Source organism: Halorubrum sp. Hd13 (assembly GCF_002252755.1).
Taxonomy (GTDB): Archaea; Halobacteriota; Halobacteria; order Halobacteriales; family Haloferacaceae; genus Halorubrum.
In genome coordinates this window covers 53,778-109,630 of the sequence record NZ_NHOY01000105.1, presented here as the reverse complement: position 1 = coordinate 109,630, position 55,853 = coordinate 53,778, and the positions used below count along the sequence as shown (strand labels likewise).

At 69.2% G+C, this 55,853-nt stretch carries 55 protein-coding genes, 1 tRNA gene and 1 pseudogene (2 of these 57 cut by a window edge); 25 read left to right on the top strand and 32 right to left on the bottom strand.

Annotated elements, in window-relative coordinates; genetic code table 11:
- The 4 genes from DJ81_RS14235 to DJ81_RS14220 all read left to right on the top strand — a co-directional run.
- Positions 1-834: the final stretch of a CDC48 family AAA ATPase gene (locus DJ81_RS14235; RefSeq protein ID WP_094527967.1), read on the top strand. It extends 1,386 nt beyond the left edge of the window; the window shows 834 of its 2,220 coding nt (coding positions 1,387-2,220); the start codon falls outside the window, past its left edge; it ends in the stop codon at positions 832-834.
- A gap of 72 nt (positions 835-906) precedes the next feature.
- Positions 907-1,182, top strand: a complete 276-nt coding sequence (locus DJ81_RS14230; RefSeq protein WP_094590246.1) for a hypothetical protein — start codon at positions 907-909, stop codon at positions 1,180-1,182.
- Between the two features lie 81 nt (positions 1,183-1,263).
- Complete coding sequence (locus DJ81_RS14225; RefSeq protein WP_094523757.1) at positions 1,264-1,797, top strand: DUF5815 family protein; 534 nt, start codon at positions 1,264-1,266, stop codon at positions 1,795-1,797.
- 145 nt (positions 1,798-1,942) lie between these two features.
- Positions 1,943-2,158: a hypothetical protein gene (locus tag DJ81_RS14220; RefSeq protein ID WP_094523756.1), complete on the top strand. Its 216-nt coding sequence runs from the start codon at positions 1,943-1,945 to the stop codon at positions 2,156-2,158.
- A gap of 73 nt (positions 2,159-2,231) precedes the next feature.
- Here DJ81_RS14220 and DJ81_RS14215 read toward each other — a convergent pair whose 3' ends face one another.
- Positions 2,232-3,269: a S66 peptidase family protein gene (locus DJ81_RS14215; RefSeq protein WP_094590244.1), complete on the bottom strand. Its 1,038-nt coding sequence runs from the start codon at positions 3,267-3,269 to the stop codon at positions 2,232-2,234.
- A 158-nt stretch (positions 3,270-3,427) separates the two neighbouring features.
- Between DJ81_RS14215 and carB the strand changes: the two genes are divergently transcribed.
- On the top strand, positions 3,428-6,646 hold the full coding sequence (gene carB / locus DJ81_RS14210) for a carbamoyl-phosphate synthase large subunit (protein ID WP_094590242.1): 3,219 nt from the start codon (positions 3,428-3,430) through the stop codon (positions 6,644-6,646).
- A gap of 183 nt (positions 6,647-6,829) precedes the next feature.
- A complete protein-coding gene (locus tag DJ81_RS14205) occupies positions 6,830-7,978 on the top strand; it encodes a signal peptidase I (RefSeq protein WP_094590240.1) in 1,149 nt (382 codons plus the stop codon).
- Between the two features lie 23 nt (positions 7,979-8,001).
- Here DJ81_RS14205 and DJ81_RS18865 read toward each other — a convergent pair whose 3' ends face one another.
- From DJ81_RS18865 to DJ81_RS14195, 3 genes are all read right to left on the bottom strand, one after another.
- Positions 8,002-8,928, bottom strand: a complete 927-nt coding sequence (locus DJ81_RS18865; RefSeq protein WP_141212591.1) for a hypothetical protein — start codon at positions 8,926-8,928, stop codon at positions 8,002-8,004.
- Entirely contained in the window at positions 8,918-9,490 is a 573-nt protein-coding gene (locus DJ81_RS14200; RefSeq protein ID WP_094590238.1) for a hypothetical protein, read from the bottom strand. Before DJ81_RS14200 ends, DJ81_RS18865 begins: the two co-directional genes overlap by 11 nt.
- A gap of 142 nt (positions 9,491-9,632) precedes the next feature.
- Entirely contained in the window at positions 9,633-10,322 is a 690-nt protein-coding gene (locus DJ81_RS14195; RefSeq protein ID WP_094590236.1) for a hypothetical protein, read from the bottom strand.
- Positions 10,323-10,603: 281 nt separating this feature from the next.
- Between DJ81_RS14195 and DJ81_RS14190 the strand changes: the two genes are divergently transcribed.
- Positions 10,604-11,716, top strand: a complete 1,113-nt coding sequence (locus DJ81_RS14190) for a hypothetical protein (RefSeq protein WP_094590235.1) — start codon at positions 10,604-10,606, stop codon at positions 11,714-11,716.
- 19 nt (positions 11,717-11,735) lie between these two features.
- Here the strand turns inward: DJ81_RS14190 and DJ81_RS14185 are convergent, their stop codons facing one another.
- The gene (locus DJ81_RS14185; RefSeq protein WP_094590234.1) at positions 11,736-12,305 is read right to left on the bottom strand and encodes a nitrous oxide reductase accessory protein NosL; all 570 of its coding nucleotides are present in this window, start codon (positions 12,303-12,305) and stop codon (positions 11,736-11,738) included.
- Between the two features lie 105 nt (positions 12,306-12,410).
- On the opposite strand from DJ81_RS14185, the gene DJ81_RS14180 reads away from it, so the two are divergent.
- Genes DJ81_RS14180 through DJ81_RS14170 form a run of 3 tightly spaced genes read left to right on the top strand, consistent with a single transcriptional unit; the run spans position 12,411 to position 16,142 of the window.
- Complete coding sequence (locus DJ81_RS14180; protein ID WP_094590233.1) at positions 12,411-14,474, top strand: NosD domain-containing protein; 2,064 nt, start codon at positions 12,411-12,413, stop codon at positions 14,472-14,474.
- Complete coding sequence (locus tag DJ81_RS14175) at positions 14,467-15,282, top strand: ABC transporter ATP-binding protein (protein WP_094590231.1); 816 nt, start codon at positions 14,467-14,469, stop codon at positions 15,280-15,282. Before DJ81_RS14180 ends, DJ81_RS14175 begins: the two co-directional genes overlap by 8 nt.
- Positions 15,279-16,142 (top strand): ABC transporter permease subunit, encoded by an 864-nt coding sequence (locus DJ81_RS14170; RefSeq protein ID WP_094590229.1) that lies wholly within the window; start codon positions 15,279-15,281, stop codon positions 16,140-16,142. The genes DJ81_RS14175 and DJ81_RS14170 overlap by 4 nt, the downstream gene beginning before the upstream one ends.
- Positions 16,143-16,167: 25 nt before the next feature.
- On the opposite strand, the gene DJ81_RS14165 is transcribed toward DJ81_RS14170, so the two are convergent.
- Positions 16,168-16,536 (bottom strand): hypothetical protein, encoded by a 369-nt coding sequence (locus tag DJ81_RS14165; RefSeq protein WP_241881518.1) that lies wholly within the window; start codon positions 16,534-16,536, stop codon positions 16,168-16,170.
- A gap of 122 nt (positions 16,537-16,658) precedes the next feature.
- Between DJ81_RS14165 and DJ81_RS14160 the strand changes: the two genes are divergently transcribed.
- From DJ81_RS14160 to DJ81_RS14145, 4 genes and pseudogenes are all read left to right on the top strand, one after another.
- Entirely contained in the window at positions 16,659-17,162 is a 504-nt protein-coding gene (locus DJ81_RS14160) for a winged helix-turn-helix transcriptional regulator (protein ID WP_094590227.1), read from the top strand.
- Between the two features lie 119 nt (positions 17,163-17,281).
- Positions 17,282-18,142, top strand: a pseudogene (locus DJ81_RS14155) (sulfite exporter TauE/SafE family protein).
- Positions 18,143-18,215: 73 nt separating this feature from the next.
- Positions 18,216-18,902: an SCO family protein gene (locus tag DJ81_RS14150; RefSeq protein WP_094590225.1), complete on the top strand. Its 687-nt coding sequence runs from the start codon at positions 18,216-18,218 to the stop codon at positions 18,900-18,902.
- A 43-nt stretch (positions 18,903-18,945) separates the two neighbouring features.
- Positions 18,946-19,587, top strand: a complete 642-nt coding sequence (locus DJ81_RS14145) for a DJ-1/PfpI family protein (RefSeq protein ID WP_094522479.1) — start codon at positions 18,946-18,948, stop codon at positions 19,585-19,587.
- Between the two features lie 5 nt (positions 19,588-19,592).
- Here the strand turns inward: DJ81_RS14145 and DJ81_RS14140 are convergent, their stop codons facing one another.
- From DJ81_RS14140 to DJ81_RS14105, 8 genes are all read right to left on the bottom strand, one after another.
- Positions 19,593-20,066 (bottom strand): universal stress protein, encoded by a 474-nt coding sequence (locus DJ81_RS14140; RefSeq protein ID WP_094522481.1) that lies wholly within the window; start codon positions 20,064-20,066, stop codon positions 19,593-19,595.
- Between the two features lie 153 nt (positions 20,067-20,219).
- Complete coding sequence (locus DJ81_RS14135) at positions 20,220-20,522, bottom strand: hypothetical protein (protein WP_094522482.1); 303 nt, start codon at positions 20,520-20,522, stop codon at positions 20,220-20,222.
- On the bottom strand, positions 20,519-21,835 hold the full coding sequence (locus DJ81_RS14130) for a helix-hairpin-helix domain-containing protein (RefSeq protein ID WP_094590223.1): 1,317 nt from the start codon (positions 21,833-21,835) through the stop codon (positions 20,519-20,521). Before DJ81_RS14130 ends, DJ81_RS14135 begins: the two co-directional genes overlap by 4 nt.
- A complete protein-coding gene (locus DJ81_RS14125; protein ID WP_094590221.1) occupies positions 21,832-22,224 on the bottom strand; it encodes a hypothetical protein in 393 nt (130 codons plus the stop codon). Before DJ81_RS14125 ends, DJ81_RS14130 begins: the two co-directional genes overlap by 4 nt.
- Complete coding sequence (locus tag DJ81_RS14120; protein WP_094590219.1) at positions 22,214-22,816, bottom strand: hypothetical protein; 603 nt, start codon at positions 22,814-22,816, stop codon at positions 22,214-22,216. The genes DJ81_RS14125 and DJ81_RS14120 overlap by 11 nt, the downstream gene beginning before the upstream one ends.
- A gap of 80 nt (positions 22,817-22,896) precedes the next feature.
- Positions 22,897-23,415, bottom strand: a complete 519-nt coding sequence (locus DJ81_RS14115; protein WP_094522490.1) for a hypothetical protein — start codon at positions 23,413-23,415, stop codon at positions 22,897-22,899.
- A 230-nt stretch (positions 23,416-23,645) separates the two neighbouring features.
- The gene (locus DJ81_RS14110) at positions 23,646-24,503 is read right to left on the bottom strand and encodes a hypothetical protein (protein WP_094590217.1); all 858 of its coding nucleotides are present in this window, start codon (positions 24,501-24,503) and stop codon (positions 23,646-23,648) included.
- Positions 24,504-24,970: 467 nt separating this feature from the next.
- Positions 24,971-25,044, bottom strand: a tRNA-Tyr gene (locus tag DJ81_RS14105).
- A 152-nt stretch (positions 25,045-25,196) separates the two neighbouring features.
- Here DJ81_RS14105 and DJ81_RS14100 point away from each other — a divergent pair.
- Complete coding sequence (locus DJ81_RS14100) at positions 25,197-26,072, top strand: hypothetical protein (RefSeq protein ID WP_094590215.1); 876 nt, start codon at positions 25,197-25,199, stop codon at positions 26,070-26,072.
- A 158-nt stretch (positions 26,073-26,230) separates the two neighbouring features.
- Positions 26,231-26,821, top strand: coding sequence for an NAD(P)/FAD-dependent oxidoreductase (locus DJ81_RS14095; RefSeq protein WP_094527470.1), 591 nt, complete (start codon positions 26,231-26,233; stop codon positions 26,819-26,821).
- 43 nt (positions 26,822-26,864) lie between these two features.
- On the opposite strand, the gene DJ81_RS14090 is transcribed toward DJ81_RS14095, so the two are convergent.
- From DJ81_RS14090 to DJ81_RS14055, 8 genes are all read right to left on the bottom strand, one after another.
- Positions 26,865-28,100 carry an FAD-dependent oxidoreductase gene (locus DJ81_RS14090; protein WP_094590213.1) on the bottom strand — a complete coding sequence of 412 codons (1,236 nt, stop codon included), beginning with the start codon at positions 28,098-28,100 and terminating at the stop codon, positions 26,865-26,867.
- 186 nt (positions 28,101-28,286) lie between these two features.
- On the bottom strand, positions 28,287-28,520 hold the full coding sequence (locus DJ81_RS14085; RefSeq protein ID WP_094522498.1) for a DUF2892 domain-containing protein: 234 nt from the start codon (positions 28,518-28,520) through the stop codon (positions 28,287-28,289).
- A 52-nt stretch (positions 28,521-28,572) separates the two neighbouring features.
- Positions 28,573-30,366, bottom strand: coding sequence for an FAD-binding domain-containing protein (locus DJ81_RS14080; RefSeq protein WP_094590211.1), 1,794 nt, complete (start codon positions 30,364-30,366; stop codon positions 28,573-28,575).
- 188 nt (positions 30,367-30,554) lie between these two features.
- Positions 30,555-31,427 (bottom strand): sulfurtransferase, encoded by an 873-nt coding sequence (locus tag DJ81_RS14075; RefSeq protein ID WP_094527474.1) that lies wholly within the window; start codon positions 31,425-31,427, stop codon positions 30,555-30,557.
- 135 nt (positions 31,428-31,562) lie between these two features.
- Entirely contained in the window at positions 31,563-31,988 is a 426-nt protein-coding gene (locus tag DJ81_RS14070) for a universal stress protein (protein WP_094522504.1), read from the bottom strand.
- A 71-nt stretch (positions 31,989-32,059) separates the two neighbouring features.
- Complete coding sequence (locus tag DJ81_RS14065; protein ID WP_094590208.1) at positions 32,060-33,034, bottom strand: Gfo/Idh/MocA family protein; 975 nt, start codon at positions 33,032-33,034, stop codon at positions 32,060-32,062.
- 59 nt (positions 33,035-33,093) lie between these two features.
- On the bottom strand, positions 33,094-33,606 hold the full coding sequence (locus DJ81_RS14060) for a GNAT family N-acetyltransferase (protein ID WP_094590206.1): 513 nt from the start codon (positions 33,604-33,606) through the stop codon (positions 33,094-33,096).
- A complete protein-coding gene (locus DJ81_RS14055) occupies positions 33,603-34,952 on the bottom strand; it encodes a TIGR00300 family protein (protein ID WP_249269137.1) in 1,350 nt (449 codons plus the stop codon). Before DJ81_RS14055 ends, DJ81_RS14060 begins: the two co-directional genes overlap by 4 nt.
- A 284-nt stretch (positions 34,953-35,236) precedes the next feature.
- Here DJ81_RS14055 and DJ81_RS14050 point away from each other — a divergent pair, with 284 nt between their 5' ends.
- Positions 35,237-35,593 carry a hypothetical protein gene (locus DJ81_RS14050; RefSeq protein WP_094590204.1) on the top strand — a complete coding sequence of 119 codons (357 nt, stop codon included), beginning with the start codon at positions 35,237-35,239 and terminating at the stop codon, positions 35,591-35,593.
- 1,341 nt (positions 35,594-36,934) lie between these two features.
- Here DJ81_RS14050 and DJ81_RS14045 read toward each other — a convergent pair.
- The gene (locus DJ81_RS14045; protein WP_094527479.1) at positions 36,935-38,800 is read right to left on the bottom strand and encodes a site-2 protease family protein; all 1,866 of its coding nucleotides are present in this window, start codon (positions 38,798-38,800) and stop codon (positions 36,935-36,937) included.
- A gap of 168 nt (positions 38,801-38,968) precedes the next feature.
- On the opposite strand from DJ81_RS14045, the gene DJ81_RS14040 reads away from it, so the two are divergent.
- Positions 38,969-39,211: a hypothetical protein gene (locus DJ81_RS14040; RefSeq protein ID WP_094522512.1), complete on the top strand. Its 243-nt coding sequence runs from the start codon at positions 38,969-38,971 to the stop codon at positions 39,209-39,211.
- 89 nt (positions 39,212-39,300) lie between these two features.
- On the opposite strand, the gene DJ81_RS14035 is transcribed toward DJ81_RS14040, so the two are convergent.
- From DJ81_RS14035 to DJ81_RS14025, 3 genes are all read right to left on the bottom strand, one after another.
- Entirely contained in the window at positions 39,301-41,019 is a 1,719-nt protein-coding gene (locus tag DJ81_RS14035) for a methyl-accepting chemotaxis protein (protein WP_094590252.1), read from the bottom strand.
- 159 nt (positions 41,020-41,178) lie between these two features.
- The gene (locus DJ81_RS14030) at positions 41,179-42,162 is read right to left on the bottom strand and encodes a 5,10-methylenetetrahydromethanopterin reductase (RefSeq protein ID WP_094527480.1); all 984 of its coding nucleotides are present in this window, start codon (positions 42,160-42,162) and stop codon (positions 41,179-41,181) included.
- Between the two features lie 24 nt (positions 42,163-42,186).
- Positions 42,187-42,945, bottom strand: coding sequence for a coenzyme F420-0:L-glutamate ligase (locus DJ81_RS14025; RefSeq protein WP_094522515.1), 759 nt, complete (start codon positions 42,943-42,945; stop codon positions 42,187-42,189).
- Between the two features lie 462 nt (positions 42,946-43,407).
- On the opposite strand from DJ81_RS14025, the gene DJ81_RS14020 reads away from it, so the two are divergent.
- Together DJ81_RS14020 and DJ81_RS14015 are read left to right on the top strand one after the other, a co-directional pair.
- A complete protein-coding gene (locus tag DJ81_RS14020; RefSeq protein WP_094522517.1) occupies positions 43,408-43,911 on the top strand; it encodes a DUF367 family protein in 504 nt (167 codons plus the stop codon).
- A gap of 108 nt (positions 43,912-44,019) precedes the next feature.
- Positions 44,020-44,493 carry a redoxin domain-containing protein gene (locus DJ81_RS14015; protein ID WP_094522519.1) on the top strand — a complete coding sequence of 158 codons (474 nt, stop codon included), beginning with the start codon at positions 44,020-44,022 and terminating at the stop codon, positions 44,491-44,493.
- A 45-nt stretch (positions 44,494-44,538) separates the two neighbouring features.
- Here the strand turns inward: DJ81_RS14015 and DJ81_RS14010 are convergent, their stop codons facing one another.
- Positions 44,539-44,901, bottom strand: coding sequence for a DUF5518 domain-containing protein (locus tag DJ81_RS14010; RefSeq protein WP_094590202.1), 363 nt, complete (start codon positions 44,899-44,901; stop codon positions 44,539-44,541).
- Positions 44,902-44,989: 88 nt separating this feature from the next.
- Here DJ81_RS14010 and DJ81_RS14005 point away from each other — a divergent pair, with 88 nt between their 5' ends.
- From DJ81_RS14005 to DJ81_RS13995, 3 genes are all read left to right on the top strand, one after another.
- Entirely contained in the window at positions 44,990-46,054 is a 1,065-nt protein-coding gene (locus DJ81_RS14005) for a hypothetical protein (protein ID WP_094590200.1), read from the top strand.
- A 93-nt stretch (positions 46,055-46,147) separates the two neighbouring features.
- The gene (locus DJ81_RS14000) at positions 46,148-46,447 is read left to right on the top strand and encodes a hypothetical protein (RefSeq protein WP_094522525.1); all 300 of its coding nucleotides are present in this window, start codon (positions 46,148-46,150) and stop codon (positions 46,445-46,447) included.
- A gap of 104 nt (positions 46,448-46,551) precedes the next feature.
- Positions 46,552-46,731: a hypothetical protein gene (locus tag DJ81_RS13995; RefSeq protein ID WP_094522527.1), complete on the top strand. Its 180-nt coding sequence runs from the start codon at positions 46,552-46,554 to the stop codon at positions 46,729-46,731.
- A 45-nt stretch (positions 46,732-46,776) separates the two neighbouring features.
- On the opposite strand, the gene DJ81_RS13990 is transcribed toward DJ81_RS13995, so the two are convergent.
- The gene (locus tag DJ81_RS13990) at positions 46,777-47,844 is read right to left on the bottom strand and encodes a type II glyceraldehyde-3-phosphate dehydrogenase (protein WP_094527483.1); all 1,068 of its coding nucleotides are present in this window, start codon (positions 47,842-47,844) and stop codon (positions 46,777-46,779) included.
- 176 nt (positions 47,845-48,020) lie between these two features.
- Between DJ81_RS13990 and DJ81_RS13985 the strand changes: the two genes are divergently transcribed.
- Positions 48,021-48,971 carry an aminopeptidase gene (locus DJ81_RS13985; RefSeq protein ID WP_094590198.1) on the top strand — a complete coding sequence of 317 codons (951 nt, stop codon included), beginning with the start codon at positions 48,021-48,023 and terminating at the stop codon, positions 48,969-48,971.
- Between the two features lie 382 nt (positions 48,972-49,353).
- Here DJ81_RS13985 and DJ81_RS13980 read toward each other — a convergent pair whose 3' ends face one another.
- On the bottom strand, positions 49,354-50,271 hold the full coding sequence (locus tag DJ81_RS13980) for a hypothetical protein (RefSeq protein ID WP_094590196.1): 918 nt from the start codon (positions 50,269-50,271) through the stop codon (positions 49,354-49,356).
- 185 nt (positions 50,272-50,456) lie between these two features.
- On the opposite strand from DJ81_RS13980, the gene DJ81_RS13975 reads away from it, so the two are divergent.
- Positions 50,457-51,440 (top strand): nucleoside recognition protein, encoded by a 984-nt coding sequence (locus DJ81_RS13975; protein ID WP_094527486.1) that lies wholly within the window; start codon positions 50,457-50,459, stop codon positions 51,438-51,440.
- Positions 51,441-51,636: 196 nt separating this feature from the next.
- Here DJ81_RS13975 and DJ81_RS13970 read toward each other — a convergent pair whose 3' ends face one another.
- The 3 genes from DJ81_RS13970 to DJ81_RS13960 all read right to left on the bottom strand — a co-directional run.
- Positions 51,637-52,791, bottom strand: a complete 1,155-nt coding sequence (locus tag DJ81_RS13970; protein WP_094522537.1) for a hypothetical protein — start codon at positions 52,789-52,791, stop codon at positions 51,637-51,639.
- A 211-nt stretch (positions 52,792-53,002) separates the two neighbouring features.
- On the bottom strand, positions 53,003-55,156 hold the full coding sequence (gene katG, locus DJ81_RS13965) for a catalase/peroxidase HPI (protein ID WP_094590194.1): 2,154 nt from the start codon (positions 55,154-55,156) through the stop codon (positions 53,003-53,005).
- 321 nt (positions 55,157-55,477) lie between these two features.
- Positions 55,478-55,853, bottom strand: partial view of a cupin domain-containing protein gene (locus DJ81_RS13960; protein ID WP_094590192.1) — the 3' portion only. The gene runs 11 nt beyond the window's last position; 376 of the gene's 387 nt are visible here — the last part of the coding sequence; the start codon falls outside the window, past its right edge; it ends in the stop codon at positions 55,478-55,480.

Below are 55,853 nucleotides of genomic sequence, written 5' to 3'. Positions count from 1 at the left end.
GACGTCGGCGGGCTCAGCGAGGCCAAAGAGCAGGTCCAGGAGTCGGTGGAGTGGCCGCTCACCTCGCCGGAGAAGTTCGACCGGATGGGCGTCGACGCGCCGAAGGGCGTCCTGCTGTACGGCCCGCCCGGCACCGGGAAGACGCTGATGGCGAAGGCCGTCGCCAACGAGACGAACGCGAACTTCATCTCGGTTCGGGGGCCGCAGCTGCTCTCGAAGTGGGTCGGCGAGTCGGAGAAGGCGATCCGGCAGACCTTCCGGAAGGCCCGGCAGGTGAGCCCGACGATCATCTTCTTCGACGAGCTCGACAGCCTCGCGCCCTCTCGCGGCCAGGAGATGGGGAACAACGTCTCCGAGCGCGTCGTCAACCAGCTGCTCACCGAGCTCGACGGGCTGGAGGACATGGGCGACGTGATGGTGATCGGGGCCACGAACCGCCCCGACATGATCGACCCCGCGCTGCTTCGCTCTGGCCGGTTCGACCGGCTCGTGATGATCGGCCAGCCGGACCAGGAGGGCCGCGAACAGATCCTCGACATCCACACGCAGGACACGCCGCTCGCGCCCGACGTGAGCCTCCGCGAGGTCGCGGAGATCACGGACGGCTACGTCGGCTCCGACCTCGAGGGGATCGCCCGCGAGGCCGCCATCGAGGCGCTACGCGACGACGACGACGCCGAGGAGGTCGAGATGAAGCACTTCCGGCGCGCCATGGAGTCGGTGCGGCCGACCGTCAACGACGACATCCTCTCGTACTACGAGGAGATCGAGAAGCAGTTCGGCGGCGGCGGCGAGACGCTCCGCGACACCGGCGGCCGGATCGGGTTCCAGTAGCCGACGGGGTCTCCTGACCCGTCCGTCCGCGCCGACCGTTTTTGCGTCCGGGGCGCGTATCGCTGTCCGATCATGTCCGAAGACGTCACCGTCGACGTGGAGGTCGAAGTAGAGGTGGACAGCGACGAGCTGGAGATCGAGCGCGACGACGCCGAACTCGTCGAAGCCAGCTACGAGGCCGGCGGCATCGAGATCGAAGTCGAGGCTGAAGTAGAGACGCACGGGGGCGGCCACGAGGACGACTCCGACCACGAGGACGAAAATCTCGACTCCGACCACGAGGACGAAAATCTCGACTCCGACCACGAGGACGAAAATCTCGACTCCGGCCACAGCGACCACGAGTAACCGCCAGTTTCCCTCCCTGATGCCGATCCGTCTGGCGTCTCGTTCCGCTCCTTTTAACCTCGACAGCGACCAAGCAGGGCCATGTCCCAGCCGCGCGTCCCGGGCGGTGACGAGAACACGCTGGAGCTGCCCTGCGGACAGACGATAGCGGCCGGCGAGCTGGACCTCGGGATGCGCGAGTTCGAGTGCGACTGCGGCGAGACGCACGCGGTCGTGATGGACGTGCACCCACCGGAGCGCTTCCTCCCCGACTTCCTCGTCGAGGTCCTCCGCGAGGCGATCGAGACGACCAGCGAGGAGATGCCGGAGTTCGACACGCCGCACCTGCTCGGCGTCGTGCTAGAGGAGTTCCCGGAGGCCGTCGTCGCGTACGACGCCAGCGAGAACGCGGACGTCGGCTACGCGATGACGTGGGTGGCCGACTTCGACTCCCGGCGGCTCCACGAGATCGTCGTCGAACTTGTCGTCGAACTGATGGAACACGCCGTGAGCCACGCCGACGACGACGAGGCGCTCTCGGCGTTCGAAGCGGAGATGGTCGAGTTCGACGTGACCGAGTTCGTCGAGCAGTACCGCGCCGAGCGCGACTTGGAAGCCGAAGACCCGTACGCCTGACGGCCGACGGGTGAAAGGAGGACGGGACGAGACGGCCGAAGCCCTCCGAATCCGCGGTGAGCGTCCGTTTCGACGTTCGTGTCAGACAGTTGTCCGACTCCTGTCTCACTGAAGCCTATATGTCGCCCTACCGTACGTGAGACGTATGAGCGGCGGCGAATACGACCGATACGACCGGATCCGCAGCGTGCTCGCCGAGGCCGACGAGCCGCTGACGGCGCGGGAGATCCTCGCGCTCGCCGACGAGTGCGAGGAGATCGACAGCCCGCACCGCGTCGCGACCGTGCTGGGCCGGTGGGCCGAGCGCGGCGAGGTCGAGGTCATCTCGGACCGCCCGTACCGGTACCGGCTGGAGACCTGACCGCGGCGGTGCGGCCGGGGCGATCCCGGCGGCGAGGTCGCGGCGCCCCCGCCGGCGAACGAGGGGACCGCAGTCAATCCGGCCCGAACCGGAGCGCGCCGTCCGTCGGGTCGAGCGTCGCGACCGCGCCGATCGGGAGCGGGAACGACGGGTCCGTGTGGCCGAAGTCGTAGCCGAACCCGACCGCCGCGTCGGGGGCGTACCGTTCCACCTCGCGAGTCACGACGCGCTCCAGTTCCGCCGGGTACTCGTTCGGGTCCGGGTCCCACTCCAGGGTCGGCGCGTTCGTCCGCGGACGACCGACGAGGACCCCGTCGAACCGCTCCAAGAGCCCGCGCTCGCCCATCGCGCGGAGGGTGTAGCCGACCTCGCGCGGCGGGGGCACGTCCTCCGAGGTCTCCAGCGCGAGGACGGCCTCGTCGAGCCGCTCGGGGTCCGGCAGGTATCGGCCCGCCTGGAGGTGCCACTTCACGATCCCGAAGGAGCCGCCCCACACTCGGCCGCGGACGGGGTCCTCGGGATCGGCGTCCGGACCGACCCACGTCGTCGGCCCCGGGTTCTCGCGCCACGCGCGCGCCTCGCCCGTCTCGAAGTCGAACCAGTCGTCGGTCCACTCGTCTGCCGGTTCGACGGCGCCGAGGGAGTCCTCGAACAGCGCGCGCCGGAGGTGCCGCTCGGTGTAGGGATGTAGCTCTGGGTCACAGACGAGGTCCGGGTGGATCCCGAGCCCGTAGCTGACGATCCCGCGGTTCCAGAGGAACAGCCGGAGGTTGTCGTTGTCGCTGTACCCGAAGAAGCGGGTCGGATTCGCGGCGAGCGCGTCGCCGTCGAGGTGCCGCAGGACGCGAATCTGGTCGTCGCCGCCGGTGTACGCCATCACGGCGCCGATCTCCGGGTCGGCGAAGGCGTCCTCGACGTCGGCCGCGCGCGCCGCCGGCGACGCCGGCTCCTCTCGATCGGGGTCCGCGGTCGGGAACACGCGCGTCTCGACGCCGAGGGCCGAGAGTCGTTCGCGGCCGATCCGGAGCTTCGTCGCCTCGGCCGGCCGCGAGGGCGCCACGACCGCGAGCGCCTGGTCGTCCCCGAGCGGCGGGGGCGTCGTAAACGACATGCTGGCGGCTTGCGTCCGACGTCGGCATAAGTCACCGGGTCGTGTGCCAAACCGTCTCGCGTGCTATGTCTCGACGTACCTTGCGAAAATCGCAAACTCGCTGCGAGATTCGTATTCTATCGTCGGCCTTATTACGATGAGCGTACTCCGTCGCGATAATGAGCGAGGACCGGACCATTCTACTCATCGGTAGCGGGCCGATCCAGATCGGACAGGCGGCGGAATTCGACTACTCCGGCGCACAGGCGTGTCGCGCCCTCCAGGAGGAGGGGGCCCGCGTCGTGCTAGTGAACTCGAACCCGGCGACGATCATGACCGACCCGGAGACCGCGGACCGGGTGTACATCGAGCCGATCACGCCGGAGGCGATCGCCGAGGTCATCAGGATCGAAGAGCCCGACGGCGTCATCGCCGGGCTCGGCGGCCAGACCGGACTCAACGTCACCGCCGAGCTCGCCGAGGAGGGGATCTTGGAGGAACACGACGTCGAGGTGATGGGGACGCCGCTCGACACCATCTACGCGACGGAGGACCGCGACCTGTTCCGTCAGCGGATGGAGGGCCTCGGGCAGCCGGTGCCCAAGTCGACGACCATCTCGCTGGACGAGGGCGAGTCGGTCACCGACTTCGACGAGGAGGCGTTCCGCGGGCGCGTCCGGGAGGCGGTCGACGCGGTCGGCGGGCTCCCCGTCATCGCCCGCACGACCTACACGCTCGGCGGCTCGGGCTCCGGAGTCGTCGACGACTTCGAGAAGCTCGTCGAGCGCGTCCGCAAGGGGCTCCGCCTCTCGCGGAACAGCGAGGTGCTTATCACGGAGTCCATCGCGGGGTGGGTCGAGCTCGAGTACGAGGTGATGCGGGACGCCGACGACTCCTGTATCATCATCTGCAACATGGAGAACATCGACCCGATGGGGATCCACACCGGCGAATCGACGGTCGTCACCCCGTCCCAGGTGATCCCCGACGACGGGCATCAAGAGATGCGCGACGCCGCGCTCGAAGTCATCCGCGACCTCGGTATCCAGGGCGGCTGTAACATCCAGTTCGCGTGGCACGACGACGGGACGCCGGGCGGCGAGTACCGCGTGGTGGAAGTGAACCCGCGCGTCTCCCGCTCCTCGGCGCTCGCGTCGAAGGCGACTGGCTACCCGATCGCCCGCGTGACGGCCAAGGTCGCGCTCGGCAAGCGCCTCCACGAGATCGACAACGAGATCACCGGCGAGACGACCGCAGCCTTCGAGCCAGCCATCGACTACGTGGTGACGAAGGTGCCGCGCTGGCCCATCGACAGGTTCGACGACGTCGACTTCGAGCTCGGCACGGCGATGAAGTCCACCGGCGAGGCGATGGCGATCGGCCGGAACTTCGAGGAGAGCCTCCTGAAGTCGCTCCGCTCGTCCGAGTACGACCCCGCCGTCGACTGGGCGACCGTCGACGACGACACGCTGGAGACCGAGTACCTCGAACGCCCGAGCCCGGACCGCCCGTACGCGATGTTCGAGGCGTTCGACCGCGGCTACACGGTCGCGGACGTGGAGGCGCTGACCGGGATCAAGCCGTGGTACCTCGAACGGTTCAAACGCGTCAGCGACTCCGCGCAGGCCGCTCAGGACGGCGAGTTCGCGCAGGCGGCCACCGCGGGCCACACGAACGCCGAGATCGCCGCCCTCGCCGGCGGCGTCGACGTCGATGCCGTCGAGGAGGACGTCCCCGGTCGGACGTACAAACAGGTCGACACCTGCGCCGGCGAGTTCGCCGCCGAGACCCCGTACTACTACTCCGCCCGTCAGTCGGAGTTCAACCGCGGACCGCTGAAGGGCGACGCCGCGGCCGGCGAGCTCGTCGTCGACAAGAGCGTCGACAGCGTGGTCGTCGTCGGCGGCGGCCCGATCCGCATCGGGCAGGGCGTCGAGTTCGACTACTGCTCGGTCCACGCGATCCAGGCGCTGCGCGAGCTCGGCATCGAGGCGCACGTCGTCAACAACAACCCCGAGACCGTGTCGACGGACTACGACACCTCCGACGGGCTGTTCTTCGACCCGATATCCGCCGAGGAGGTCGCCGACGTGGCCGAGGCGACCGGCGCCGACGGCGTGATGGTCCAGTTCGGCGGACAGACGTCCGTGAACATCGGCGAACCGCTCGAAGCCGAGCTGGAACGCCGCGGGCTCGACTGCGAGATCATGGGGACGAGCGTCGAGGCGATGGACCTCGCCGAGGACCGCGACCGCTTCAACGTCCTGATGGACGAGATGGGAGTCGCCCAGCCGAAGGGCGGCACCGCGACGAGCGAAGCGGAGGCGCTGGAGCTGGCCCACGACATCGGCTACCCCGTCCTCGTCCGGCCCTCGTACGTCCTCGGCGGTCGCGCCATGCGGGTCGTCGAGGACGACCCGGAACTCGAGGAGTACATCGAGGAGGCCGTCCGGGTCTCCCCCGATAAGCCGATCCTGATCGACCAGTTCCTCGACGACGCCGTCGAACTGGACGTCGACGCCGTGGCGGACGGCGAGGACGTGCTCCTTGGCGGCGTGATGGAGCACGTCGAGAGCGCGGGCGTCCACTCGGGCGACTCCGCGTGCATGATCCCGCCGCGCTCGCTCGACGAGGAGACGATGGCGCGGGTCCGCGAGGTCACCGAGGACATCGCCCGCGCACTCGACACGGTCGGCCTGCTCAACGTCCAGCTCGCGGTGACGGGCGTCGGCGACGACGTCGACAGCGAGGTGTACGTGCTGGAGGCGAACCCGCGCTCCTCGCGGACGGTCCCGTTCGTCTCGAAGGCCACGGGCGTCCCGATCGCGAAGCTCGCCGCGAAGGTGATGACGGACGACCTGACGCTCGCCGACCTCGACGCCGACGAGCAGATCCCCGAACACCGCAGCGTGAAGGAGGTCGTCCTGCCGTTCGACCGCCTGCCGGGCTCGGACCCGCGGCTCGGCCCCGAGATGAAGTCGACCGGCGAAGTGATGGGCACGGCCCGGTCGTTCGGCAAGGCGTACGACAAGGCGCAGGACTCCACCGGCAAGCCGATCCCCGACTCCGGCACGGCCGTCGTCGACCTCTCCGCGGAGGAGTTCCCGGACCCCGACACCGAGGCCGGCGAGGCGCTGGTCGAGGGGTACGCCGAGCACTTCGAGCTCTCGACGGCGACGGACCTGATCGAGGCCGCGAAGCGCGGCGAGATCGACCTCATCGTCTCTCGGCAGCGCGAGCTGCTCGAAGTGGCGGTCGAAGAGGAGATCACCTACTTCTCGACGCACGCCTCGGCGAAGGCCGCGCTGGAAGCGATCGCGCACGCCGACGACGACCTCGACGTGATGGCCGTCTCCGACCGGCCGAAGCGCGTCGAGAGCTGGGGCGCGAGCGAGTAGAGACGGACCGGCTCCCCGGCGCTATCTGCGCTGCCCGGTTCCACCGAACGATTCCGCCCGCGCCGAACGTACTGATTCGCGATGACCGGACGTCGACCGGTCGCGGGACGCGGCTTGAGAGCGGGTCTCGCGTCACCGAATCGCGTTCGATGTTTTAAGTCCCGACGCCGTGTTCATACCTACATGTCACGGGAGGCGGCGAGAGACGCGTTCGCCGTCCTCGCCGTGCTCGTCGTCATCGCGCTCGTCGTCGGTCAGCTCGCCGGACAGCCGGTGTTTCTGGGATACGTCACCTCCGGAAGCATGGCGCCGACGCTGGAGGCCGGGGACGGGTTCGTCGCCGTGCCGGCGGCGGTGTCCGGCCCCGTCGACGAGGGCGACGTCGTCGTCTTCGAGGCGCTCGAACTCGACGGCGGCGGAACGACGACGCACCGCGTCGTGGGGACGACTCCGGACGGCTACCTGACGAAGGGCGACAACAACCCGTTTCGGGACCAGGACGGCGACGAACCGCCCGTCACCGACGACCGGATCGTCGCGACGGCGCTGCAGGTGAACGGCGACGTGGTGCGGGTCCCGGGACTCGGGACCGCGATCACGGGGCTCCGAGAGGCGGCGACGGGCGCCGTCGTCGGGCTCGCGACGGCGGTCGGTCTCGACTGGTCGCCGGACCAACGCGGGCTCACAGGGCTGTTCATCTCCGTCGGACTCGCGCTGTTCCTCGTCGTCCTCGTCGACGACCTCCGGAACAGCGGGCGGCGGACGCGGAGCCGCGACCGGTCGCGGGGCGACGACGGGCTCGACGCTCGCTGGGTCGCGCTCCTCCTGGCGCTGTTGATACTCATTCCGGCCAACGCGGCGATGATCGCGCCCAGCGGCACGCATCACGTGACCGTCGACGGCGACGACCTCCCGGCGGGCACGGCTCCCGGCGGGCAGGTCGAGAACGGGTTCACCGCGGAGAACAACGGGCTCATCACGATGCTCGTCGTGCTCGAAACGAGCCATCCGGAGAGCGAGTTCGACCGGAATCAGTTGGCCGTTCCGCGGGGGGAGTCGGCGACGGCGACGCTGTCGACGACCGCCCCGGGACCCGGAGAACGCGCGACGGTCGCGGTCTCCGAACACCGGTACTTCCTCGTGGTTCCGCCCGCCGTGATCCTCCGGCTCCACTCGATCCATCCGGCCGTCGCGGTGGGAGCGTTCAATCTGTTAGTGCTCGGGAGCATCGCCACGCTGCTGGGGGCGCTCGTCGGATCGGGATCGAAGCGAGTTCGAGAGCCGAGACGCGGCGCGTCGCTCAGCGTTCAACTTCGGCGGTTGTTTAAATAGTGTATGAAAGCCATTTCAATACTCTACTGAGATTGAGCTCTTAATTCGAAGTAATCAATCTGTATTGATTGGTTACTGCTGTCGGTCGCTTCAAAAATGATATATAGTTCGTCCTTATATTTTTTAATATCCGCAGATGTATCAAACTCAATTATCGTCGTTCCGTTTTTGCCCAACATTGCGTTGTTACCTTGGGTGCTTGTTAGCTTGTTACTCTCGCCATCCCTAGGAGCAGCCAAATACGCCGACCAATTTCCTCCCCTATTGCCCACTTCAACTAATAACTCGTATGGGCCGTTGAAGGAGACGGGTGGCAGAGCATACCCGACTTTCGATTTGACCGAAGACCCCGATGAAATTTTCGCGTAGTCATCGACACCTCTGTTCACGTTCTCGGGTTGACTGATAGTCCCCACAGGATCATTCGGGAGGTTTGCATTACCCTTATCCCTATCCCTGTAATTGTTTGTAGCCCCGTAATCGTAGCAATCAAACTCAACTGAGGAGGTATCGCGTGATGCGCTAATAATGAAATTTTCTGTCTTAGAAACGGCCGTAAACTCCAATTTTATTGTACGTTTCCCGACAAGTCTGCTCGTCTCGTCAGAGCACTCCACTTTCACGTCAAACGGATTTCCATCGCCGATAATGCTTGCGTCGATTGGCTCCTCTGTTCCATCGATGCTCGCGGTAACGTTGATATCGTTCGAGTCGAATGCCTCGGCGTTGTCCGTTATCTGGTATACGCTGACCGAACTGTTGAGCCCGATTGTCGTGTCTGAGGAGTTATCACTGAACTGCAACACCGCGTCATCACCACCCGCGTTAACCTCGACGTCTCGATACGCGGAGATCTGCGTCGATCCGCCGGTCCCGAACAGCAGGAGTCCGCCGCCGCTGGCGAGGGAGCCGACGGCGGCCCGTCGCGTCCACTTCTTGTTATCGCCCATCTCTGAGCTCCGGCGGCTTCCCGTCGCTGCCGAGGTTCATCTCCCGGTTCTGGAACACGTGGAACGCCGCGGAGGCGGTGAACAACACCGCGATTACCGCCGCCCACGCGAGGCTCGGCACCGATTCCGGAAAGACGCCGGCCCAGACGGCGGCGACGAGGCCGAGCGAGACAGCACCGAGACCGAGGTAGTACTCGGCCCACGGGATCGAGTCCCCGGGCACGACGTCGACGTACACGTCGAGGTCCTGCGCCTCTTCGGTCAGTTCGATCGTCCCGCTGTCGTGGGTGATGATGCCCGCGCGCTCTAACTTCGGGATGTGGTTCTGCTGTATCGAACTGTACGCGAGGTGCCGCTCGCTGGAGGTGATCTCGGAGACCGATTTGTCGTTCTCCCACGCCGCGACCTGCTCGGCGACGTCCGAGAGCTCTGTGGTGCCGTCCTCGTTATTTATCGCGTGGAGGGCGTATCGTCTTCGCGGGTTACTTAAAATATCGTAAATTTCGTTCTTTGAAATATAATCTTTCGTAGATGATTTGATAGTACTCTGATCGAGACTCATTAGCCACACAATAATGCCGTATTATACCAACTTCTATCGACTAACGAGCTACTCATTATGTATAAAATATATACCCCTAGACATAAAAACTCTCCCACACCTGAAGCGGCTCGCTCGCGGTAACGAACTGGTTCCAGTTCTCCTATTCTCCGATGGTGATTATCAGGTCCTCTGTCTCCTTACTAGCGGTTCCGGTCTTGATGCTACCGACTTCGGTCACATTAGCTGAACTGTTCTTGGAATACTCACTGACGTTCCCGCTACCGATCCCAGTGAGTAGCCCGTTGTCAGTATTATTCTTCGAGAACGAGACCTTGACCTGGCCGTTTCGAACAATTCCAAAGAGATCAGACTCTTCGATACTTGCGTTCTGCGGCAGTTCCCTTCCCTCCGGTCCGAATACGATTGTGACATCGTTGGCGACGAGGCTCACGTAATTTCTATCGACTGTGTCGTACGTGTCGTCAAACACAGGGAACAGCGACCGGCCATCGTAAGTATTGCCATCACTACCATTTCCCTTTACAGTGACATTACTCGATTCGGTGTTCACGAGGACGTCGGCGGTGCCAGATTCACCGAGTATAGCGTTCGCGATATCGTCTTCGATGTCAGCCACATCTTCTTCACCAATCTGTTCCCCAATAGGCTCAGAAGACGGATTATCATTCAGGTCTATGACCCCATCGCTGATGTAGCTACTACCGATTACGTTCACTTCCACCGCGCGCTGCGCTTCGACCGTGGTGAACGCTCCCGACCCGAACGCCGCACCAGTTCCGACGCCGATCATCCCGATGGCCCCCAACACGCTTCTGCGATTCAGCTTCATTGTTACGTCATCTGCTTGGTCGGATACCCACTTACTATTAGGCCGCGTTAGCGGGTTTTAGGCCGTCATTGAAGACGATTTCCCGCCGTAACGCCCGCAGTTAGACGATTCAACGCGACGCTGAAACGCCTAACGCGGTTCACTACTAACACCGTCGGTGGCATGGGCCCTACCGTGAGCGTACGGGCCGCGCCGATGCCGACGATAGCGACGATGCCGAGTAGCCTCGGCCCTGTCGTCGCGCGGCGAGACCCGACCCGGACGACGAACTCGGTGGGAACATGAACCGCGCCATCGTCGCGCTCGCCGTGGTCGTCGTGCTGCTCGGGGGCGGAGCCGCGACCGGGGCCTCGTTTACCGACGGCGACGAGGTCGCGACGGACTCCGGCGTCTACCTGTCGCCCGCCGACAGCGAGAACGCCGACAGGTACGTCGCGTACGACGACGCCGGCGAGCTGCGGCTCCGCTTCGGATCGGTCCCGCCGGACGCGCGGACGAGCGTCGACGACCTGTTTCTCGTCGGGTTCGCCGGCTACGAGGGCGACAAGACCGGGGAGAACGCCACGACCGTCCGGATCGAAACCGAGACGGACCGGGTGACGCTGTACCGGATGGACACCGGCGAGCGCGTGACGGGCGGCGAGCTCACGTTGCGACCGAACTCGTCCGTCACGCTCGGCGCGACCGTCCCGCCGACGGTCGGGAGCTACGCGGAGATCGTGCGTTTCACCGTCGACGTCCCAGAGGACGGGTCGGGATCCGAGACGAGTCCGGATGACGGTGGAGCGGATGGCGGTGGGGCCGGTGACGGCGGGACCGGTAGTGACGGCGGGACCGGTAGTGACGGCGGGACCGGTGACGATGGAACAGGTGACGGTGGGACGGACGGGAGCGGAACCGCCGGCGGCGACACCGGGACGGGGGACGCCGACGGCGAGACCGGTGGCGACGACGCTGACGGGCCGGTCGGATCGGTCGACGGCGACTCCGACGCGGAATCCGGCGGCTCCGCCGACCAGGCCTCCGGCGCTGACGACGAGGGGCCGACGGCCGAGCCCGCCGGCATCCGGTTCAACGGGGTGCCCGTCGCGTGGTCGCTGTTCGCGGGCTTCCTCGCGGGGCTCACGAACTACCTCGTCCAGACCCGGATCAGGGACGTGCTCCCGGCGCTGAAGACGGAGCGGTCGAACCGCAGGGAGCGCGTGCGGAACGTCCTCGCCCGAGAGGCGGTGATCACGGTTGCCGTGATAGCGCTCACCGTGCTGGTGGCGGGCGTCTTGTCCAACGCCGGAATCACCGGGATCACGCGGCTCGTCGCGACGCTGGCGTTCTCGGCGATCGTCGGCACCGTGTCCGGGGCACGCGGCCTTCCGGACCTCACAGAGCGCCGTTAATCGCCTCCGGCCACGGTTCTCACAGCGCTTCCAGCGTCGATCGCTCGACGTCCGTCGCCGGCATCGGCTCCCCGCCGTACTCATCGACGAACGCCGTCACGTCCGCCTCCTCGCTGAACGGGATCAGCTCCGGCCCCATCGCGCCGACGACCTCGCTACGCGCGACGACGGTGAGATCGGTCGTTCGCGAGAACGCCTCGCTCTCGACGTGCGAGGAGAACATGACGTCGGAGCCCTCCTCGAACACCTCTTGATCGACGAGCGAGTAGTCGGTGAGGAACGTCGCCAGCGGGGTCCGTCCGGCGTCCTCGGCGTCGAACCGGTAGGTGTACGTGCAGGTGCTGCTGCAGAACTGCCCCGGTCGCCCGCCCTCGGGCTCGTCGTCCTCGAAGTGGACCTGTCCGACCGGCCCGGGGTGGTCCTCGATTATCATTCCGCACTGGTCGCAGGCGCGCTCCCCGTCGAGCGAGATCGGCGTGATCGACGCGCTCTCTTCGCCGAGACAGCCGGCGGCCGCGAGCGCGATCCCCGCGCCGACTCCGGAGAGCAGTCGCCGACGCGACGTCGACGGATGCTGGTGGTCTCCCATGCGTAACAGTTGCTGAACCATCGTTTTAGACCCTCTGGACCGATTCAATCCCCCGTTCGAGGAACGAACCAGATCGGATAAACCCCGGGAGAAATAAACGTCACCGTGACGAGATTCGACCCCTTCGGCGACCCGTCGCTCCCGGTCCGGCTGGCGCTCGCGGCGCTCGTCCTCGCCGCCGCGGCGGCGACAGCGGGGGCGTTCGTCGCCGATCCCGAGACGGCGGCGCCGTCGCCGGTCGCCTACGACGACGTCGTCGAGCTCGGCCTCTCCTCCGAGACGGACGCGCTGATGGCGGGATCGGCGACGATTCCGCGGACGCAGGTCTTCTACTCGCAGCTCCAGTACGTCGTCGGCTACAACGGCGTCGAGTCGTTCGCGGCGGCGCTCGAGGACGACCGGGCGGAGCGGCAGTTCGGCTACCCGGTCGTCGCCTACGTCGAGACGTTCGACGACGCGCGGCCGGGGACGACCGAGCGCGGCCTGTTCGACGCGGAGCTGGCCGGCGAGTGGACGCCGGCGCCGGAGGCGGTGTACGTGGTCGGGAGCGACGCCCGGAGCCCGGCGGGGGAGACGGTCGTCCCGTTCCGCGAGCGAGCCGCCGCCGAGGCGTTCACAGCCGACCACGGCGGGCGGGTGATCGACTGGGGCGCGGTCCGGGACCGGTCGTTCGACACGGACTCAGCGGCGGCGGTGCGCGGGATGGCCCCCGACCGCTGGACGGCGGCCGACCAGCGGATCGCGGCCGCCGACCGGCGCGCCGACCGACCCGTCTCCGTCGTCGTCGGCGAGGACGCGCCGACGATCGGGGCGGCGCTCGCGGCCGCGCCGGCGAACACGACCGTCGCCGTCCCGCCGGGCACCTACGAGGAGACCCTGACGGTGAACGAGTCGGTCACGATCGCCGGGGAGGACGCGCGCATACGCGGCGACGGGAACGGCTCGGTGATCACGGTGCGAGCGCCGGACGTGGCGATCACCGGGGTCGCGGTCGACGGCAGCGGGAACGAAACGCGCGACCCGGATGCGGCGCGATCGGGCCGCGACCCCGAGGGCGGGGCGTGGGACACCAACATCCAGCTCGGGTACGGCCACGGCGACGCGGGGATCCGCGCGATCGACGCGCCCGGGCTGTTCGTCGACGACGTGACGATCGAGGCGAGCGCCAGCGGCATCCTCCTCCGGGACGGCTCCGACGCCGCGGTCCGCGACCTCCGCGTCAACGGGACGGAGGAGTGGCAGGACGGGTTCATGGGAATTACTGGCATGCAGTCGCGGGTGACGGTGACGGACAGCGAGTTCGCGGGCGGCCGCGACGGGATCTACCTCCACCGCGCCGACGACTCCGTCGTCCGGAACTCCGAGTTCGCGGACAACCGCTACGGCGTCCACCTCATGTACACGAGCGACGCGCTGATCGCCGACAACGCCTTCCGAGACGAGCTCTTCGGCGGGGTCACGGTGATGACGCGCCCCTCGGGCAACGCGATCGTCGGCAACGACGTCCGGAACTCCAGCGCGGGGATCCAGGCCTCGGGGACCAGGGCGTACATCGGGTACAACACCCTCGTCGGCAACGAACTCGGCTTCTCGACCAGCTCGCGCGGGTCCCTGTACGAGCGCAACGTCGCCGCGAACAACGAGCTGGGGGCCCGCGCGACCACCGTCGTCCCGTCGAGTCGGGTCGTCGAGAACGACTTCGTCGCCAACGCGGACCACGCGGCCGCCGGGGCGGGCGCGCTCAGGGTCTGGGCCGACGGCGGCCGCGGGAACTACTGGGAGGGCGCGAACGTCGGGATCCACGACCCCGGCGAGCGCGCGTATCGACCCACCTCGCCCGTCGACGGCGCGCTCCACCGCGAGGTCGCCCTAGTCGCCGTGCGCGAGTCGCCGGCGGTCGCCCTCCTCGACCGCCTCCGCGGGACGGTCCCCGGCGCGCGTTCGGGGAGCATCATCGACCCCGCCCCGGCGACGGAGCCGTACGCGTCCGACCGGGTAGCGGCGGCGCTCGACCCGGACGCGGGACCGGTCCACGCCGACTGGCGCGCCCGGTCCGGCGGCGGAGAGGGAGATAGAAACGCGACCGGGTCGAACGCGATCGGGACGAACACGAACGCACCGAACGCGACGAAACGCGGGGCCGCGACGAGCGGGGTGGCGGATGTCTGACGGCCTCGTCGCGAGCCTCTCCGGGGCGGCGCGGACGTACGGCGGCGTCCGGGTGCTCGACGACGTTTCGCTCGACGTCGAGCCCGGCGTCACCGCCGTCGTCGGCCCGAACGGCTCTGGGAAGTCGACGCTGCTGCGAGTGCTCGTCGGCGCGACGGAGCCGACCGCGGGCGAGGTCCGGTACACCGGTGCGACCGGGCCGAAGCCGATCGGCTACCTCCCCCAGCGGGTCCCGTTCCGGGACGGGTTCACCGCCCGCGAGACGCTCGCGTTCTACGCGCGGCTCGTCGGCGACGACCCGGACGCGGCGCTGGAGCGCGTCGGCCTCGGCGACGCGGGTGACAGGCACGTCGAGGCGCTCTCGGGCGGCATGCGTCGGCTGTTGGGCATCGCGCAGGCGGTCCTCGGGGACCCCTCGCTCGTGGTCCTCGACGAGCCGGCGAGCGGGCTCGACCCCGGGATGCGCGAGCGCGCGTTCCGCGCGGCCGCGAACCGCGCCGACGGCGACACCGGGGTCGTCGTCTCGTCGCACGCCCTCGACCTCGTCGACGCCCACGCCGACCGGATCGTGATCCTGCGTCGGGGACGGGTCGGCGCCGCGGGCCCCCTCGATCCACTGCTCGACGAGCACGGCGCGGCCGACGCGAGCGAACTCTACCGCGCCGTGGTCGGCGAGCCCGGCGCGAGTCGGGGCGCCGCGGACGCCGGCGACGCGACGGAGGGAGACGGCGAGCGCGAGGGGAGCGACGGCGAGGGCGACGAGGACGCGGAGCCGGACGTCCACGTCACGGGGGTCTCGGACCGATGAGCGGCCGCCTCGCGGGAGTCTCGACCGTGTTCCGGCGCGAGATCGCGACGGTGGTCCGTACTCCCGGCTACGGCGTGCTGGCGGTCGGCCTCCTCGCGGCCCTCGGCGGCCTCCTCGCGGCCGGTGGCGGCGGCGCGACCGGCTTCGTGCCGGCGGTCGTGGACCTGCTCCTCCCGACCGAGGCCCTGGTCCCGCTGGTCGCGGTGGTGTTGGGCTACCGCGCGCTGCTGACCGATGCCGCGAGCGGCGAGCTCGCGGTGATCCGGACGTACCCGGTCCGCGTCGGCGAGTACGTCGCGGGGGTGTTGCTCGCGCGGCTGGTCGCGCTCGTCGCCGCGGTCGGCGTCCCGTACGCGGCTATCGGCGCCGTCGTCTGGCTGACCGCCGCGCCGGACACGGGGATCTTCGCGACCCACACCGGCGTCGACTCGCCGCTGCTGTACCTGCGGTTCCTCGCGTTCGTCCTCCTCCTCGGCGCGGCGTACGTGTCGCTCGCGGCGGCCGTCTCCGCGCTCGCCGCGAGCCGCCGCAGCGCGATCGCGCTCGGGAGCCTCGCCTTGGTGGCGGGCGTGCTCGGCGGCGACCTCGTCCTGCTCCGATCGCTCGCCGCCGGGGCATCACCGACGACGGTCCCCGCGTCGATCGCGCTCGCTCCCAACGGGGCGTTCCGCGGGCTCGTCTTCGAGCACGTGATCGGCGTCGCCTTCGCGCCGGAGGGCGGGTTCGTCTCGACCGGCCGGGCGGTCGCGTCGCTGGTCGGGTGGACGCTCATCGGGGCCGTCGTCGCGGGCGTCACGCTCGCCTACGGGCGGCGCGTCGACGCGGCGGTCGAGCGCGTTCGCCGCGAGATCGGGGACTGAGCGGCCGCGTGAAGCGGCCCGCCGATCAGTCGGCGGTCGTGTCGTCCCCGACCGACCCCGGGGCGTACGCGTACACCGCGTAGAGGACGACCGCGGCGATGAGGAAGTCCAGGCTGTGTTCGACGTAGTGGTGCACCGGCATCGGGACGACGCCGAGGACGGTGCCCGCGCCCACGACCGAGCGGGCGAGGAGGGCGCCGACCGCGACGCTTATCAGGCCGTACTGGGCGCTCCGCCGGCGGCGGTAGGCGACGAGGCTCACGAGGAAGAGCAGCCCCGTTCCGAGGCCGGCGACGAACACGACGCCGAGCAGCGGCAGCGAACCCTCGACGCCCCATCCGCCGGCGGTCGCGCTCGCAGTCGCGGTCGCGCTCGCAATCTGGCTCGCGAGAATCGGACTCACGTTCTCGGTGTCTACTGCGGCGAGCGACAAGAATACTCCCCCGGCCGCTCCCACGCGGAGAGAACGCGCGGGCTCGTTTTAGGTGCCGATCCGGTAGCTCCAAGCGAGCACCAATGCCGGAGACCAGAGTCCGGGTTCGCCGACACGTCCGCGACACGCCGGGCGTCCACTTCAACCGGGTGAGCCGCGACCTCGACATCGCCACCGGGCAGGCGCAGTACCACCTGTGCCGGCTCGTCCGGGACGGCGAGGTCGCCGTGGAGCGGATCGGCGGCCGCGCCCACTACTTCGATCCGGCGTTCGACCCGTGGGAGCGACGGGCCGTCGCCTTCCTCCGCCGCGAGACCGCCCGCGAGATCCTCGTTCGGCTCCACGCCGAGGGGGCGACCCGCCCGGCGACGCTCGCGGCGGAGTTGGACCTCGCGCGGAGCACCGTCTCGTGGCACGTCTCGAACCTCGCCGAGAGAGGGATCGTCGAGAAGTCCGACGACCGGCCCGTGCGCGTCTCGCTCGCGCGTCCCGAGCGGACCGCGGCGCTCCTCGACGAGGTGTCGGCATCGCTCCCGGACCGGATCGTGGACCGGTTCGTCCGGACCGTCGACGACCTGTTCGAGTAGCCCGCCCTCGCGGTCGCGGTCCGACGCCGTGACCGCGCTCCCCGCCGCCGGTAGATCGCGGGCCCCCGTTCGCCGATCGCACCAGATCCGTTAGGGCCGCCGCGTGCGTGGGTTCGGACATGCGCGAACTCGGGGGCGGCGTCGGCTCGCTCGGGGCCTCGCTCGCCCCCGCGACGGCGACGTGCGAGCCCACCGGAACGATCCACTCGGCGGAGCCGCTGAGCCTCGGCGTCTTCCTGCTCGTCGGCCTCCTCGGCGGCGCGCACTGCCTCGGCATGTGCGGACCGCTCGTCTCCACGTACGCGGACCGGATGCGCGAGGGCGCCGCCGACGGGCGAGCCGGCGGCCGGGACGACCTCACCGTGCGACAGGTGCGCCAGCACGCGCTGTTCAACCTCGGACGGACCGCCAGCTACGCCGCGATCGGCGGGCTGTTCGGCCTCGCCGGGAGCCTCGCGTTCGTGACGGGCCGCACCGTGACGACGGTCGCCGGCGACGTCCACGCGCTCGCGGGGATCGCGGTCGGCGGGGTCGTCATCGCGATCGGGGCGCGGTACGCGCTCCGGCTGGAACTCCAGCGGATCCCGGTTCCCGGTCTCGACGCCGCCGCCGGAGCGGTGACCGGTCGGATCGTGCCCCGCGTGGACGCGTGGGTCGGCAGCTGGCGGATCGTCGGGCTCGGCGCCGCCCACGGCCTCCTGCCGTGCCCGCTCTTGTACCCCGCCTTCCTGTACGCGTTCGTCTAGGGGAGCGCGCTCGGCGGCGCGGCCGCGCTCGGCGCGCTCGGCCTCGGCACCGTCCCGGCGCTGTTCGTCTTCGGCACCGCGTTCGGCGCCGTGAGCGTCGAGACCCGCATGCGGATCCACCGGGCGCTGGGCGTCGCCTTCGTCGCGCTCGGGTACATCCCGCTCCAGCACGGGCTCGCGACGCTCGGCGTCCCGCTGCCGCACCCCCCGATCCCGTACTACTCGCCGTTATAAATCCCGCGAGCGACGAGCCGCGTTCGACGGGCGCACCAGACCGGTTATGCGAGCGCGGTCCGACGACTTCGGTATGCAACGGCGAGCGGTGCTCGGCGGGATCGCTGCGGCGACGACCGGCGCGGTCGCCGGCTGCGCCTCGGTGCTCGGCGACGAGCCGGAAGGGGTCGTGCTCGGCCCGCAGGAGGACCAACTCGCGGACAGCGAGGATCTCGCGTATCCCGCGTACGGCCAACCACTCCCCGCGTTCGAGCTTCGGGACCCGATCGCGGGGGTGACGATCGACAGCGAGGCGCTCGATCGGACCGCGATCGTGACCGGGGTGTTCACCACCTGTCCCGTCGAGTGCGGGATCCTCCTTCGACGGCTGGTGGGCGTCCAGCGGCGGGTCGCCGACGCGGGACTGACCGACGAGACGGCCTTCCTCCCGATCACCTTCGACCCCGAGCGCGACGACGCGGCGACGCTTCGGGAGAACGCCGAGACGATCGGCGTGAACCTCGACAGCGGCAACTGGCACTACCTCCGCCCGGAGACGCCGGAGCGGGCGAAGGCGGTCGTCGAGGACCGGCTCGGGATCGGCTTCGAGCGGACGACCGAGAGCGAGCGACTCCCCGGGTACGACTTCACCCACGTCGTCGTCACCATGCTCGTCAATCCCGACGGGATCGTCGAGCGCGCGTACCGCGGCGAGCGGATCGACCGCGACCGCGTCGCCGGCGACATCGAGGCGGTCGCCGACGCCTTCGCCGCGGAGTGACAGCGGGGGAACGCACAAGCCATCCGCTCCCCTTCGAGTCGGTATGAACGTGGACGTGCTGCTGTACGACGGCTTCGACGAACTGGACGGGATCGGTCCGTACGAGGTGTTCGACTACGCGCTGGAGTACGCCGGAGAGGGGGACGACCCGGCCGGGCGCGTCCGGTACGTGACCCTCGGCGAGCGCGACTCGGTGACCGCGAGCCACGGGACGCGCGTCGGGGTCGACGGGACCCTTCCCGAGCCGGACGCGGACGACGTCCCCGACCTGTTGCTCGTTCCGGGCGGCGGCTGGAACGCGCGCGACGCGGAGGCGAGCGCGTGGGCGGAGGCGCGGAAGGGGGACGTTCCCCGCGCGCTCGCGGCCCACCACGCGGCCGGCACGCGGATCGCCTCGGTATGCACCGGGTCCATGCTGCTCGCGGAGGCCGGCGTCACCGACGGGCGGCGCGCGGTCACCCACGCCGGCGCGATCGACGAGCTGCGCGAGTCGGGCGCCGAGGTCGTGGACGCGCGCGTCGTCGACGACGGCGACCTGCTCTCCGCGGGCGGTGTGACCTCCGGGATCGACTTGGCCCTGTACCTCGTCGAGCGGGAGTTCGGCGGCGACGTCGCCGACCGGGTCGCGACGGTCATCGAGTACGAGCGCCGCTACGAGGTCGCGGGCGGGGGCGGGGGCGACTGAGTCTGTCAGTCGCCGCCGTCGTCCGGGATCGGGGCGTCCGCCTCGTTCTCCTCGCCCTCGTTGCTCGTGACCTCGCCGTCGGCCTCGACCGTGATCACGGTGCAGTCGAGTTCGCTCCGGAGGAACGAGTCGATGTCCGGGTCGGAGAGGAGCTTCTGGACCATCCGCCGCCAGCGACCCGCCTGCTTCGAGCCGATGACGACGACGTCGGCCTTCTCGGCGACGATCTCCTCTAAGATCGTCTCCTCGACGAGGAAGCCGCGTCGGACGACGTACCGCGCGCGGTCCACCGCCCCGATCCGCCGCTCGACGGCGCGCTTGAGGTCGCTGCGGGAGACGCCGCCCGAGTTCTGATACAGGTCAACGTGGAGGATCGTGAGGTCGGCGTCGCGCTCATCGGCGACGCGGACGGCCTCTCGCAGCGTCGCCGCCGAGTGCGACGACGGCGGGAACCGGACCGGGACCACGACGAGAGTCATGTCCGGAGAGTTGCAGTGGAGGGATAAATACGCTGTCGGTGCGAATACTCGCGCTGAGAATCGAATGGCCCCGCTCGCACGACGGGAGCAGGGGTCACACGACGAGGGTGTCGGTCACACGACGGGGCCCCGATCATGGGATTGGAGCGCCGATCACGCGATAGGAGCGCCGGTCACGGCCGCGAACTGCTCCGGATCGAACCGAACGCCGCCGACGCTGTCGACCCACGGAAGCCGCCGCAGCCGCCGAGCGCGGTCGTGGGACACGCGGACGACCGCAAACCCCGATCGGTGATGGAGCACGAGCCGGCCGCCCGTCCCCACGAGCCCGAGCAGCCCGGTGACGAACGCGTCGTGGTCGACCGACTCCGGACGCTTCACGAAGAAGAACGCCTCCGCGTCGGGGTCGGGTCCCGCGACCTCGATCGACGCGCCGAACCGCTCCGCGAGGGTCATCGCTCCTCCGTCAGCCGGGTCGCCTGCTCGATCCAGTCGGCGGCTCGGCTTGTCGACGCCCGCGTGATCTCGGCGACCGTCTCCGGCTCGAGCGTCGACAGCCGCGCGACGGATCCGATCCCCTTCTCGCGGAGTCGACTCGCGTACGTCGGACCGATACCGGAGACGGATTCGAGCTCGATCGGCTCCTCGCGGCCGCCGAGCTCCTCCTGTAACGCGCGGACCCGTTCGACCGGGATCGACAACAGCTCGGCGAGCTCCTCCGGGTCCCGCTTCACGAGCGCGTCGAGGTCGGTGACGCCGGCGCGGCGCAGTCGGTCCGCGACGGCCGAGCCGTTCTCCGGGTCGACCTCGACGATCGCGCGGCGGAACGCCTCCATGCGCGCCTTCTCCTCGTCGTCGGTCCGTTCTTCGGGCCTCTCCTCAGCGGTCTCGTCGGAGTTCTCCTCTCCGGTCTCGTCGGCGGGCGCGTCGTCCGCGGGTTCGTCCGCGTTCGAATCGCTCCCTCCCGTCGCGTCCGAGTCGGTCGAGGCGCCGGTATCCGCCTCCGCGCTCGACTCGTCGGCCGACTCCGAATCGTCGCCGGGCTCCTCGGCGAGGACGAGGTCGACGGGAGCCCCGGGCTCGGCGACGGCGTAGGCGTCGGGGAACTGCTCGACGACGGCCCCGGGCGTCGTCGTCGGGTCGGGAGCGCGTTCGACCGTTCCGACCGCGAGGTCGGCGGCCGTCAGCCGGCTGACCGCGGCCTCGCGCGACAGCCCCCGTAGCTCCGGCACGTCGACGTACTCCGTCTCCGGTCGTTCCGGTTCGGTGCGGGGCGCCCGCAGCCGGAACGAGACCTCGCTGAGGTTCGCCGAGAGCGACGACTCGTCCAGCGAGGGGAGGTGCATCCGGACCCCCTCCTCGGTCTGGGTGACGTTCGCCTTGAGCGTGAAGTCGACGTCGTCGACGCGGTAGCGCTCGCTCGACAGGTCCTCGTCGGCCGCCTCCAGCGCCGCGCCGAGGTTCGAGAAGACGGTCTTCGGCTCCAGCGCCGGGCGCTCCATCTCCAGTTCCCGGACGCGCTCCTGAAGCCGCTCGCGGTCGTCCGTCAGCTTCGAGAGCTGGTGTTCGAGCGCGTCGCGTTCGGTCCGCACGTCGAGCACGTCGGTCTGGAGCCGGACGAGCGACTCCTGCTGCTCGGTGATCACCCGCTCGACCGCCGCCCGCTCGACGGTTTCGAACTTCTCGACGTCGACCTGGGGGATCTCCTCCAACTGAAACGTCTCAGCGATGCGATACGATTCGCTCTTGGCGTCGAACCGGTCGCTCATGGCCGACGCGACTCCGGCGGAACGGGCGCTATCTTGAGGCGGACCTCGCTCGCGATCTCGGCGTCCACCTCGTACTCGCCGACGACGCGGTGGTTGAGCGGCACCGCGCTCACGACGGGCTTGTACCCGCGGACCTCCTTCGTCTCCGGGTCCCGGATCTCCTTGCCCTCGACCGAGAGCGTCAGCTCCAGGTCCGCCTCGACCTCGGAGAACCGGAGCCAGGAGGCGTCGAGGTCGTAGGCGAGCTCGCCGCTCTCGATCTCCCGTTCGAGCGCGCGCTGGGCCGCCATCGATCGGCGGTCCAGCTCCTCCTGGCCCTCCGCGACCGAGAACGCGACCGAGCGGACGAACTCCGAGAGCGGTCGCGCGAGCCACTCGTCAGTCGGCACGGTCGCCTCCGCGTTCCGTGTCCGCTTCTGCTTCCGCCGGAAGGCCGACCCGCATCGGCAGCGGCGTCGGTTCGAGACGCGCTGCCAGTCGGGCGTTCGAGCCGCCCTCCCGGTCGAACCGCCGCCGGTCGATCACCGACTGCGTGCTCGCCGTGAGCCCGTCTACGGGTTCGTTTTCGTCGTCACTCAGTCGGTCGGTGTCGTCCGCTCGTTCATCGATCCCCCGAGCGTCGTCGCCCTCGCGCTCGGTCGCGCGCACGTCGACGGCGACCTCGATCGTCGCCTCGCTGAACCGGTACCAGGCGGGCGTGATCCCGAGTTCCAGCAGGGGCCGACGCTCCGTCGCGGCCGGCGTCGCCGTGACCGAGCCGTCGGTGTCGATCGTCCGCGTGACCGACGGGACGACCTCGAGTTCGGTCTCCGCGAGCGACGCCCCCGTCGCCGCGCTGTGCGCGTCGAGCGCGGTCTGCGCGTCGGCGACGCCCGCGGCCAGCAGGGAGACGAGGTCGTCGAACGGGACGTCCGCGACCGGCTGAGTCGGTCGGCGGCGGGCTGTACTAGGCGGGGAAACGTGATGGGCTCGTAGTGGCATAGGTGTCGGTGTCGCGGGTGCGGATGCGGTCGCCGGCGAGAGCCGCGCTCTCGGGTGTCGGCGACCGGGACCCGATTCGATCACTCGTCGGTCGTGGTGCGGTTGTCGACCGTCTCGACCTCGGGGAAGAGGTACGGCGGCTCCGGCACCGGGACCATCGTGGTCTTCAGTTTGCTCGTCCCGTGCACCTCCTTCCCGAACTTGCGGTTGTGGCTCACGTCGGTCTGGATGCTGCCGCCCCACAGGCCGAACCCGGCGTGCGCCTCGGCGCTGACGTCGATGTTCGTCTCCCGTTCGGTGGTCGTCTTGATGTCCATCTCGACCTCGATGACGGCCTCCGAGAACCGGTAGAACGTCGGGAACAGCCCCGCCTGCAGCAGCGAGACGTCTATCGCGTCCGCCGAGGAGTAGGTGACGTCGCCGTTCGAGTCGATCGTCCGCGTGATCGCCGGGACGACCTCGATCTCGGTCTCCGCCAGCGTCTTGGCGACCTCGACCGAGTTCATGTCCAACTGGTTCTGTGCGTCCGCGATCCCCTGCCCCATGCTGGCCACCATCTCGGGGAACGGTACGTCGAGTAGCTCCTGTCCTACGGACATTCTTAAGCAATAATCACAATAGATATTAAACTAGTATGTAATAAATTAGATAAGTTGTTAGCGGTTTTTGTCGGCTTAACCGCGCTCGCGCCGTCGGTCGACGGCCCTCGAGTGTCACGGATTCCGACTCGGCGGCGACCCGGGGGTCGCTCCCGTCGGCCCCGGCACCTCGCTGACCGAGATCCGCGTCGTCAGTCTCAGCGTCTGCGCGTACAGCCCTCCCGGCCCGATCACAGGTAGCCGAGTTCTTTCAACTGGTCTCGCACGTCGGGCTGATCCGTTATCGTTGGCTTCGCCTCGGGGCGTATCGTCTCGCGGTCCTCCGCGGTCGTCTCGACCCACGGAACCTTTTTTAAAGCCGGATGCGGCACGCCGAGGAAGTGACCGTACTGTCCGAGCTCCCCCAACAGTTCGGCGTGGTCCGACGTTATTACGACCTTCTCCGCGTCGAGGTTCTCGAGGAGCTCTTCGATTGAGTCGAGCACGACGCGCAGATTATCCAGATACATCGAATACAGGTCGTCGCGGTTTATGTCGCCGTCGGCGATCGACCGGTACGGGTACTCTTCGGCGTCGGTCATATCCCGATCCTCGGCGACGAGACCGTGCACGAAGGGCCGATGCGGCTGGAAGTACTGAACGACGAGCCGGTCGGACTCGCCGCGTCCCGCCGCGATCGCCCGCTCGGTGATGTACGCCGGGCCTTGTATCGTTCCGACGGTCGACGTACGGTCGGAGACGTCACTGAACGGTCGGTCGTGGTCCCGCGTGAACTCCACGTAGTCGAAACAGTCGACGTCGACCGTACTCCAGTCTGCGAAGAGGAACGGCGTCGTGCCCCTCGGTCCCAAGTCGTGTTCCGCTAACACCGCCCTCGCGTTCGGATTCGAACTCACGAGCGCGGTCTCGGCAATGCTCTCGGCGTACCGCTCACGAAACGTCTGGACGTACCACTCCTGTGAGTTGCTTCCGACGCTCCAGATGCCGTCGACGGTCTCGATGAAATCGTACTCGGGCGCCACCTCCCGCATCGCGTCGACCCGAGCGGAATCGAGAACGATCAACGCGTCCCAGTTGCGTTCGTACACGTTCGTGCCTATCGGATACCGAGAAGTGACCGAAAGCCACGCGCCGGCATACACGAAAAACAGACTTTTGATGAGACCGTCGACATCACCGTTCGCGGCCGCAGAAGCCGCCTGCCTGACCCAGCGTCTGAGATCCGTTCCCATATCCGAACGTCATACCGCGATAGTATCATTATAGACGTCTTAATCCGTATATAATAGCACGCGGTTGTCACTGGTATCGCTCATATCACTGTGCGATTGGTCTGGAGTCTCGAAACGGAATCGTCGGCGAGAATTCGAATCGGTCGTCCCTCGCGGTCAGCAACCGTTCGCGGTCGCTCACGGTTGCTGAGTGTCAGTCCCCTCCTCCCCGAATTGAAACGGGCGAGACGCCCTTCTGGCGACTTGCTGCCTCCCGTTCGCTCCGCTCACGGGAGCGGGGGACAAGTCGATCTAGGTCGATTCGTTAACCACCGCAGAGAAAGTCCGCCCTCCCCGAATTGAACGGGGGACAAGTCGATCTACAGTCGACTGCTCTACCAGGCTGAGCTAAGGGCGGTCACTGAAACATAGCCGCTGGATTCGACTTAAGGGTTCCCTTTCAGCGCAGGTGTGATCCGCCGTACCGCGGGCGCCTCGGGCACCGCCCGGCTCGCTCCGATCTCGCCCGCCGCGCGCGGTTTTTAAGTCGCTCGCGGCGGGAGCGGGCGTATGGCCGACGGCGACGACAGACAGGCGACGTTCGGGTCGGACGGGAGCTTGGAGACCGACACGACGCCGGACGCGACCGGCGACAACGACTTCGGCGAGCCGAAGGAGGCGAACGAGACCGACGGGGGGTACAACCGCTACGCCGTCTCCAGCCTGCTCCAGAAGGCCGTGCGCCGCTCCGACGAAGAGGTCGCCGCGTGGGCCGCCTGGGAGCTGGCGCGCTCCGGCTACGCGTGGAACCTCTGGGACCGCCTGAACCTCTACGTCGTCGAGGACCTCCGCGCCGGCAGCGACGTCGCGCTCACGATCCAGCGCTACGAGGAACTCGCTACCGAGCGCTGGGAGCCCGCCGAGTGGAAGGGCCGACTCTGCGCGATCCACGCCGCGCTGGCGGCCGCCCGCGCGCGGTCGACCCGCGAGGGCCCCAACGCCGACGAGTACTTCCGCGCCGTCGCCGACCGCCGCGCCGAGGCCCGCGAGCGCGGCGAGGAGCCCGCCCACGACTTCCCGGTCGGCGACCTCGAACCGGGCGGCGAGTTCGACGCGATCTTCGACGGCCACACCGGCGAGGGGTCGAAGCTGGGGCGCGGCACGCGCTTCTTCAAGACGCGCGGCGCGCGGGTCGGACCGGAGGGGGAAGGCGAGCACAGCGCCCGCTGGCAGCGCCTCGCGATGCTGCTCGACGACGACCGCGACTACTCCGCCGCCGAGCTCGACCGCGCCGTCGAGCCCGTCGACCCGGACGACCCGTGGCGCGAGCCCGAGACGGTCGGCGGCGGGGACGACGAGAGCGCGGAGGGAGACCGGACCGGCGAGGGCGAGAGTCGGAACGGATCCGACGACGCCGACGGGTCGCTCTCAGACTTCTCGTCGTAGTCGCCGGCTGACCCGCGGACCAGCGGACCGCCGACCGCCGTCCGTCGACCGCCAATCGCCAATCGCCGACCGCCAATCGCCAATCGCCGACCGTCCGCTACCGTACCCGTGTCGCCGGTTCCGCCAACGCTTATCAGTCCGGCTTGGGAAGTGACGGCATGGCAGACGTAGCGATCGTCGGTGGCGGACCGGCCGGACTCAGCGCGGGGCTGTTCGCGGGCAAGAACGGGCTCGACGCGGTCCTGTTCGACACCGACAAGACCTGGATGCACAAGGCGCACCTGTTCAACTACCCCGGGATCGGCTCGGTCGGTGGCGACGAGTTCCTCGCGACCCTCCGCCAGCAGGCGGACGACTTCGGCGTCGATCGGAAGCAGGGCGAGGAAGTCACCGACGTCGCCGAGTCGGACGCTGGGTTCGCGGTGACGACCGAGGCGGGCGAGTACGAGGCCGACTACCTCGTGCTCGCCACGGGCGCGAGCCGCGACCTCGCGGAGTCGCTCGGCTGCGCGCTCGGCGACGACGACACGGTCGACGTCGACGTCTCGATGGAGACCAGCGTCGACGGCGCCTACGCGACGGGCGGGATGGTCCGCGCCGAGGAGTGGCAGGCGGTCATCTCGGCCGGCGACGGCGCCGCCGCGGCCCTCAACATCCTCTCGAAGGAGAAGGGCGAGCACTACCACGACTTCGACGTCCCCGACACCGCGACCTCGGTGTTCGGCGACCTGATCGACGACGGCGAGTAGCCGGACTCGCCCCCGGCGTCCTCGCCGTCCGATCCCCGCCGTTTCAGTCGTCGTCAGCGGCGGCGCTCACGACGCCGGCGTCGGTCGGGTTCGCCCCGCCGTACCGTTCGACGAACTCGTCGAGCCGAGCGGGGTCGTCGGCGCCGGGGAGCGGCTCCGTCGCGGTGTCGCAGGCGGCGTCGACGCCGAGTCGCTCGCAGACGCGGTCGGCCGTCAGCTCGGCCATCTCCCGGTAGGTCGTCAGCTTCCCGCCGACGACCGTGTGGAGGTTCCCGACGCCCTCGTCGGCGTGGTCGATCACGGTGAATCCGCGCGAGATCCCGCGCCGGTTCGATCCCGTCTCGTCCGGCGCGTACAGGGGGCGGACGCCCCACCACCGTCTCACCTCCGGGGCCTCGGCGACCGCGGGGAGCATCGCCGCGCACTCCTCGATCGAGCGCTCGACCTCCCAGTCGGCCGTCTCGTACTCGTCCGGGTCGTCGACCGGGACGCTCGTCGTGCCGAGCACGGCCTCCCCCTCGTGGGGGACGACGATGTCGCCGTCGTCGGGGTCGCGACACCGGTTCAACACCGGATCGAGCCCGTCGTACTTGACGGATATCATCACGCCGCGGCTCGGCGCCATCCCCACATCGACGCCGGCCAGGTCGGCGATCCGGTCGGCCCACGCCCCCGTCGCGTTGACGACGTGGTCCGGTCGGAGCGCGGCGTCGACGTCGCCGCCGACGCGCACGGTCGAGACCGCGCCGTCGGCAGTCTCGACGGCCTCGACGGGCGCGTCGGTGTGGACGGTGGCGCCGTGTCGCTCGGCGTCGGCCGCGTTCGCGGCGACCAGCCGAGAGGGATAAATCACGCCGTCCGGCACGCGGAACGCCTCCGCGACGTCGTCGGAGAGCCCCGGAACGACCGCCTGCGCCTCGTCGGCGTCGAGCCGCTCGGTCTCGATCCCGATCTCCTCGCAGGCCGCCACCTTCTCTTCGAAGTAGTTCGGGTCGTCGCCGCCGAGGCGGACGAACAGCCCGTCGGTCTCGCGGAGGCACGCCCCGGCGATCTCGCGGAGCGTCCGGTTCTCGCGGAGGCACTCCTCGGCGCCTCGAGGGTCGTCCTCCGCGTAGCGGGCGCCGCTGTGAAGCAGGCCGTGCGAGCGCCCGGAGGTGCCGCCGGCGAGCCCGCCGCGGTCGACGAGCGTCACGTCGACGCCGCGGAGCGCCAGGTCGCGGGCGACTCCGGCCCCGGTCGCGCCGCCTCCGATCACGAGGACGGTCGGGGTGTCGCTCACGATCGGCCACCTCGGTCGGCGAAGCGGTTCGCGCGCACGTACACGACAGTCATCGGTCTGCGTCGCAGGCTCATGTCACACGTTACGACTAGCCACACTTGAGGCTACCGTCGCCGGTGGTTCGAAACCGTCGAGAAGAACCGTCTCAACCCTTCTGTACGTGAAAGCTCGGACCGGTCAAGGGTCTTACCGGGAGCCGCCGGCCGACGCCGGGCACGTGTCGACGCCGAGCAGGGAGTAGAGCGCGCACGTGCCGGTCGCGGCGGTCCCGAGCATGATCAGCGAGACGACGCCGAGGACGGGCGCGGCCAACGCCGGCACCGGAACCGCTCCCGCGAGCGTCGCGAGCGAGGCGATTCCGAACACCGCACCGAGGGCCGTTCTGACGCGCTTGTCCGTGGAACCGACATTCTGGTTCATGATTCACAATACGGTACACACATGTAAATACGTTCCCACGCCGGCTCGTCGGTCAGCCGTCGTCGTCGAAGGCGGACAGATCGGTCTGACGACCGCGCCGACGCCCGTCAGCGGTCGCCTCGCCGGCACCGCCGCTCGCTTCGGCCCCTCGTTCCGAGGCCTCGCTCCCGTGCTCCTCCGCGATCGCCCGTGCGGCGTCGAGTCCGCCCGAAAGGGAGGCGCGGCGGGCGATCCGCTCGTCCGCCAGCCTAGCGGCGGCCTCGGGATGCGCGTCGTAGTACCGCCGCTGGAACTCCTCGCGGGCCGCCTCGAAGTCGATGACGGGGTAGGGGTACTCCTCGCCGATCGAGACGCCGCACTCAGCCTGAACGGCGAGCGGGGCGTGCTCGGGGCGGTCGAGGTGCTCGACTGGGAGCGGCTCCAGTTCGGGAACCCACCGCGCGATGAACTCCCCGTCCGGGTCGTGGTCGCGGACCTGCTTGCGCGGGTTGTAGAGCCGGAGCCCGGGGCGACCCACGAGCCCGCACTGCGACTGCCACTGCGTGTAGTTGATCGCGGCGTCCGCGTCGATCAGGTGCTCGTGGAAGTGGTCCGCGCCGATCCGCCACGGCTGCTGGAGGACGTGGAAGTAGACGCTCGCGCAGAGCGCCCGCATCCGGAAGTTGAGCCAACCGGTCTCGCGGAGGCAACGCATGCTCGCGTCGACCATGGGAAACCCGGTCTCGCCGGCCTTCCACGCCGCGACGAGCTCCGGGTCGTGTCGGTCCCGGTTGAATCCGGCGTACACCGGGTTGACGGCCTCGTCGAGCCACCCCGGCCAGTCGACCAGCTTCTGCCGGTAGTGGCGGTTCCAGAACAGCCGGGAGACGAACATCGACTTCCCCCGGCCGTCCGGCGCGTGCTCGTCGACGTACCGGTGGACCTCCCGAAGCGAGAGACAGCCGAACCGCAGGTACGGCGAGAGGCCGCTCGTGCCCTCGCGGGCGTCGACCGGCGAGGAGATGTTCCCGGGGTAGTCGCCGAGCCGCCCGGCGAACGACGCCAACCGATCGCGGCCCGCCGCCCGACCGCCGTCCGGCACCATCGATTTCTCGGGGGTCACGTCGTAGGCGGCCGCGACGGCCTCGGGCGACGGAACGAACGAGTCGCCGGTGTCCGGGGACGAGTCGGAGCCCGATCCCGATCCCGGTCCGGTCGCTATCCGCTCCACGTCGACGCGTCGCGGGTCCCAGTCGTGCGCGTCGGCGGCCAGCCACGACTCGATCGCTCCCTTCCACTCCCGGCGCGAGCGATCGGCGTCGCGGACCAGTCCGTCGCCGTCGACGAGCTCGACGCCGATCTCGTCGCGGGCGCGCTCGTCGCGCCGGAGTCCGTACCGACCGGTCACGCTCCGCGTCGCGACCACGTCCCAGCCGGCGTCGACGAAGCGACCGAGCACCTCGATCGGGTCGCCGTGGGCGTACGTCAGGCCCGGCGCGCCCACGTCGCGGTACTGTCGGTCGAGGTCGCGCAGGGAGTCGTGAAGGAACGCGATCCGGGCGTCGCACGCGAGGCCGCGGTCGCCGTAGAAGGCGGGATCGAAGACGAACAGCGGGAGAACGACGGGGTCGGCGTCCTCCGCGGCCGCCGTCCCGTCAGCGTCCTCCGCGGTCGCCGCCTCGTCGGTATCTCGCTCCGTCGCCGCGGCCGCGGACGCGGCCGTCGCGAGCGCGGGGTTGTCCGCGATCCGGAGGTCCTCGCGGTGCCAGACCACGGTGCCGGCCTCGGTCGGCGACCCGGTGACCGACCGAATCGCCTCCGGATCCGGGACCGTCGGCGGCGTCGGGGCGTGGTCGTCCGCACCCATGTTCGATCCCGGATACGGGCTCTCGCCGCAAGGCCCTGTCGGCGGCGGCCCGGGTGGCCGGCAGACCCGGACGGTCGGCGGCCGACACCGCGGAGACCTTGCCGCCGAACGGGCGTGCGCGGCGTCCTCCTCGCTTAGTGACTTATTTAAATAGCGTCAGCGGGTCGACGGCGGCGACCGAGCGCCGCTTACTCGCCCGTCTCGATCGGCGCGCCGACGAGGTTGCCCCACTCGGTCCACGAGCCGTCGTAGTTACGGACGTCGTCGTAGCCGAGCAGTTCGTGCAGGAGGAACCACTCGATCGACGAGCGCTCGCCGACGCGGCAGTAGGTGATCGTGGACTCGTCGCCGTCGACGCCGGCCTCGCTGTACAGCTCGCGGAGCTCGTCGGCGCTCTTGAACGTGCCGTCCTCGTTCAGCGTGGTCCCGATCGGGACGCTGCTGGCGCCGGGGATGTGGCCGCCGCGCTGGGCCGTCTCGTTGAGTCCTTCGGGCGCGATGACCTCGCCGGAGAACTCCTCGGGCGAGCGGACGTCGACCATCGGGATCCCCTCTTCGATCGCCTTGTCGATGTCGTCCTTATAGGCGCGGACGTTCTCGAAGGGGCCGCGGGCCTCGTAGTCGCGCGGCGTGAAGTCGGGCTCCTCGGTCGTGAGCGGGTAGTCGTTGGCGACCCAGTACCCCTTCCCGCCGTCGATAACGCGGACGTCATCGTGACCGTAGTACTTGTAGATCCAGTAGCCGAACAGCGCGAACCAGTTCGGGACGCGGCCGCCGCCGTAGACGACGACCGTCGTGTCGGCGTCGATTCCGGCTTCCCCGTTGCGGGCCGCGAAGTCCGCCTTGGAGACGATGTCGCGCTCCGTCTCATCGGTGAACACCTCGTCCCACTCGAAGTTCAGCGCGCCGGGGATGTGCCCCTCTTCGTACGGCGTGTACTCCGACTCGTCTGTGACGGTCGGATTGTTGATCTCGACGAGCCGGTGATCGGAGTCGTCGTCCTGAAACGCGTCGAGGTTCGATTCCACCCAGTCCGCCGTGACGAGTACTTCCTCAGACATCACCTCATGTTACGCGGGCGACGGTTTTGAAGGCCCGGTACTGGTGGTCATTGCCGTCGTCTCTGACGCCGCGGCCGCCGCGGACGTCCTCGGTCGGCACTCCTCGCCCGTCGAGCGCGGCGATCGCGGCCGACGCTACCGGATCACAGTCACCGGCACGTCCGCCTTGTCGACGACGCTCTTCGCGACGCTGCCGACGACCTGCTCGCGCTCCTCGCTCAGCCCCCGGTGACCGACGTATATGGCGTTGACGTCCGCCTCGGCGGCGTAGTCGGCGATCGCGTCGGCCGGGCGACCGGTGAGCAGCTGCGTCTCCACGTCGATGGACTCGTCGCCGACCGCCTCCTCGGCGACCGTCTCGGCGTTGGCGAGGACGCTCTGGCCGGCCTCGACCGCGGCCTCCTCGCCCGGGAGGACGATCGTTCCGTCGACGAGCTCCGAGTCCGGCGTCAACACGTGGGCGATCTCGAGGGTCTCGTAGAACGCGACCGCCTGACGCGCGGCGTACCGGACCGCCTCATCGCTCTCAGTCGATCCGTCGGTGGCCACGAGATAGCTCATATCCGAAGGTCGCGGCGGCACGCATATAACTCCTGTCCGGCGTTCTCACGTCCTGCGGTTCCGGTCCGCCGTCAGCCGTCGAGGGCGACGCGGTCCCCGTCCGACGCGTGGATCGCTTCGAGCGCCGCCTGGACCCGGGTCGCCTCCCCGAAGGAGACGAGGTCGCCCCCGTCGCCGTCCATCGCCCGCGCGAACTCGGTCAGCAGCGCCGCGGTGGTGTCGCCGCGCTCGTCGACGAGGGTCCGCTCGCCCTCGCGGCCGCGGTCGCGAACGAGCCGGTGCCACTCAGTCAGCGAGAGCGACCCGTCGTCCCCGACGACCGTGACGACGTTCTCCTCCTCGCCCTCGTGGTCGCAGAGCAGGTCGATCGTCCCCCGAACGCCGTCGGCCCGGAACGTCCCGACGACGTCGTCCTCGTACGCGTCCGGCCCCGCGTAGCCGACGTCCGCGCTCACCGCGTCGACGGCGCCGAACAGCTCCCGGACGCCGAAGAGGAAGTGGGTCCCGACCTCCCGCAGCGGGCCGCCCTGTTCGCGCGACTCCAGCCACGCGACGTCCTGCCACTCGCGCGGCCACTGCGGGAAGCGGAAGCGGAGTTCGATCCGGCGCGGGTCGCCGATCGCGCCCGCCTCGACCAGCTCCCGCAGCCGGACGAATCCCGGCGTGTACCGGAACGGGAGGTTCACCGCGGTCGCGAGGTCCCGGTCCGCGGCGAGGGAGCTCATCCGTCGGCCCGCCTCGGCGTCCGCCGCGATGGGCTTCTCGCAGATCACGTGGCGGCCGGCGTCGAGCGCGTCGGTGACCACCGCCTCGTGAGCGACCGGGGGGACGCCGACGTAGACGGCGTCGAGCCCCTCTCGCTCCGCGAGCGCCGCGTGATCGGTCATTGTCGCCGTCGACGCCGTGCCGTAGTCGGCCGCCAGGGAGGCGGCCCGGTCCGCGTCGAGGTCGCAGGCCGCGGCGAGCTCGTACCGATCGTGGGCGTCGACCGCGGCGGCGAGCCGGGTCCCGATCACGCCGCAGCCGACGATGCCGATGTCGTACATGGATCCGGGGAACGGGCAGGGAGGCTTGTACCTTCGGAACGGCGTCGCGCGGCCGCGACTCAGTCGCGGTCGACCGGTCGCGCGACCATCTCGCCCCACGATTCGAAGCCGTGGCGGTCGTAGAACGCCCGGGCGCGCTCGTTCGCGGGGTCGACGTCGAGCACCACCCGGTCCAGCGGGAGCGACTGGTCGCCCGCGAGGTCGACGGCGGCGGCCATCAGGTCGTCGGCGACGCCCGTGCCGCGGTGTTCCGGGGCGACGTAGAGCTCGTTTATCACGGCCGCGTCCCAGATCATCGCCAGCCGCTCGGGAAGCACGAAGACGTAGCCGACGACCGACTCGCCCTCCCCCTCGTCGACCGCGACCGCCACGCACCGCTCGTCGTCGGCGACGCATCGCTCGACCCACGCCAGCCACTCCTTCCGGTACTCGTCGGTGAGCTTCCTCTCGTAGACGGCCGCCTTGTCGTCGCCGCCGGTGTTCGCGCCGAGCCCGCGCTCGAAGGCGAGCTTACACTCGTACAGGTCGTCGGCGTCGCTCGCGGGATCGTACGGTCGAAGCGCGACATTCACGCCTCATCGCCCCCGCTCCCGGCCTCGATGTCGTCCCCGTTCCCGGCATCGACATCGCCGCCGTTCCCGGCCTCGATGTCGCCCCCGTTCCCGGTCTCGATGTCGTCCCCGTCCTCCAGCACGAACTCCGCGAGCGTCGGCACGAACGTCCCGATGTCGGTGACCATCCCCACTGCCTGCGCCGAGCCCCGGTCGAGCAGTTGGGTGACGGTCGCCGGGTTGATGTCGACGCAGACGGTCTTCGTCGTCGACGGGAGGCAGTTGCCGACGGCGACCGAGTGGAGCAGCGTCGCGAGCATGATCACGATGTCGGCCTCGTGGGCCTGCTCGCGGATCGCGTTCTGCGCCTCGACGGCGTCGGTGATCGTGTCCGGCAGGGGACCGTCGTCGCGGATCGAGCCCGCGAGGACGACGTCGACGTCGCGCTCGACGCACTCGTACATCACGCCCTCGGTGACGATCCCCTCCTCCACGGCGGGTTCGATCCCGCCCGCGCGGATGATCTCCGAGATGGTCCAGATGTGGTGTTTGTGCCCCTTCCGCGGGTGTTCGAGCGTCTCGACGTCCATCCCGAGCGACGTGCCGTACAGCGAGCGCTCTAGGTCGTGCGTCGCGAAGCCGTTCCCGGCCGAGAGCGCGTCGACGAACCCCGCGGCGACGAGGTCCGCGAGCGCGTCGCCCGCGCCCGAGTGGATCACGGCCGGCCCCGCGACGACCATCACGGTGCCGCCCGAGCGCTTCACCGCGCGCAACTCCGCGGCGACCTCGCGGATGGTGGATTCGGAGGGCCGCTCCGCGGAGACCCCGCCCTGCATGAAGCCGAAGGCGCCGCCGCCGCTCCGCGGGCGCTCCGGCGGCCGCACTCGGATCCCCGACTGGTCGGTCGCGATCAGGTCACCCTCCTCGACCGCGTTGAGCACCTTCGTGTGCGCTCGCGGCTCGCCGTTCGGACCGCCGTCCGGCTCCACGACCAGCGCGCAGTCCATCTCGATCCGCTCGACCTCGGTCCACTCCCCGTCGTACAGCACCTCGGTCGGGTGGTTCGTGGTGGAGTAGAAGTCGGGCGGCACGACCCTGTCTTCGGGGGCCGCGACGAGGTCAACGTCGGTCGGACTCTCGAGCACCGCGCCGTTCTGGTGGAGCTCGTGGAGGATCGCCCGGAGCGTCTCCGCGTCGTCGGCCGAGACCGTCATCCGGCAGTAGGACTCCTCATCTTCGTGTTTTCCCACGTCGAACCGCTCGACGTCGAAGGAGCCGCCGAGGTCCATCACCGCGCCGAAACAGCGCTGCATCGTCCCGCTGTCGATGATGTGGCCCTCGAGCTCGACCGTCCGCGAGTGGGTCATACGGTGGTGTCACGCCCGTCGGGGAAACGCGTTTCCCTCGCCCTGTGAGAGCACCTCAACAGCGAGTGTACTCAGACTGTTCTGCTGAAGTCCTCTCGGACTGATAGGCACCGATTGCTGAATACAGAGGTGCAGTCAGCGCAGCGGCTTCGTCTCTTTCAGCTACTTTCGGCTGAATCAGCTGCTCAGTGTGGCTGCGTATTTACTACTGCAATCGCGGTGTTCAGTCTCTATCCAAATTGAGAACACCCGTTTTTTAACATATCGTAAAGAACGTCAGTTGCATGCCCTCCCTGAAACGTGTCCATCTTGTAGCAGCATTCGTCTTGCTTGGTGTCACTGCGTTCCTTTACTCGGTGATTATCACCCAAGAACTCCTTCTCGGCACGGGCGTTGCAATCGCGTCCTTCGTCGTCGCAATATTCGCGTACTACGGAGGTACCAACCGAAAGACAGCCGCTCGCGCAACGATCATCGTCACACTCATTTACGGCGTTTTCACTCTCCAGCTTCCTATTGCTGTCATCGCGGCCTGCGTCGTCTACCTCACCGTGTGGCTGACCGGCTCGGACAGCCCACTCGACGCACCTGACACGCAGGTCTTCCCGGTCGAACCGACGGCTACCAACGAATCCGACTAGAGCAAGTGAACCGGACGATCTACGGGTCCCTTGAGGCGATCAGTCAGCCGATTCTTGGTACGTGGTTTGTTCAGTGAGTCACCTGAACTGACCGCACTGAACAGCCTCGAACCGACCGAGTCATCGTGTAAGACTCGCGCTCTGTATGCAGCAATGTCATCAAGAGCTCCGCTGGTTCCGACAGAAACGTTGTGACCGACTCGGAGCATGTAGTCAGCAAGTGAGTACTCCATCCGCACCGATTGTTGAGAAACGTATTGTATCCGAGCATGCTTATTTGTACTAAATTTTATTCTTCCGGCCGATCATATCCGAATATCTTGTTCCGAACGGTTGTAGGCTATCTGGTCGGTTTCGGCTTGGTGCTCGCAAGCATCACTACATGGTGGGTCGGCGGTAATGCGATACTGGTCGGAACACACACCGGTGGAGCAACTCTCGTAGTTGTCGGATTATTATTCTTGTTCGCCGGCGTGCTTGCGTTCCCTCTAAGCCGGCGAAGGCTACAGGCTCGATTTGATATCAATCTCTCGGCTTCAACGACATTAATCGTAGGTGGTAGTGCTATCGTACTCGCGGTGATTATTTTAGTTATATCTTTAATCGCACTACTGGCTTCTTGACGGATGAACATATCTCACTCTAAATCATAAAAAAACTTCAAATTAATTCGAGTGACAAATCCATTTAGATATACCGCTCCGTGACCGATACGCGCACTGTATTCAGCACAACTTGTTTAAATTATCACTTATTGAGAACCTCAACAGAGCCGGGCTGACGTGTCTCGGACAGTATGGAGATTGCGGATCGACGGCGACCACCTCCAAAACCCCAGCCGCGAGGAGCTCGCGGCCTACCGGCCGCTCGTCAGTCGAGGGCTGCCTTCGGTCGCCCTCGCTACTCGCGCGGCTCGCTGTCGTTCGAAAGGCGCGGAGCGCCTTTCGTGATGTCGTTAGAACGCTCTGCGCTCTGACTGCTAGCCGGAAATCTCTGATTTCCGGCGGTGACGAGAGAGCGAAGCTCTCTCGAACCACGCTCCTCGACCGCTCACTCCGTTCGCGGTCTGCGGTGCTCGAGCCGCCGTGCCTCGTCCTCGCGACAGCGAGGCGCTTCGCGCCGTTGGCAGCCGGCGGCGAAGCCGCCGGCGACTGCCCCGTTGAGTCCCACCCCGCACAGCACCGCAACCGCACCTCTCACCTCCCCAGCCTCGTCGCTCACTCCGTTCGCGACTCCAGCGAGAATCGGAGATTCTCTGGCAGCCGGCGCGGAGCGCCGGCGACCTCGCGCGTGCTCCTCGCGGCGGCCTCCGGCGGCCACTCGCAGGCACGCGCCACCGCCTCAGATCAGCCCGAGCGCCGCGAGGATCTGGTTGCCGAACACCATCGCGATCAGCCCGGCGAGCATGACGAGTCCCGACGAGACGGTGATCGTCCGGACCGCGGCGTGCCGGTCGGAGAGCGGGATCCGACTGATCACCGCCTCGGCGACCATCCGGAGGATCCGCCCGCCGTCGAGCGGGAACGCCGGGAGGCAGTTGAACAGTGCGAGCTGGATGTTGATCCAGCCGGTCCAGAAGAGGAGGTTCGCGAGCAGGAAGACCCCGCCGGCGAGCGCGCCGGAGGCCCCGTCGACGACGAAGAAGTTCGTCACGTCGCCGGTGAACCCCGCGAAGTTGAACGGGAGCCCGAAGAGACTGCCGAGCGGGAGGATGAGCGAGACGAACACGAGCCCGAGCGGCGAGTCGGTCAGGCCGCCGAGCGCCATTCCGTCGCCCGCGGCCTCGCCGCCGTCGCCGCCGAGCAGTTCGAGGTACGCGCCGGCGGGGTACTCGGAGACGCCGAAGTCGTCGAGCGCGAGCCCGCTCGATCCGGGGAACACCGAGACGCCAACGAACCCGCCGTCGCGGTTCGGGTGCGGGGCCAGCTCGACGTCGTACGTCTGCCGCTCGTCCGCGGCGTCGTAGGCGATCACCTCGACCGTCGCGCCGGGGTCGCGCTCGCCGAGGACCGCCGAGAGGTCTCCGGCGTCGTGGATCCGCTCCCCGTCGATCGAGACGATCGTCAGCGGCTCGCCGGGCGCCGCCCCGGCGTCGTCGAGCGGGCCGTCCTCCTGCACGCCGAGCGCGTAGGCGCCGATCGGGATCTCCGCGGTCGTCGCGTTGCCCCCGTCGCCGCCGGCGCTCCTCACCGACACCGTGGCTCGCTCCGCGTCGCCGACGGCCTCGTAGAAGCCGCGCTCGGTCGCCACCGGGTCGCCGTTCACCGACTCGACGGTCAGCGGCGCCTCCGCGATCATCACGCCGAGGGGGTTCCCGCCGGCGGAGCCGACCGCCTGCAGCGAGCGCTCGACCTCGACGGTGCGCTCCCCGTCGCCGTCGTCGGCCGTGACCGTCACCGTGTCGCCCGCGTCCGCGAGCGCGGCCTCGAACTCGGCGGCCGTGTCGACCGGCGCGCCGCCGACCTCGACGATCCGGTCGCCCGCCGCGAGCCCCGCGGCCTCGGCCGGCGAACCGGGGTTCACCTCGCCGACGGCGTAGCCGGGCGCCGGCGAGATGGCGCCGGCGACGGGGCCGAACAGCAGCGCGAACACGAGCACCGTGAGCAGCGTGTTGGCGGTGACGCCGGCCGCGAACATCCGGGCGCGGGCGCCGCGGGAGGCCGCCTGCGTCGCCTCCTCGTCCGGTTCGACGAAGGCGCCGACGGGGAGGACCGCGAAGAAGACGAGTCCCATCGACTCGATGTCGATGTCCTCGACGCGGCACAGCAGGCCGTGCGCGCCCTCGTGGACGACCATCGCGACCGCGAGCCCGGCGATGATCTCGGGCGCGACCGACAGCGGCAGGAAGTCGTTGACGCCGGGGATGATGAGGAAGTTCTGCGGCTGCTGGATCGCGGAGGGCTGAGCGGTGTTCAGCGCCGAGGCCGCCGACGAGAGGATCAGGAAGAACGACCCGATCATCGCGACGAGGGCCCCGCCGAGCCCGAGGTTCGCGAGCCCGCGCCAGAACCGTCTCGGGGCCGCGAGCCGGTCGAGGAACTCCCGGCCCCGGAGCGTGCGGAGGGTCAGTATCGGACCGGAGACGCCGACCGACTCCGGCAGTATCCCGCGGTCCCGGAGCCACAGCGCGGCCGCGGAGTACGCGAGGACACCGGTGAGGACCCACAGGAGCGTGTTCTCGGCGAACAGGTCCGTCAACGCGTTCATTACCGTCACGTCCGTGTCCGTTCGGTGTAAGGCGTTCGGTTATCGGAACCGACTCGGCGGGGAGCAGCCGTCGCGTCGGCCCGCCTCCGAGCGGGGCGCCGTCCGTATTCCGAAGGGACACCGGCCGAGAACTCAACACCCAAGTACCCCGCGGATCAACGCCCGTTCATGTTCGCGCTCATCGACTTCGTCGCGCGGGTCGTCGGCGACATCGGCCGCTTCCTCGACATCTTCCTGAACGACCTCATCCTCGGCGCCGGAGACCCGCTCTCGGCGCTGCTCGTGCTCGTCGGGCAGGTCCTGATCGTCGCCTCCGTGGCCGCGCTCGGCTACGCCGCGGTCGGCGCCCTGTTACAGGAGATCGGCGTGAAGATCCCCTCGCTCGGCGGTCGCGGTCGCTCCGAGCAGTAAGCGGGCGTCGACCGCACTCGCCGCGGCGACGTGGACCGCGGTCGCGACCGGATCCTCTGCGACGGCGTCGACCGCGGTCGCGACCGGGCTCAGTCGTCGGTCGAGGCCGGCCGCGTCCGGGCCGACGTCCCCGACTCCGACCCCGTCGGCCGCGGCGTCCCCGCGACCGGTTCCGCCGGCACCTCGAACTCGTCGAGCCTCGCGAGGAGTTCGTCGGACCGGTCGGAGAGCGCGTGCGCGCTGTCGGTCGCCTCGGAGACGCTCGCGGTCTGTTGCGCCGCCGCCGCGGCGACGGTCTCGGCCTCGCTCGCGGTCTGGCCGCTCACCGCCGCCACGTCCTCGACCATGTCGACGACCTCCTGGGTCGTCCGGGCCTGGTCGTCGGTCGCCTCGCTGATCTCCTGAACCGTCTCGTCGACCACGGTCACGTCCTCGACGACCTCCTCGAACTCTCGGAGGGTCGACTCGACCGCGCCGACGCTCTCGGACACCTGCGACTCCATCGCGTCGACGTCGGCCGCCGTGTCGGTCGACACCGACTGTATGCCGTCGATCCGGTCCGAGATCGCCGCCGCCTCGGCCCGGGTCTCCTCCGCGAGCGCCTTCACTTCGTCGGCGACGACCGCGAACCCGTCGCCGGAGCCGTCGGCCCGAGCAGCCTCGATCGAGGCGTTCAGCGCGAGCAGGTTCGTCTCCTCCGCGATCCCGTCGATCACGGCCGCGATCTCGTCGATCTCGTCGATCCGGTCGACGAGGCTTTCGACGGCGGTCGCCGTCTCCCCGATCCGCGCTTCGAGGGTCTCCAGTTCGGCGATCGCCTCGGCGGCCTCCTCCCGGCCGGCTCGACCGCGGTCCGCGGCGCTCCGGGCCGTCGTCGCCGCGTCGTCGGCGGAGGCGGCGATCTCCTCGACGGTCGCCGACAGCGTGCTCATCTCCGCCGAGACGGCGTCCAGGTCGTCCGTCTGCTCGCTCGCGCCGTCGGATATCTCCCGTACCGACCGCGCGACCTCCTCGGACGCGTCGTCGACCTCGTCCATGCTCGCCCGCACGTCGTCGCTCGACGCCGCGACGCCCTCGGTGAACGACCGGACATCGCCGATCGTCTCGCCGACCGTCGCGACGAGTCGGTTGTAGTTCCCGACGAGCTCGGCGTACCGGTCGTCGTCGGTGCCGAGCGACTCGGCGTCGATCGTCGCGGTGAGGTCGCCCGCCTGCGCGCGCTCGGCGGCGTCTCCGAACGCGTCGACGACCGACTCCAGTTCGGCCGTGTACGCCGCCATGTTCGCGGCCATCTCGTCTAAGGCGTCGCCGAACTCCCCCGGGACCTCCTCGTCGAGGACCGGGTCGTCGAACTCCTGCGCGGCGAGCGCCTCGGCCTGCGCCGAGACGGTCTCCAAGTAGCGTTCGACCTCGACGAACGAGCGGACGAGGCCGCCGATCTCGTCGGGCTGGTCGCGGCCCACGGGTCCGTCAGAACGATCGCGGACAACCCGCTCGTCAGAACGATCGCGGCCCACCGGCTCGTCCGCCTGATCGCCGGACCCGTCACGACGGACGTCGCCCGCCGCGATCGAGTCGGCTCCGGCTTCGAGGCGTCGGAGCGGCGCGACGAAGTCCCGGCGCACGATGAGCAGCGTGTTGTAGATCGCCGCGATCGCCCCGAGGAACAGCGTGCCGGAGACCGCGGACGCGAGGGCCCCGGAGAGGACGAACGGGGTGAGGAAGATGCCGACGGTGACGAGGAACTGGATGCCGACGGCCGTCAGGATTTTGCGCTCTATCGACTCGGAGACGCCGAGGCGGTCCATCGTGGCCCAGAGGAGGGCCTCGTACCGCTCGCGAACTCCCCGGCGTCGCTCTCGGTCGCTCGACATGATCCGAACTGGGCCGAAGCGGCTTAAGAACCTCTGCCCCGAGTTCTCAGGAGCGATTCTCGATTCTCGGACCGCGGGAGCGCGGGGGTGGATTTAAAAGAGGCCGTCGACGGTCTCGGCCGCGAGGTCGACCGCCGACTCCAGGTCCGGGCCGAGCGGCGAGCCGACGACGAGCCCGTCGGCGTGGTCGGCCACGGCCGCCGCGCGCTCGCGGACGGTCGCCGGCGAGCCGGCCATGCAGAACGCGTCGACCATCGCCGGCGTCACCAGGTCGAACGCCGCCGAGAACTCGCCCGCGGAGACGCGCTCGCCGATTTCGGACGCCGCGTCCGGGTCGATCCCGTGACGCTTCAACACCGGCGGCGCCGCGCCCGCAGTTATAAAGGCGACCGGGGGTCGGGCGGCCTCGCGGGCCGCGTCCTCGTCCTCGTCGATCGAGACCGCGGCGTACGCGATCAGGTCGAAGCCGCCGCGGTGATCCGGCCGGTCGGCGAGCCCGTCGTCGACCTGCTCGCGGGCCCACTCGAGGTCCTTCGGGTGCGAGCCGTTGTACAGCAGGCCGTCCGCGTGCTTCGCCGCCATCCGGCACATGTGCGGGCCCTCGCCGCCGACGTGGATCGGGATGTCCGCGCCCTGCGGCGGCTCGTAGTTGAGCCCCGCCTCGCTGGCGTCGAAGGTGCCGTCGTGGTCGACGCGCTCGCCGGCCCACAGCTTCTGCGCGGTCTTGAACGCCTCCAGCACGGAGCGGAGCCCGCGCTCGTCGGCGAGCCCGAGGTTCGCCAGCGTGGAGGGGTCGCCGGGGCCGAGGCCGAAGACGGCGCGTCCTTCGGAGAGCTCGTCGACGGTGGCGACCCGGGAGGCGAGCGTCACGGGGTGGGTCTCGTAGGGGTTCGCGACGCCCGGGCCGATCCGGACCGACTCCGTGGCGGTCGCGAGCTGCGAGAGGAACGCCCACGGGTCGCGGTTGTTGTAGTGACACGTCGAGTAGACGGCGTCGTAGCCGGCCTCCTCGGCGCGGACGCCGAGGTCGACGAGGCGGTGCAGGTCGTGTTCGGGGGTGAGTTCGATACCGAGCATGTCAGTTGTCCTCGTAGCTCCGGTTCAGCTGTCCTCGTAGCTCCAGTCGCGCAGCGCCTGCCGGACGAAGTCGCCCGCGACCTCGCGGAAGTGGTTTTCAGAGCCCTCGTGGTCGCCGAACGTCCAGTCCCGGACGACGACGACCGGCGTCCCGCCGTCGCCCTCGCCGGCGACGAGGTTCGCCGCCGCGGCGAGCTCGTCGATGACGTTCTGGACGGTGACGCCCATCTCCCGGCCGTCGCGGTCCCGCTCGCCGCGCCAGTCGCGGCTCGCCGGCAGGCCGGCCCAGCCGATCGCGACCCCGCGCTGGCCGTGGCGGAACGGTCGCCCGCAGGTGTCGCTGACGACCACCCGGTCGGCCGCGAGCCCCTCGCGGATCCGCTCCGCGCTCTCGGAGGGGCGCTCCGGGAGCAGCAGCAGGTCGCCGTCGGGGACGTTCGACCGGTCGATCCCGGCGTTGACGCCGATGTGGCCGAAGCGCGTCGCCGTCAGGAGGAACGGCGCCTCCATGATGAGCTCCGTCGACTCCTCGATGACGGCCTGCGCGAAGCGCGGGTCCTTCTCCTCGCCCGAGAGCTCCGCGAGCCGGTCGGCGACCTCGTTCGCGCGCGGCCCGGCCGGAAAGTCGGAGAGGTCGAACGTCCGTCCCTCGGCCTTAGAGACGACGGTGCTGGCGACGACGACGACGTCGTCCTCGCGGAGGTCGACGCGCTCGTCGATCATGGCCGCGAGGTCGTCTCCCTCCCGGATCTCCGGGAGGTCCGGGACGGCGAACAGCTCCATACGGACTCCTGCGGGGCGACGAGGAAAAACCCCGCCGGTACCGGGCCGGTTTGACGGTATTCGGGACACCCCGCGGAGCGTGGAGACCGCGACGGCGAATCCGTCTCCCGTCATGCCTTTACAAACCAGCCTAACGTCCAGTTGAAAGCGTGTTTAGAAAACGTATAAGCAAAGTCAGAGATAGTAAGCAAACACATATTAGGAAATATGCGAAATAATGATTTTTTCAGCCGAACTCATTTACGTGGTCGACCACGAGCACTGACCGCGATGAGTGAACCCACAACCGAAGGCGAATCGGAGCCGATCGGGACGCAAACGCGCGTCCCGCCGGAAAGCGACGACCGCGGCCCGTTCGTGACGCGGACTCGCGCCCCGTGATCGGGCGGGAACGACCGCCGCGACATTTTTTCGCCTCGTCCCGTCCGCACGGCTTATACGCGGCTCCCGCGAACGCCGGGTGTGGACCTGCACGTCCGGTACGAGGGCGACGACGACCCCGACAAGTGCACGGCCCGGAAGCTCGCGCGGTTCGACCTCGCCGAGCTGCACCGCTCGGACCGCGCGACTCCCTACGGGGTCGTGCTCAACCCGCACGCCGAGCGCGCCCTCTCACCCGCCGACGCCGAACTCGCCCGCGAGAACGCGCTCGTCGCGCTGGACTGCTCGTGGGAGTCGGCCGGCGAGAAGATGTTCAGCCTCCCCGGCGAGCACCGCGCGCTCCCGTACCTCGTCGCCGGCAACCCCGTGAACTTCGGCCGACCGATGCGGCTCACGACGGTGGAGGCGTTCGCGGCCGCGCTCGCGATCCTCGGTGAGCCCGACCACGCGGAGCGAGTCATGGCGAAGTTCACGTGGGGAGAGACGTTCCTCGACCTCAACGAGGAGCCGCTTCGGCGGTACGCCGACTGCGAGGACTCGGCCGAGATCGTCGCCGTTCAACAGGAGTACCTGGACCGGAAGTAGCGGGGGATCGGATGCCCGTTCCGGACTCGCGTGACGCGGCGCGAGCGGTACCGGATCCGAACGGGGGTGCGGCAAGCCTTTTGACCGAATCGCACGTATTGCGTGCCGATGGTTTCTACTGGTGACACCGCACCCGACATCTCAGCGAAGATCGGTACGAGCGACCACGAACCGTTCGAGCTTCACGACCACCTCGGCGACGGCGCGGTCGTGCTCGCGTTCTTCCCCGGGGCGTTCACGCCGCCCTGTACGAACGAGATGGTCGCGTTTCAGGAGCACGCCGACGCCTTCGACGAGGCCGGCGCGACGATCTTCGGGATCAGCGCGGACTCCCCGTTCTCGCAGGGCGCGTTCCGCGAGGAACACGGCATCGAGTTCGACCTCGTGAGCGACATGGGCGGCGACGCGATCCGGGCGTACGACCTGGAGATGGACATCGCCGAACTGGGGCTCCACGGCATCGCCAATCGCGCCGTCTTCGTGCTCGACGAGGCGGGCGAGGTCGTCTACGACTGGGTCGCCGAGGACCCGACGAACGAGCCCGACTACGAGGCCGTGCTCGACGCGGCGCAGTCCGCCTGAACGCCGGCGACCGCGTCGCCGTTCGCTCCGCTTCTATTTATCCGGTCAGTCGCCGAGCACGCCGCCGATCGCCCCCGCAAGCGCCGAGTCGATCGCGAACAGGAACGTCAGGAACAGGCCGACGACGAGGACCCCCGCGCCACCGAAGAGGCTCCCGACCGGCCCGCCGGCGAGCCCCACGAGCCCGCCGAACGCGGCCAGCAGGAGGGTGACGACGACCCCGCTCACGGAGCCGGCCAGCAGGCCGTGCCACGTCCCGGAGAGGAGCCCCCCGCCGGCGACGTAGCCGGCGACGAACCCGCCGATCAGTCCGGCACCGACGTGGCCGACTACTGGGGCGAACGTCGCGAGCAGCCCGGCGATCAGCATCACGACGAACCCGTAGCCGACGGCGTGCCAGTCTGTCATGCCCTCGGGTAGCCGTCCGCGGAATAAGTATTCGCCGGGACGGCCCGGGCGTCGGGATTTAACACCTCAAGCGCGCTATACACACGGCGTGCCCTCCGATTCGCCCTCCTCGGCCGAGGAGACGGTCTCGGCAGCCGCCGGCTCCGCCGCCGAGAGTGACACCGCCGGCTCCGCCGCCGAGAGTGACACCCCCGACTCCGCCGCCGAGAGCGACGCGACCGACTCCGCCGCCGAGAGCGACGCGACCGACTCCGCCGCCGAATCGCATCGCGCCGTCGAATGGGGCCCGGTCCGCTTCGAGCGCCTGCGTTCGCTGGCGCTCGGCGCGACCGTGACCGCGGGCGGGCTCGTCCTCGCCGCGCTGCTGTTCGTCGGCGTCGGCGTCGCCGCCTCCCTGCTCGGCGGGGAGGGACCGCCGTCGTCGACGTGGGCGATGGCCGTCGTCCTCTTCGTCGGCGGCCCGATGTCGCTGCTCTACTGGGTCGTCGCGTACGACCGGACCTCGCCGGAGCGGCGCCGAGAGCTCCTCTCGCAGTTCGGCGACTACTCGTTCGACCCCGCTCGCTTCCGCGCCGGTTGGACGGTCGCCGGGGCCGGAGCCGTGCTCGCGGTGGCGGTGGCGGCTATCGGCCCCGGTCCGCTCTCGGCCTCGCCGTCGCTGTTCTCGGGGTTCGCCCCGATGCTCGTTTCGCTCTTCGTGTTCCTTCCGATGATCGCGGGCTCGCGCGGGACGGATCTGCGGCTCGACCCGACCGCCGGGACGATCGAGCGGACGGACAGGAGCCACGACCGAACGCGCTCGGACGACCTCGGCGCCGTGGTCCGGACGCGGCGGATCGACCTCCCGTGGGCGACCGTCTTCCTGCTCGCCTACCGCGGGAACGCGTGGTACCGGTCGACCCCGTGGCTATTCGTCCCGACCGAGCTCGCGGACGACATCGAGCGGGGCATCGAGGAGGCGCTCGCACGGAGCGACGGTCCCGATCGGGCCAGCGTCCCGGAACGCGTCATCCTCGCGATCCTGGGCTCCGCCTCGCTCGTCGTGGGCGTCACGATGGCCGTCGCGACGGGAGAGGGCGCCGCCGGCGCGCTGTTGACGCTCCTGACGGCGCCGTTCAGTCTCCTCTTCCTCGCGCTCGCGGCGCGGCTGTAACCCCCGACGGCGGCCTCGGGCATGCCCTCGTCGACACCGGACGTGTCACCCCCTACCACGCGACTCATATACCCGGCTCTCCTAGTCCCGGGTATGGACAGAACGCGTCTAGAGAGCGCGCTGGAGGAAGCGTTCGGCGGCACCGAGGCCGAGCGGCGGGCGGTCGCCCGGGCGGCCTGCGACCTCGCCGACTCCGGTCGACCCTCCGAGGACCGCGGGCACGCGCTCACCGTCGACGGCGTGGTCGATCACCTCGACGACGCGCCCGACGGCTCCTCGGTCGTCGAGCGCTGGAACTGGTGGCTCGGCGCGCTCGACGCCGCCTACGGCGGGTACGACTACTTCACCGTCCGGTTCGTCGAGGGGGACGAAGAGGCGGGGCTCCGTCGGTAGGTCCGCGCCGCCGGGATCGGCGGCGTTCGCCGCCGATGAGTTTACTTTCACTTTCACTCCGGGCATGGCTCGCTTATACGGGCGATCCCCCCGAACGCTGAGGTATGAGCGCGAGTACACACGATCGGCCCCGATACGCGACGCCGACGCGCGTGGACGTCACCGACTGTCGAACGGACCGGATCGCCGACCGCGTCCGTACGAACCGCGTGCGCGGGAGCGAGGTGGCACTGGAGCGCCGCGGCGGGAGAACGTTTCTCGTGACGCGGCCGTCGTCGGAGTGAGAGTCGCCGTCGGAGTGAGAGTTGCCGTCGCCGGCGCGGAGCGAGTCAGTCGTCGGCCGTGAGCGGGCTTCGCCCGGTACCGCCGTCGGAGAGCAGGCTTTCGAGGCCGATCCCGAGCGATTCGTCCGTCCGGGCGATCGACTCCGCGCGGGGCGTGTCCGTCGCCAGCGCCCGGATCGCGTCGACGTTCTCCGGCACGACGTCGGCCTCCTGGTGGACGTTCTGGAACAGGTAGAGGTCTCGGCCCTCGACGCTTATCGACTCCTCCCAGACGCAGTTCTCCCAGAGGTCGCCGCGCGGTCGCCCGACGTCGGCGGCGTAGTCCTTCAGCGCGCCGGCGCCGTCGATCCCGGCGCGCTCGGGGATCAGGAACAGGCGGCCCTCGCCGCCGAGGAGGGCCGCGACCGCGGCGGCGGTCGGCTCCGCCTCGAGGGTCACGTTGACGCTGTGTGTGTGCATCGCCGTGACCGGCGCTTTCAGCGCGGCCGTGTCGACGTCCACGCCCGGGAGGATCGTGTTCACGTCGGGACCGTGGTGGGAGGGGACGGTCTTCGGATCGGGCACGACGTCGTTGATCGGCCCGCGGTCGGTCTCGCTCGGGTCGCCGCCGCGGCGGACGAGCGTCACGCGCGCCTTCTCGACGCCGTACGTCTCGTCGAGCGGCGCGAGGAGTCGGGAGAGCCCGGTGGTGTTACAGGAGACGACGCGGAGCGAGTCGGCGTCCCAGACGCCCTCGTGGCTCCCGCGGGCGTTGAACGAGGCGTCGGCGATCGCGGCGTCCTCGCCGCCCTGGTAGACCGCTGGCACGTCGTGGGCCTCGTACGTCGGTCGGTTGCGCTCGCCGATCCCGGAGGGACAGCAGTCGACGACGACGTCGACGGCGTCGAGCAGGTCGGCGAGCGTCCCGGTCACGCCGACGCCCGCGTCCTCGAACTCGCCGACCCGGTCTTCGATCGCCGCGTAGAGGTCGTAGCCGCGTCGGATCGCGGCCTCGGCGCCGTAGTTCGGGGTCGTCTTCGTCACGCCGACGAGGTCCATGTCGGGCTGGGCCGCGACCGCGTCCGCGACCCGCTTGCCGATCGTGCCGTAGCCGTTGACGCCCACGCGTATCATGGCGTTCACTCCATTCCGTAATGGCATAATCTTTTCGAGTATTCTGGCAAGAAATTAACTACGGCGTGAGTAACGGGTCGGTAAATTCGGACGACCCGACAATGTAACTGAGTTTCGTAAGAGAGTAAATAAAGCGGACCCGAAGGCCTAACGCCCGTGAGAACCGATCATCGCGTATGTCACCGACCCTCTCCGAGGCGGCGGAGACCGCCGTGAACCAGTGTCTGAACGTCGCGCAAGACGAGTCGGTCGTCGTCGTCACCGACGACGAACGCGAACCGATCGGCGCGGCCCTGTACGCGGCCGCGACCGCCGTCACCGACGACGCGACGGTCCTCCGGTACCCGCCGGCCGAGCAGCACGGGACCGAGCCGCCCGCGCCCGTGGCGGCCGCGATGGCCGAGAGCGACGTCTTCCTCGCGCCGACGACGAAGAGCCTCAGCCACACCCGCGCTCGGGGGGCCGCCTGCGACGCCGGCGCCCGCGGCGCGACGCTTCCGGGCATCACCGAAGACGTGTTCGCGACCGGGCTCGACGCCGACTACGCCGCCATCGAGGCCGCGTGCGACGACGTCCTCGCGCAGGTCGCCGACGCCGACGAAGTGCGCGTGACCTCGCCCGAGGGCACCGATATCACGTTCGGGATCGGCGAGCGCGAGTGGCTCTCCGACACCGGGATGGTCCGCGACCCGGGCGACTTCTCGAACCTGCCGGCCGGCGAGGTGTTCGTCGCGCCCGAGACCGCGACCGGGACGTTCGTCGTCGACGGGACGATGATGCCCCACGGCCTGCTCGACGAGGACCAGACGCTCGCCTTCGAGGTCGACGACGGTCTCGTCACGAGCATCGACGACGACGCGATCCGCGCCGACGTCGAGGCGGCCGCGGAGTCGGTCGGCGACGCCGCGTACAACCTCGCCGAGCTCGGGATCGGAACCAACGTCGGCGTCGACGAACTGGTCGGCTCCGTCCTGCTCGACGAGAAGGCGGGCGGCACGGTCCACATCGCGATCGGCGACGACGCGGGGATCGGCGGGGAGACGGACGCCCCGATCCACCTCGACGGGATCCTCCGGAACCCCACCGTTTACGCCGACGGCGAGGAGATCCAGCTGCCGACCGCGTAGGGGGAGCCGGGTCAGAGACGGTCGCTCATTTATAAACGAACGTTGCGGTCGGCGCGTGCCTCCGAGCGCCCAGCGGGCGCGAGGAGCACGCGCGAGGGACGCGGCGACCGAAGGGAGCCGCGAGGCTGGGGAGGCGTGAGGCCGCGGTGCCGTGCGGGGCGGGACTCAAAGGGGCAGCCGTGAGGCGGTCACAGGCGATGTAAGCACTGGAAGGAGCGAGTGAAACGAGCGACTGAAGCGCGCAGCGAGCGTGTGACCGCCTCACGGCTGGGGCTTTGCAGGCAGACACCATCGATCCGCCACCAGCAGTTATTTATAAACGAACGGTCGGATCTTGTTAGATACTCACCGCGGCAGCAACCGTTTATAATCGATCGACACGCTATTCGACGACCGCGAGCGCGACGCCCGCGACGTCCCGCACGCCGACCACCTGGTGTCGCCAGCCGTCCCCCGCGTCGACGCAGAGCGTGCCGGCCGCGGTGACGGTTACGGAGATCCCGGGCCCGTAGCCGAGCGCGACGGCCTCCTCGTCCACGGGGAGGTCGGCGAGTCGCCACGTCTCGGCGTCCCACGCGACGGCCCCCGACGCGTCGCCGGCGTGGACCAGAAGCTCGCCGTCGACGACCGCCAGCGCGTGGCCGTCGCCGTCGGCCGCGACCGCCTCGGCGGTCCCTTCCAGCGCCGTCATCCAGCCGTTACCGAGCCAGTAGAGCCCCGACCCGGTCGCTGCGAGAGGCATCCCCGCGCCGGCGACGTCGCGGGCGTCGTCGAGGCCGACCGCGGTGAGGGCGAGGTCTTCACCCGCGCCCTCGCTCCCGGTGACCCGGTGCACCCCGTCCGCGGCCGCGACGAGGGGGCCGTCGACCGCGCGCGGCTCCGACACGGACCCGAGCCGGGTGACCCCCGCGGTCGGGCCGGCGTCCCCGCCACCGACCGCGACCCGATCGATCCCGCCGTCCTCTAGGGCGACGAGGAACGCGCCGTCGTGGGCGCCGACCGCGACCGCCGGGGCCGCGTCGCCCGCGCTCCGGCCGAACTCGGGGTCGTCGTCGACGCGGGCGACTCGCAGGCCGTCCGCCGTCGCGATCCCGACGAGGTCCGGGTCGCCGTCGCGGGGGAGCACGGCGACGTCGCGGGCCGGATCGCGGGCGACCATGTCGAACGCGCCGACCTTGTCCGCCGACAGCGCCACCCGGACGACCCCGTTCCCGGTGGCGACGTACGCGTCGGTGCGGTCCGCCGTCCCGGCGTACACGCGCTTCTCCTCGATCGAGATGTCGTCCTCCGCGGGTGCCATCGGCGAGGGGTTCGCGCGCTGGTCTCATAAGCCCCGCGAGCGCTCGGCGGTCCGGGACGGCCGTCGAATCGGGATCGCTCGGTGGTCCGAGGGGGCCGCCGGCCCGGATCGCTGGCCGTTCCGAAACCGCTCGCCCGTCCGCCCGTTTCGACGCGCATTAGGTTGGCGGTCGCGTACCGCCGGTCGTGCAATCGGTCGCCGCCGAGGTCGTCGCCCTGCTCGCCGAGGTCGCCCCGCGGCTCGCGCGGATCGCGGCGTTCATCGCGATCGGCGTCTTCGCCGCCAACGTCGCCGTCGCGTTCGGGCTGATCCGGTACGTCGCCGGGCTGGCCGGGTGGCTCACCCGGCCCGCGAACCTCCCCGACGAGGTCGGCACCGCGATCCTCACGACCGCGGCGTCGACGACCGCGGGCTACGCTACGCTCGCCGAGTACCGCGAGTCGGGCCTACTCGACGACCGAGCGACGCTCGTCGCCGTCACCATCAACACGTTCTTCGGCTTCGTCCAGCACGTGTTCACGTTTTACATCCCGGTGTTGATCCCGATCCTGGGCGCGGAGACGGGAGTCGTCTACGTCTCCGCCCGTGCCGGAATCGCCCTCGCGATCACGGTCACGGGCGTGCTCGCCGGCGGCGCCCTGCTCTCGGAGCGCAACGTGGACCGCGCCGCGCTCGCCGACGTCGACGCGAGCGGGCCCGACGACGACGAGCGAACGAGCCGCGAACGCGTCCGGGAGGCCGGCGAGAAGTCGTGGTCGACCCTCCGCCGGATCGTCCCGCGCCTCGCGGTCGTGTACACGCTCGTGATCGCGCTCGTCACCAACTACGACGTCGAGGCCCTGACGAGCGTCGCCGAGCCGATCACCGGGGTCCTCGGCCTGCCCGGCGCCGCGGTCCCCGTGATCGCCGTCTACACGCTCGACACGACGGCCGGGGCCGTGACCCTCGCCGGGACCGAGGCCGGCGTGTTCACCACTCGGACCGCCGTCGCGAGCCTGCTCATCGGCGGTATCCTCTCGTTCGCCGTCTCCACCTTCCGGCGCTCGATCCCCTTCCAGTACGGGATCTGGGGCGCCGAGTTCGGCACGAAGGTGATCGCCGTCAACACCGCCCTGAAGCTCGTCTTCATCTCGGCGACGGTCGCGGTACTGCTCGCGCCGGTTTGGTGAGGCGAGCCGAACGCTTCCCGGCCCGCGCGCGTTCTCGCGGCCGGAGCCTCAGAGGCGGTCTCCCGCGCTATCAGGTCACCCGAAACGGCCATTGACACGCGCCCGGGTGTTGACGACCGAGACTCACGCCGGTTCATGCGGCGTTGCGGTAGCGACGCGAGCAAGCGGGCGTATCGCCTCCCGTGACGCACCCCGGTCACGCGATCATCTGGCCGAACTGGAGGATCAGCGGAATCACCGACGAGACCAGGAGCGACGCCACGCCCGGTAGGTCGTACGCCCACGTTCGGATCTCCGTCGCGTTCCGCCGACGGGCCTCGAGGACGTCCAACCGTGTCGAGACCTCCTCGGACGAGTGTTCCGAATCGCCCGTACTGGAGAGGTCTTCGTACATGCGCTCGTACTTCGCGTCGATCTCGCCCAAGAGCGTCCGCTTCTCCGACTGAAGGGCGGTGTGGATCGAAAGCTGCGGGACCGCGAACAGGACGACGCCGAACAGGAACACGAGGAGGAACGTCGATAGAAACAGCGGATCCGTCCAAGGATCGTACTCGGTGGCGATCAAGATCACCATCCCGAAGGTCAGAGAGGCGAACCACCCCAACGAGATGACGACGTCGAACCGCGCGAGCGGCGTGAGTTCGACCGCGGCCGTTCGAACGTCTCGTATTCGCAGACGCATTACGTCGCTGACCAAGCGGACGTGGATTACCGCGACGTGAACGGCTATCAGGAGTCCCACCAGACTCACGATGCCGAACGCGTAGTTGATGACGCTCAGCGAGTAGGCGTACACGTCGAAGGGAAGACGCACCGTCGGAGCGGCGACGGAAACCAGGGGATCCGCGCTCCGTACGTAGATCACGTACGGGGCCCCGACCAACACCAAATCGTAGATCACGCCCGACAGCAGGACGACGGGAAACCACAGCAGGACTCGCCCGAGGTCGTACATCTCGGCGATCCGAGATCGAACGACGGCTCGATACTCGTTCTCAGGCACGTCGAAGACGGGTCTGAGTGTCACCCACAGTTCCGGGTATCGCTTGGCCCACCACCCGAACGTAAGTCCCCCGACGAACAGCCCGACGGTCCAAACGTAGACCGACCCGGTCCGCAGGAACCGGAGTCCGAACCCGCCTCGGAATGCGATGACCGCGCTCGCCGCAAACGGAACCCCCCCAACGAGCAGTGCGACGGTGAACAGGCCGCGACGGTCGAGCGACCGGAACGCGGCGATCAGCCGCGACGCCAACGGAGATCGAACGTCACTCAGCGCTACTTCGGCGTCTGGCTCGGAATTCTCGCCGGCGGACGAATCTCCCCCCGGCTCCCCGTCGCGGGGCGCCATTCTACAGTGATCGACGGTAATTGATAAAGTTCTTCGGACGATCGGGGCACCGCCGCGGCCGCTCCCGGTCCGTCGGTCCCGGGGCGGTTCTCGACGCCGGCGGGGGACTCACCGTAGAGTGCGAAACCGCCGACTGACGGAATCGGGTCGCTCACTGGACGACCGATCGTGCGGATGAAAACGGCATCCGCGACGAGCGCGGCGTCGCGACCTATTCGAGATCGAAGCGGTCGAGCCGCATGACCTTCGTCCACGCGTCGACGAAGTCGCGCACGAGCTTCTCCTCGGCGTCCTCGCTCCCGTAGACGTCCGCGATGGCGCGGAGCCGGGAGTTCGACCCGAAGATCAGGTCGAGGCGGGTGGCCTCCCACTCGACCTCACCGGTCTGGCGGTCGATCCCCTCGTACACGTCGGCGTCCTCCGCGCCCGCTTCGACGGGCCGCCACTCGGTCCCCATGTCGAGCAGGTTCACGAAGAAGTCGTTCGTTAACGTGCCGGGACTGTCGGTGAAGACGCCGCGGTCGGTGTTGTCGTAGGTGGCGCCGAGCGCGCGCATGCCGCCGACGAGCGCCGTCATCTCGGTGGCGGTCAGGTCCAGGAGGTCGGCCTTGTCGACGAGCAGTTCCTCGGGCGGGTGGTCGACGCCGTCGCCGAGGTAGTTCCGGAACCCGTCGACGCGCGGCTCGAGCGCCTCGAACGAGTCGACGTCGGTCCGCTCCTGCGAGGCGTCGGTCCGCCCGGGCTCGAACGGGACCGTCACGTCGTGGCCGGCGTCCGCGGCCGCCTGCTCGACCGCCGCGGCGCCGCCGAGCACGATCAGGTCGGCGAGCGAGACGCGCACGTCGTCGGTGCGCGAGGCGTTGAACTCCGTCTGAATCTCTTCGAGCGTCGCCAGCACCGCGTCGAGCCGCTCCGGCTCGTTCACGTCCCAGCCGCGCTGGGGGTCGTGCCGGACGCGCGCGCCGTTCGCGCCGCCGCGCTTGTCGCTGTCGCGGTACGTGGACGCCGAGGCCCACGCGGTCTTGACGAGCTGTCGCGTCGTCAGGTCGGTGTCGAGGATCGCCCCTTTGAGATCACTCGCCTCCGCGTCCCCGATCAGGTCGTGGTCGACCTCGGGGAGCGGGTCCTGCCAGATCATCTCCTCGTCCGGGACCTCCGGACCGAGGAACCGCTCCGGCGGGCCCATGTCGCGGTGGGTCAGCTTGTACCAGGCCTTCGCGAAGTTCATGCCGAACTCCATCGGGTTCTCCTGGAACTCCTCGATGATCCCGCGGTAGTCGGGGTCGCGCTTCAGCGCGACGTCCGTCGTGAGCATCATCGGCGTGACCGCTTCGTCGGGGTCGTGCGCGTCCGGAGCGCTCTCGACGTCGTCCGCGTCGACCGGGAGCCACTGCCAGGCGCCGCCGGGGCCCTTCTCGGCGGCCCACTCGTGTTCCAGCAGGTTGTCGAGGTACCCCATGTCCCACTCTGTCGGCGAGCCGGTCCAGGGGCCCTCGATCCCGCTCGTGATCGTGTCGCCGCCCTTCCCGCTGCCGTAGTCGTTCTCCCAGCCGAGGCCCTGCGCCTCGATGGGGGCGGCCTCCGGCTCGGGACCGAGGTGCTCGTCGGGGTCGTCGGCGCCGTGGACCTTCCCGAACGTGTGACCGCCGGCGATGAGCGCCGCCGTCTCCTTGTCGTTCATCGCCATGCGGTCGAACGTCTGGCGGATGTTCTTCGCCGACAGCTCGGGGTTGGGGTTGCCGTCCGGCCCCTCCGGGTTCACGTAGATGAGCCCCATCACGGACGCGCCGAGCCCCGGGTCGAGCTCACCGGGCTCGTCGAAGCGCTCCTGCGTGTCCATCTCGCTCTCCGGGCCCCAGTAGACGGAGTCGTCGGGCTCGAAGGCGTCCTCGCGGCCGCCGGCGAAGCCGAACGTCTTGAACCCCATCGACTCGATGGCGACGTTCCCGGCGAGGATCATCAGGTCGGCCCACGAGAGGTTGCGGCCGTACTTCTGTTTGATCGGGAGGAGCAGCCGACGCGCCTTGTCGAGGTTCGCGTTGTCCGGCCAGCTGTTGAGCGGGGCGAACCGCTGCCGACCGCCCGCCGCGCCGCCGCGGCCGTCGGCCGTCCGATACGTCCCGGCGCTGTGCCACGCCATCCGGATGAACAGCGGTCCGTAGTGGCCGTAGTCGGCCGGCCACCAGTCCTGCGAGCTCGTCATCAGCTCCTCGAGGTCCGCCTTCACCGCGTCGAGGTCGAGCGACCGGAACGCCTCCGCGTAGTCGAAGTCGTCGTCGTACGGCCCGACATCGCGGGCGTTCTTGTCGAGTATCTCTAGGTTCAACTGGCTCGGCCACCACTCGCGGTCTGTCTTCTGAATCATTCAGTGTCGTCCGGGGCTTCCGTCACCTCAAATAAAAAGGTGTCCTCTTCAGAGGGAAAAACCCGGTAAAAACAACCCGTATTTTAAAAGTATGAAGAATAGTTTTTATATCACAAAAATACAGTGATTTTGTTACATATGCCATCTATCGTACGCGTCGACGTGGACGTCGAGTGGCCGGTCGTCCCGGGTCGGTACCCCACCAACGCCTGCGTGACCCCCCGCCCCGTCTCCACGAAGTTTAGCGCCTAGACCGTCGGTGAGCGGGCGAACCGAACGATCGGGCGGACGCGACCGGCCCCGCTCTCCCACCGAGGGGTCTTACTCTGATTCCGTTCGCGGGTCGAACACGCCGCGTCGGATCCCCTCTCGGACCGGGTCGTGCTCCGCGTCGGTCGGCGGCGGCGCGGTGACGAGAACCGCTTCGAGGCGCGCGTCGTCGTCCGCCTTCACGCCGCGCTCGGTCCCCGCCTCGACGAGGACAACGTCGCCGGAGGCGACAGGGTGCTCGGTGTCGCCCTCTCGGACCGTTCCCGTCCCGGACTGGACCGTAATCGTCATGTCGCTCTCGGGGGCGTGAACGGGGATGAACTGCCCCGGTTCGAAGTAGCCGCAGACGACCTTCGAGCGGTCGCTTCGGAACACGCCGCTCGTCGAGAACCGCTCCTCGTCGTAGGTTCGCTCCGCGTCGAGGCTC

Bases quoted from the DNA above. Each gene is read 5' to 3' on its own strand.
- DJ81_RS14175 (WP_094590231.1), top strand. From the start codon at position 14,467: ATGTCTGACGGCCTCGTCGCGAGCCTCTCCGGGGCGGCGCGGACGTAC.
- DJ81_RS14085 (WP_094522498.1), bottom strand. From the start codon at position 28,520: ATGAACCAGAATGTCGGTTCCACGGACAAGCGCGTCAGAACGGCCCTC.
- DJ81_RS14150 (WP_094590225.1), top strand. From the start codon at position 18,216: ATGCAACGGCGAGCGGTGCTCGGCGGGATCGCTGCGGCGACGACCGGC.
- DJ81_RS14140 (WP_094522481.1), bottom strand. From the start codon at position 20,066: ATGACTCTCGTCGTGGTCCCGGTCCGGTTCCCGCCGTCGTCGCACTCG.
- DJ81_RS14195 (WP_094590236.1), bottom strand. From the start codon at position 10,322: ATGAAGCTGAATCGCAGAAGCGTGTTGGGGGCCATCGGGATGATCGGC.
- katG (WP_094590194.1), bottom strand. From the start codon at position 55,156: ATGATTCAGAAGACAGACCGCGAGTGGTGGCCGAGCCAGTTGAACCTA.
- DJ81_RS14135 (WP_094522482.1), bottom strand. From the start codon at position 20,522: ATGACCCTCGCGGAGCGGTTCGGCGCGTCGATCGAGGTCGCGGGACCC.
- DJ81_RS14095 (WP_094527470.1), top strand. From the start codon at position 26,231: ATGGCAGACGTAGCGATCGTCGGTGGCGGACCGGCCGGACTCAGCGCG.
- DJ81_RS13980 (WP_094590196.1), bottom strand. From the start codon at position 50,271: ATGGCACCCGCGGAGGACGACATCTCGATCGAGGAGAAGCGCGTGTAC.
- DJ81_RS14225 (WP_094523757.1), top strand. From the start codon at position 1,264: ATGTCCCAGCCGCGCGTCCCGGGCGGTGACGAGAACACGCTGGAGCTG.
- DJ81_RS14190 (WP_094590235.1), top strand. From the start codon at position 10,604: ATGAACCGCGCCATCGTCGCGCTCGCCGTGGTCGTCGTGCTGCTCGGG.
- DJ81_RS14040 (WP_094522512.1), top strand. From the start codon at position 38,969: ATGTTCGCGCTCATCGACTTCGTCGCGCGGGTCGTCGGCGACATCGGC.
- DJ81_RS14170 (WP_094590229.1), top strand. From the start codon at position 15,279: ATGAGCGGCCGCCTCGCGGGAGTCTCGACCGTGTTCCGGCGCGAGATC.
- DJ81_RS14080 (WP_094590211.1), bottom strand. From the start codon at position 30,366: ATGGGTGCGGACGACCACGCCCCGACGCCGCCGACGGTCCCGGATCCG.
- DJ81_RS14075 (WP_094527474.1), bottom strand. From the start codon at position 31,427: ATGTCTGAGGAAGTACTCGTCACGGCGGACTGGGTGGAATCGAACCTC.
- DJ81_RS14025 (WP_094522515.1), bottom strand. From the start codon at position 42,945: ATGGAGCTGTTCGCCGTCCCGGACCTCCCGGAGATCCGGGAGGGAGAC.
- DJ81_RS13970 (WP_094522537.1), bottom strand. From the start codon at position 52,791: ATGGCGCCCCGCGACGGGGAGCCGGGGGGAGATTCGTCCGCCGGCGAG.
- DJ81_RS14160 (WP_094590227.1), top strand. From the start codon at position 16,659: ATGCCGGAGACCAGAGTCCGGGTTCGCCGACACGTCCGCGACACGCCG.
- DJ81_RS14115 (WP_094522490.1), bottom strand. From the start codon at position 23,415: ATGTCCGTAGGACAGGAGCTACTCGACGTACCGTTCCCCGAGATGGTG.
- DJ81_RS14010 (WP_094590202.1), bottom strand. From the start codon at position 44,901: ATGACAGACTGGCACGCCGTCGGCTACGGGTTCGTCGTGATGCTGATC.
- DJ81_RS14215 (WP_094590244.1), bottom strand. From the start codon at position 3,269: ATGTCGTTTACGACGCCCCCGCCGCTCGGGGACGACCAGGCGCTCGCG.
- DJ81_RS14055 (WP_249269137.1), bottom strand. From the start codon at position 34,952: ATGACCCACTCGCGGACGGTCGAGCTCGAGGGCCACATCATCGACAGC.
- DJ81_RS13990 (WP_094527483.1), bottom strand. From the start codon at position 47,844: ATGATACGCGTGGGCGTCAACGGCTACGGCACGATCGGCAAGCGGGTC.
- DJ81_RS14070 (WP_094522504.1), bottom strand. From the start codon at position 31,988: ATGAGCTATCTCGTGGCCACCGACGGATCGACTGAGAGCGATGAGGCG.
- DJ81_RS14015 (WP_094522519.1), top strand. From the start codon at position 44,020: ATGGTTTCTACTGGTGACACCGCACCCGACATCTCAGCGAAGATCGGT.
- DJ81_RS14065 (WP_094590208.1), bottom strand. From the start codon at position 33,034: ATGTACGACATCGGCATCGTCGGCTGCGGCGTGATCGGGACCCGGCTC.
- DJ81_RS14035 (WP_094590252.1), bottom strand. From the start codon at position 41,019: ATGGACCGCCTCGGCGTCTCCGAGTCGATAGAGCGCAAAATCCTGACG.
- DJ81_RS14205 (WP_094590240.1), top strand. From the start codon at position 6,830: ATGTCACGGGAGGCGGCGAGAGACGCGTTCGCCGTCCTCGCCGTGCTC.
- DJ81_RS14030 (WP_094527480.1), bottom strand. From the start codon at position 42,162: ATGCTCGGTATCGAACTCACCCCCGAACACGACCTGCACCGCCTCGTC.
- DJ81_RS14050 (WP_094590204.1), top strand. From the start codon at position 35,237: ATGCCCTCCCTGAAACGTGTCCATCTTGTAGCAGCATTCGTCTTGCTT.
- DJ81_RS14185 (WP_094590234.1), bottom strand. From the start codon at position 12,305: ATGGGAGACCACCAGCATCCGTCGACGTCGCGTCGGCGACTGCTCTCC.
- DJ81_RS14145 (WP_094522479.1), top strand. From the start codon at position 18,946: ATGAACGTGGACGTGCTGCTGTACGACGGCTTCGACGAACTGGACGGG.
- DJ81_RS14045 (WP_094527479.1), bottom strand. From the start codon at position 38,800: ATGAACGCGTTGACGGACCTGTTCGCCGAGAACACGCTCCTGTGGGTC.
- DJ81_RS14130 (WP_094590223.1), bottom strand. From the start codon at position 21,835: ATGAGCGACCGGTTCGACGCCAAGAGCGAATCGTATCGCATCGCTGAG.
- DJ81_RS14100 (WP_094590215.1), top strand. From the start codon at position 25,197: ATGGCCGACGGCGACGACAGACAGGCGACGTTCGGGTCGGACGGGAGC.
- DJ81_RS14220 (WP_094523756.1), top strand. From the start codon at position 1,943: ATGAGCGGCGGCGAATACGACCGATACGACCGGATCCGCAGCGTGCTC.
- DJ81_RS14120 (WP_094590219.1), bottom strand. From the start codon at position 22,816: ATGCCACTACGAGCCCATCACGTTTCCCCGCCTAGTACAGCCCGCCGC.
- DJ81_RS13985 (WP_094590198.1), top strand. From the start codon at position 48,021: ATGTCACCGACCCTCTCCGAGGCGGCGGAGACCGCCGTGAACCAGTGT.
- carB (WP_094590242.1), top strand. From the start codon at position 3,428: ATGAGCGAGGACCGGACCATTCTACTCATCGGTAGCGGGCCGATCCAG.
- DJ81_RS14000 (WP_094522525.1), top strand. From the start codon at position 46,148: ATGGACAGAACGCGTCTAGAGAGCGCGCTGGAGGAAGCGTTCGGCGGC.
- DJ81_RS14230 (WP_094590246.1), top strand. From the start codon at position 907: ATGTCCGAAGACGTCACCGTCGACGTGGAGGTCGAAGTAGAGGTGGAC.
- DJ81_RS18865 (WP_141212591.1), bottom strand. From the start codon at position 8,928: ATGGGCGATAACAAGAAGTGGACGCGACGGGCCGCCGTCGGCTCCCTC.
- DJ81_RS13995 (WP_094522527.1), top strand. From the start codon at position 46,552: ATGAGCGCGAGTACACACGATCGGCCCCGATACGCGACGCCGACGCGC.
- DJ81_RS14200 (WP_094590238.1), bottom strand. From the start codon at position 9,490: ATGAGTCTCGATCAGAGTACTATCAAATCATCTACGAAAGATTATATT.